Genomic DNA, 57,671 nt, shown 5'->3' with positions numbered 1-57,671 from the left:
GCGAACGTGAGGTGCGCCAACCGGGGCTGGCCTTCGTCACCCCGCAGCAACCGTTGCGCTACCGCGATCAACCGCTCAATGGCCTGTTCTGCCTGGCCAGCCTCGGAGCGGCGCATCAAGCCCTGCTCGAGCGCCTGTGCGAGGTATTGATCGAGGGCCGTGGGCAGATGCTCTACCAGGCCACCAGCAGCCGCGCCGTGCTCGAAGTGCTCGGCGGCGAGGCGCCCGCCGACTGGCCCAGCGCCCGGATAGTATTGGCCAACGCCCATGGCCTGCATGCTCGCCCTGCAAAGGTACTGGCGCAGCTGGCCAAGGGTTTCGAGGGCGAGATCCGCATACGGCTGCACGACAGCGCCCAGCCGGCCGTTTCGGTGAAGAGCCTGAGCAAGCTGCTCAGTCTGGGCGCCCGCCGTGGCCAGGTCCTGGAGCTGATCGCCGAGCCCGGTATTGCCGCCGATGCCTTGCCGGCGTTGCTGGCGGCTATCGAGCAGGGCCTCGGCGAGGAGGTCGAGCCCTTGCCGCAAGCGGCAGCAGTGGAGCAGCCGCAGGTCGAAACCCTCCAGGCGCCGCCGCCCGGCAGCACCCTGCAGGGTGTCGCGGCCGCGCCGGGTATCGCCAGTGGCCCGGCCCATGTCTGCGTCGAGCGCGATATCGACTACCCGCTGCGCGGCGAGTCGCCCGCCCAGGAGCGGGCCAGGCTGCGCCAGGCCATCGACACAGTGCACGCCGATCTTCAGGCCCTGGTGCAACGCAGCGACAAGGCCATCGGCGAAATTTTCGTCACCCATCAGGAAATGCTTGCCGACCCGGCCCTGACCGACGACGTCGAGCTGCGCCTGGCCCAGGGCGAAAGCGCCGCAGCTGCATGGATGGCGGTGATCGAAGCCGCTGCCCGTCAGCAGGAGGCCCTGCACGATGCGCTGCTGGCCGAGCGGGCCGCCGATCTGCGCGATATCGGTCGTCGGGTGCTGGCGCAACTGTGCGGCGTCAAGGACAGCGCCGAGCCAGAGCAGCCCTATGTGCTGGTGATGGCCGAGGTCGGCCCTTCGGACGTGGCGCGCCTGGACCCGGCACGGGTCGCCGGTATCGTCACCGCCCAGGGCGGCGCCACCGCACACAGCGCCATCGTCGCTCGCGCCCTGGGCATCCCGGCGGTGGTCGGGGCCGGGGCGGCCGTGTTGTTGCTGGATAGCGGCACGCCGCTGCTGCTCGATGGTCAGCGCGGGCGGGTCGTGGTTGCGCCAGCCGAGGCCGAGTTGCAACGAGCCCTGGCAGAGCGTGATGCCCGCGAGCGTCGGCTGCAGATCGCCTGGGCCAACCGCCATGAGCCCGCGCGGACGCGCGACGGCCATGCCGTCGAAGTGTTCGCCAACATCGGCCAGAGCAACGGCATCGACAAGGTGGTGGAGCAAGGTGCCGAAGGCATCGGCCTGTTGCGCACCGAGCTGATCTTCATGGCCCACCCGCAACTGCCCGATGTGGCGGCCCAGGAAGCCGAGTACCGTCGGGTGCTCGATGGCCTGGACGGACGGCCACTGGTGGTGCGCACGCTCGACGTCGGGGGCGACAAGCCCTTGCCGTACTGGCCGATCGCGGCTGAGGAAAACCCCTTCCTCGGCGTGCGCGGCGTGCGCCTGACCCTGCAACGCCCGCAGGTGATGGAGGACCAGCTGCGCGCATTGCTGCGTGCCGCGGACAACCGCCCGCTGCGCATCATGTTCCCCATGGTCGGCCAGCTCCATGAATGGCGCGCCGCCAAGGCCATGGTCGAGCGCCTGCGCCAGGAGGTTCCGGTGGGCGACTTGCAGGTAGGTATCATGGTCGAAGTGCCGTCGGCCGCCTTGCTGGCGCCACAGCTGGCCCGTGAAGTGGACTTTTTCAGTATCGGTACCAACGACCTCACCCAGTACACCCTGGCCATCGACCGCGGTCACCCGAGCCTGTCGGCACAGGCCGACGGCCTGCACCCGGCAGTGCTCAACCTGATCGACATGACCGTGCGCGCCGCCCATGCCCAGGGCAAGTGGGTGGGCGTGTGCGGCGAGCTGGCGGCCGACCCGCAGGCGGTCGCCGTGCTGCTGGGCCTGGAGGTGGACGAACTGAGTGTCGCCGCCCGCAGCATTCCTGAAGTCAAGGCACTGGTGCGCCAGACCGACCTTTCGACGGCCCGCGCCCTGGCGCGCGAGGCCCTGCAACAAGACAGCGCCGAGGCAGTTCGGGCGCTGGTGGAGCGTTTTTGATGGCCAAGATCCTCACCCTCACCCTCAACCCGGCGCTGGATATCACCATCATCCTCGACCGCCTGCGACCCGGCGCGGTCAACCGCAGCCAGGCCCAGCACAGCCATGCCGCCGGCAAGGGGCTGAACGTCGCCCAGGTGCTGGCCGACCTGGGTCACAGCGTCACTGTCGGCGGTTTCCTGGGGCAGGATAACCTGGCGCCGTTCGAGGCGCTGATTGCCTGGCGCGGGTTCGCCGATTGCTTCGTGCGCGTCCCGGGCGAGACCCGCAGCAACATCAAGCTGGTCGAGGCCGATGGCCAGGTCACCGATATCAACGGGCCAGGGCCGCAGGTCGACGAGGCCGCCCGCGACGCCTTGCTGCAACGTCTGGCACTCGTGGCCCCGGGGCATGACGCCGTGGTGGTGGCCGGGAGCCTGCCACGGGGGATCAGCCCCGAGTGGTTGCGCGAGCTGCTGCTGATGCTCAAGTCCCAGGGCCTGAAGGTGGCCCTGGACAGCAGCGGCGAAGCCTTGCGCGCAGGCCTGCAGGCCGCGCCCTGGCTGGTCAAGCCCAACACCGAGGAGCTGGGTGAAGTCCTCGGGCTGCCGGTGCAGGCTGCGGACGAGCAACGCGCGGCCGCACGGCGGCTGCTCGCCACTGGCGTCGAGCATGTGGTGGTGTCCCAGGGCGAGCAGGGCGTGAACTGGTTCGCCGCTGGCCTGGCGCTGCATGCGCAACCGTCGAAAGTGCGCATCGCCAGTACCGTCGGCGCCGGTGATTCGCTGGTTGCCGGCATGGTCCATGGCCTGCTCCTGGCCGAAGCGCCCGCCGCTACCTTGCGCCGCGCCACCGCCATCGCCGCCCAGGCAGTCACCCAGGTCGGCTTCGGCGTTCACGACCGTGAGCAACTGGAGCGTCTGGAAGCCGCCGTGCGCCTTACAGAACAACAAGAAGAGGGCTGCTGATGAACATTGCCATTGTCACCGCCTGCCCCAACGGTCAGGTGTCCAGCGTGCTCAGCGCCCGCCTGTTGGCCGCCGCGGCCCAGCGTCGGGGCTGGAAAACCTGCGTCGAGGTGCATGACGCCGAACATCCGGAGCTGCGCCTGACGCCAACGCAGATCGCCGAGGCCGACTGGGTGCTGGTGGTCAGCACCGGGCCGCTGGACCTGGCGCGCTTTGCGGGCAAGCGCCTGTACCAGAGCACGCCGGCCCAGGCCCTGGCCGACCGTGAAGGCTTCCTCGACGAGGCCGCTGCGGGCGCCCAGGTGCAGGTAGCGCAAACCCCGGTGCATGGTACGCCGAAGATTGTCGCTGTGACCGCCTGCCCGACCGGCGTGGCCCACACCTTCATGGCCGCCGAAGCCCTGCAACAAGCGGCGCAGGCCATGGGCTACCAGCTCACCGTGGAAACCCAGGGTTCGGTCGGCGCGCGCAATCCGCTGCCGGCCGAGGCCATTGCCGCAGCCGATGTGGTGTTGCTGGCCGCCGATATCGAAGTACCGGCTGCGCGCTTCGCCGGCAAGCGCATCTACCGCTGCGGCACCGGCATCGCCCTCAAGCAGGCCCGCGCCACGCTGGACAAGGCCCTGGCCGAGGGCAAGGTGGAGGCGGCGGGAACGACCGGCGCAGTGCCGCCGGCCGAGAAGACCGGTGTCTACAAGCACCTGTTGACCGGGGTTTCGTTCATGCTGCCGATGGTGGTGGCCGGCGGTTTGCTGATCGCCTTGTCGTTTGTGTTTGGCATCGAGGCCTACAAGGAACCCGGCACGCTGCCCGCCGCCTTGATGCAGATCGGCGGCGAGGCGGCGTTCAAGCTGATGGTGCCGCTGCTTGCCGGCTATATCGCCTGGTCCATTGCCGACCGCCCGGGCCTGGCGCCCGGGATGATCGGCGGCCTGTTGGCCAGCACGCTCGGGGCGGGGTTCATCGGCGGCATCGTCGCTGGCTTCCTGGCGGGCTACAGCGCCAAGGCCATCGCCCGCTGGGTGCGCCTGCCCAGCAGCCTCGACGCGCTCAAGCCGATCCTCATCATCCCGCTGCTGGCCAGCCTGTTCACCGGCCTGGTGATGATCTACGTGGTCGGCCAGCCCGTGGCGGCCATGCTCGAGGGACTGACCCATTTCCTCGACAGCATGGGCACCACCAACGCCATCCTGCTCGGGCTGCTGCTCGGCGGCATGATGTGCGTCGACCTTGGCGGGCCGATCAACAAGGCCGCCTATGCCTTCTCGGTGGGGCTGCTGGCCTCGTCGAGCTACGCGCCGATGGCCGCGACCATGGCCGCCGGCATGGTGCCGCCGATCGGCCTGGGCATCGCCACCTTCCTGGCCCGGCGCAAGTTCGCCCAGAGTGAGCGCGAGGCCGGCAAGGCGGCGCTGGCGCTGGGCCTGTGCTTCATCTCCGAGGGCGCGATCCCGTTCGCCGCCAAGGACCCGCTGCGGGTGATTCCGGCGAGCATCGCCGGGGGCGCGCTGACCGGGGCCTTGTCGATGTATTTTGGCTGCAAGCTGATGGCGCCCCATGGCGGGTTGTTCGTGCTGCTGATCCCCAACGCGATCAACCATGCGCTGTTGTACCTGCTGGCCATCGTCGCCGGCAGCCTGCTGACGGCGGTGGTGTACGCGCTGATCAAGAAGAGCGAGCAGGTGGAGATGGTCGTGGCGCCAGCCAAGGGCTAGGCCCGCGATTGCTCCATCAAATGCTTCAACCCCTGGTCTTGCCCCGCAACGGTTTCAGCAGATCGCCCAACCCGTTGTGGTCGATCTCGTGCATCAGCGCCAGCAACCCGCCAAGCTCCCCGGGCGGGAAGCCTTTACGGGCAAACCATGCCAGGTAGTCCCCGGGCAGGTCGGCGATGATCCGCCCCTGGTACTTGCCAAAAGGCATGGTGCGGGTGACCAGCAGTTGCAGGGTTTCGGGTTTCATCGGGCGGTGGCCTGTGGCGGTTGAAGCGCGACCTTACTGCAAACTGCACGACGACCCAAGCGGCGATCATGCAGAACGCCCTTGAGCGGCATGTTTGTGAAATCTTCAAGTTACTGATTTTAATGAATTATTTTTATTTCCTGGGTTTGGCACGAAGCCTGCTCCGATCAAGGTGACTATGACCTGCCAAGGAGTTGTTGCCATGAGTAATCCCAACAAAGACACGATCGACGTACTCAACGACCTGATCGAGTACAGCAAGGATGGTGAGAAAGGCTTCAAGACTTCTGCCGAGGATGTGAAGAACCCTGAACTTAAAGCATTCTTCGTGCAGCGTGCCAGCGAGTGCGCCAGTGCCGCCGCAGAGTTGCAGGGCGAAGTGCGGCGCCTGGGCGGCGACCCGGAAACCAGCACCAGCATCAGCGGTGACCTGCACCGTGGCTGGGTCAACCTCAAGTCGATGGTCACCGGCAAGGATGAAGAAGCGGTGCTCAATGAAGTGGAGCGTGGGGAAGACCATGCGCTGAAGGCCTACAAGGAAGCCCGCGAGAAGCTGGTCAAACTGGGGCGTTCGGCCAATGACACTTCGTATGCCTTGGTAGAGAAACAGCTGCAGGGCGTGCAGCGCAATCATGATCAGGTGAAGGCTCTGCGTAACGCAGCCCGCGCTCGGTCCTGATCAGCATGGGGCCGTTTAACGGCCCCATGACTCACTCCTCGGGTCCTTCCACCCGATTCCGCCCATTGGCCTTGGCCCGATACAACGCCTCGTCAGCATCACCCAGCAGCGCCGCCAGGTCCTGATGGGTGCCGGGGATATGCAGGCCAATCCCCACACTGACTGTCACCGACCGCTCGTCATCGCCGAACGGCGGCATCGCTTCGACACTGGCGCGAATCCGCTCGGCCAGCAACCGCGCACCGGCCAGCTCGGTTTCCGGCAGCACCACCTGGAACTCCTCCCCGCCGTAACGCGCCGCCAGGTCCGCAGGGCGGCGGATGCACAGCTCGATGGTGGTGGCCACCTCGCGCAGTACATGGTCGCCACCGGCATGGCCATGGCGCTGGTTGAAGGCCTTGAAGTGGTCCACATCCACCATCAACACCGCCAGCGGCTTGCGGTTGCGCTGGGCACGCGCCCATTCCTGGCGCAGCACCTGGTCGAGGCGGCGACGGTTGGCAAGGCCGGTGAGGCTGTCGGTGGCGGCGAGGGTGGCCAGGCCCAGTTCGGCATCGTGGCGCCGACGTAGCTCGCGGCCCAGCAGCAAGGTCAGCCAGAGGATGCCAATGCACAACACGCCGGTGGCCACGCTGACCACGATCGCGGTACGCCGCCACGACTGGAACACTTCATCGGCCGAGTGGGCCACCAGCACGATCAACGGCAGGTCGGCGACCCGGGCGAAGGTGTAGAGGCGCTGGCCCTCATAGGCCGTCGAGCGGGCGGTGAAGCTGCCACTGCGCTCGCTGAGGATGCGCTTGAAGTTGGGGCGCTCGCTGAAGCTGGTGCCGATCAGTGGATCCTGCGGCCGGGTCGGCTGGCGCGCCAGTAGCTGGCCGTCGGTGTTGAGCAGGTTGATGCTGCTGTCCACGCCGATGTCCAGGCGCTGGAACAGTTCGTTGAAATAGGACAGGCGCAAGGCCCCGGCGGCCAGGCCCTGGAACTCGCCGTTGGCGCCGGAGATGCGCCGGCTGAAGCTGATGCACCAGTCCAGGTTGCCCAGCCGCGCCTTGAACGGCGGACTGATCAGCAGGCCCAGGCCCGGGCGGTCTCGGTGCGCCTGGAAGGCCACGGTGTCGGCGAAGTTGGCCTGGCGCGGCACCGCGCTGGTGGAGTCGCCGAGCACGTCGCCCTTGGCGTCGAGCCAGAGAATGTCGCCGCGCACCGGCGCGGAGAAGGCCTGGTTGAACAGGATCTGCTGGCGCAGCTTGGTCGGTACGTTGAGCAGATCGGGGTGCTGCACGGCCCAGATCAGGCCCTTGAGCGACTGGTCGTAGAGTTCGACGTTGCGCAGGATGTCGCTTTCGATCAACTGCACGATGTTGCTCGACGAGCGCATTTCCGATTGCTCGACGCTGTCGCGCTCGCGTGCCAGCAGGTAGCCGACGATAGCCACTATGGCGAGCACGGCAAGGCAGCTGCCCAGGTTGAGGACCAGCTCGGGGTGTGACTTGTACAGGGCGGATCGTGGTGATCGGGTGGGCAACGTCATGCTCGCAACTGCATAAGCCCCGGGATCCATGGGGAGTGGGCCGGAAAGCGGCGGCGGTATTTTAGGCAAGGCGCGATTGTCGGACAAGATCAAAGGTGTTTTGCCCGACGGAATTGATTCAGTAGGCCTGCGATGGGATGTACGACATTTCCGAATCTGAAACCAAATGCTTCAGTTGGGCTGTGCTTGGGACCTATCCTACGCGCTTGCCGGAAGGGTCTGGATAGGCCGGGAAATGCATCAGGGCTAACGTCGTCGGGTCGCCAAATTTGGTGACCGGGCGTGAGAACCTGATGATATGTCTTTCGGCCACTTCAATGGCAGCCGTGTTCGGGCAGACCTCTGGTCTGGCCGGGTTTCATGTCCTCGGTTTCTCACCCCGTACACGGTTGCCACCTAATCCTGTGAGAAAGGTTCAAGTGGCGATTTTCTTCAATCGACATGAGCGATTTGAAATGAAAAAGCTAGTACCTGACCCACCCATCCCCTACATCTCCATCATCGACCATCTGCCCCTCGCCGAAGTCTGGGAGCATGCCGCTGTCCTGATGACCATGATGACCCGCACCTGCGACGTCTACATGGCCTTTCCCGTGGATGAGCGTCCCGAGATCCTGGTGGAGAACATTTCCATCCTCAGCCGGCTGCTGAGCTGCCTGATGGCCCACGCCAGGTCGCTGGAGGTGCAGCCATGAGCGAGCAGCCCGAACGTTTTGCCACTGCCGGCGTTTCGACATTCCTGGAGTGTTTTCGTGTTGAGCCCGATGTGCCTTTCAGCCTGGCGTTCAACGAGCTGTCGGTGCTGCAGGGTTGCATCCTGCACCTGACCACGGAGGCGGAAATGGAAGGGGATTTGAAAGCAGGGAGTGCAGCGCGGATCCTCAGTGCCATGGCCAAGGCGCTGATCAATGACCTGGAGATTGGGTTGAACCGTACCCGTTGAAGTCCATCGCAGGGCAAGCCCGCTCCCACGCCTGATAATCCGCCTGGCGTGGGAGCGGGCTTGCCCTGCGATCGGTTTCAGATCAGAACACGTTCAACGGATAATCCACGATCATGCGGAATTCGTTGTTGTCCTGAATCGTCGAGTAGGCCGCGTTGGCCCGGTGCGTGGCATAGCGCAGCAGCACCGACAGGTCCTTCATCTGACCTTCCTGGAACACATACTTCACGTCGAAGTCGCGCTCCCAGTGCCGGGCATTTTCGCCTTCGGCGTTGTAGAAATCGTAGTACTGGGTGTCTTGGCTGGCCTTGGTCAGGTCGGCCTTGCCGCGCGAGTACGACAGCGAGGTGCTCAGGCCTGGGATGCCGAGGCCGGCGAAGTCGTAGTCGTACTGCAGCTTCCATGAGCGCTCGTTCGGCGCGTTGAAGTCCGAGTACATGCGCGAGTTGTCGAGGAAGATGCTGTCGCCCAGGTTGATGTAGTCGAACGGCGTGTCGCCATTGACCCGCTGGTAGGCGGCGGTGACGCTGTGGTACCCGGCGGCGACGGTGAAGTGCACGCTCCAGGTGTTGTTGTCGATGCTGCCCAGCTTCGACTGGCCGGTGTCCTGGGTGTGATAGAAGTGCACGCCTGGGTTCAGGCTGACCAGGTCGTTGACCGCGTAGGTGTAGTCGAAGTCGGCGTAGTACTGGTTCCAGATGTCCTTCAGCTCGGCGGCGTAGAGGTTGGCGGTGACGCCCTCGGTGCCGCTCCACGACGCGCCGGCCCAGCTCAGGTTCTGGCTGTCCTGCTCGCGTGTCTGGTTGCTGTAGTAGGTGTTGATGCGGCGGTGGCCGCTCTGGTTGTACGGCTTGGTGAAGCTGACCTTGCCGCCTTCGAGCATCAGCCCGTCGATGCTGTTGTTGGTCAGCGCGACGCCGCGGAAGGTCTGCGGCAGCATGCGGCTTTCGCCACCGGCGATCACCGGGTTGGTGAGGAACAGGTCACCGGCCTTGAACTCGGTGTCGAAGCCCTTGAGCTTGATCGCGCCGCCGGCAGTGGAGAAGGCGTGGCGCGCCTTGTCTTCCGGTGCGCTCGGCAGGATCGAGGTGCCGGCACGGCCATCACCGCCGTCGAGCTTCAGGCCGACCATGGCGTGGGCGTCGAGGCCGAAGCCGATTACGCCAGGCGTGTAGCCGGACTCGAAGCGTGCGACGGCGCCCTGGCCCCACTCGCGTTTGTCCTTGATCGAGGCATTCTTCTCGTTGCGGTTGAAGTAGGCATTACGCAAATGCAGGTTCAGCGTGGAGCCCTCGATGAAGCCATCAGCCTTGGCTTCATCGGCCTGTGCGGCCACGGGCATCGTTGCGGCCAATGCAACGAACAACGGGGTGAAACGAAACGCGAAAGACACCGGTACAAACTCCTTTGGTCAAGCGATGGGGCAGTTTTTTATTGTCGTGTCTGCAAGTTCTTATTAGAGACGTAACAGCCAGGCTGAGATTTTCGACGCATAAAAAAAGCCGCTGAAAGGCAGCGGCTTTGAAAGGCTAACATATCGTCACAGGCAGTGCCCATGGTGTAGCCCAGGGAAAACTGGAAACAGCTGGCGTGGCCGGTCAGCTATCGGCATCGGTATCGACAGATACCTTGGAAGCTGTCTGCTGTGCGTCTTTAGCCGCAGCGGACTGCTGCGCGGCGTAGGCGTCACGCGCCTCCTGGTGAACCGCGGCGAGTTCGGCGTTGCGGGCGACGAAGGCCGGGGATTCTTCCGCCATGGCCAGGGGCGACAACAACAGGGAAGACAGGACGAAAACGCTGGCAATACCCATACTGTTGGACATTTGGAACAACCTTCTTGCGGGGCAAGTGCTAATGGAGACAGGGCTAAAGTTAGTCCTGTAAACAGCGGGGAAACAGAGGCTGTTCAGATAAGCACTGTTGCGCAAAAAGTAATGATCGCGGCAAAAATACTCAGACTTTTACCGCAAACCCGCGTAGTTGAGCGCTCGGCAAGTTGATACCGAAGGTATTGGCCCCGGCCTCGCTGTGCACGAAAACACTGCCGCCGTGCATCAGGGCGATTGCCTTGACGATGGCCAGGCCCAGTCCGTGGTTGCCGCCGCCGCTGTTGGCGCGGGCCGCATCCACCCGATAGAAGCGCTCGAACAGCATCGGCAGGTGTTCGTCGTCGATCGCCGGCCCCGGGTTGCTCACCGCGATGCTGACTTGCTCGTCATTCGCCTCGATGCGCACCTGGATCGCCTGGTGCGGTGCGGTGTGCTGCACGGCGTTGTTCAGCAGGTTGATCAGCGCCCGGCGCAACTGGGCCTTTTCGATGCAGGCCTGGGCATCGCCGCTGACGGTGACGCTGACGTGGGCGTCTTCGAGGATGTAGTCGAGGTAGTCGAGGGTGGTGGCCACTTCCTCGGCCAGCGAGGCCTGGGTAAGGGCGGTGGCCTTGCTGCCCTGGTCGGCGCTGGCCAGGAACAGCATGTCGTTGATGATGCTGCGCAGGCGCTCGAGTTCTTCGAGGTTCGATTGCAGCACCTCGAAGTAGTGCTCGGCGCTGCGCCCGCGGGTGAGGGCGACCTGGGTCTGGCCGATCAGGTTGGTCAGCGGCGAGCGCAGTTCGTGGGCGACGTCGGCGTTGAAGGCTTCCAGTTGCGAATAGGCCTGGCTGACTCGGTCGAGGGCGGCATTGAAGGTGCCGGCGAAGCGCGCCAGTTCCGGCGGCAGGTCGCGGGTCTGCAGGCGATCGTCCAGGCGTGGCGGCGCCAGGGCCTGGGCTTCTTCGGAGAGGGCGAGCAGGGGCCGCAGACCAATACGCGCGACCCAGTAACCAAGCAGCGAGGCCAGCAGCACGCCGAAAACCGCCAGGCCAACGATGGCCACCAGCAGGCTGTGCTGGGCCTGCCAGAAGGTTTCAGTGTCGATGCCGATCAGAAAACGCAGGGGCGGGCGCTCACCCTGCGCGGGCAGCTCGCTGACCAGCACCTTGTAGGGATAGGGGCTGTCGGACAGGCGCAGCTCGCGCATGCCCACAGGGCCCTTGGCGAAGTCGCGCACCTGTTCGCTGGGATGGCCGTACTCGAAGGACGGGGCGCCGCTCACCACCCAGAAGCGGATGCGTCGGTCTTCTTCGCTCAGCAGGTTGAGTTTGTTGTTGATCTTGGCCCAGTGCTCGGAGGTGCCGAAGCGGTTGAGGGTGGATTCGAGCACGCTGAAGCGTGCGTCCAGTTCGGCCGCCGGCAGCAGGTCGAGGCTGTGGTCGACCTGGCGGTACAGCGCGCTGCCGATCAGCACGAACACCGCCAGCGCCACCAGGGCGAAGAGCGCCGACAGGCGCAGGGCGATGGAGTTGCGCCAAGGATTCATCGGGCGTTACCTGCGGCCAATTCATGGGGGCGGGTAGTGCAGGTTTCAGCCACGATGTTCCAGGACATAGCCCATGCCTCGAATGGTATGCAGCAGCTTGTTGTCGAACGGCCCGTCGAGCTTGGCGCGCAGGCGCTTGATCGCCACCTCGACGACATTGGCGTCACTGTCGAAATTGATGTCCCAGACCAGCTCGGCGATGGCGGTCTTGGACAGGATCTCGCCCTGGCGCCGGGCCAGCACGCTGAGCAGCGAGAACTCCTTGGCGGTCAGGTCCAGGCGCTGGCCGGCCCGGCTGGCCTTGCGCGCCATCAGGTCGATCCACAGGTCCGCCACCTGGATCTGCAGCGGCTCATGAATGGCGCTGCGCCGGGTCAGGGCCTGCAGCCTGGCCACCAGTTCGAGGAACGAGAACGGTTTGCCCAGGTAGTCGTCGGCGCCTTCGCGCAGGCCGTGGATGCGGTCCTCGACCCGCTCGCGGGCGGTGAGCATGATCACCGGCGTCTGCTTGCGCGCCCGCAGTGCGCGCAGCACGCCGTAGCCATCCAGGCCAGGCAGCATCACGTCGAGCACGATCACCGCGTAGTCGCCTTCGAGGGCCAGGTGCAGGCCGTCGATGCCGTCGCGGGCCAGGTCGACGGTGAAGCCCTGCTCGGTGAGGCCACGATGCAGGTAGTCGGCGGTTTTTTCTTCGTCTTCGATGATCAGCACACGCATGGTCTTGTCTCAACTGGCGGTCGGCGCGGGGGCGACGGTGGCCTGGCGGCGGTGGAACAGACGCTCCAGGGCCAAGTATATGACCGGGGTGGTGAACAGCGTCAGGGCCTGGCTCACCAGCAGGCCGCCGACCACGGCGATGCCCAGTGGCTGACGCAGTTCGGCGCCGGCGCCGAAGCCGAACATCAGTGGCAGCGCGCCAAGCAATGCGGCCAGGGTGGTCATGATGATCGGGCGAAAGCGCACCAGGCACGCCTGGTGGATCGCCTGCTCGGGCGTCATGCCGTGGTTGCGCTGGGCTTCGAGGGCGAAGTCGATGAGCAGGATGCCGTTCTTCTTGACGATGCCGATCAGCAGCACCACGCCGATCAGGCCCATGATGGTGAAGTCCTGGCCCATGGCCCAGAGCAGGATCAGCGCACCCAGGCCCGCCGAGGGCAGGGTGGAGATGATGGTCAGCGGGTGCCCGAAGCTCTCGTAGAGCACGCCGAGGATGATGTACACCGCCACCAGCGCGGCGAGGATCAGGTAGGGCTGGCTCGACAGTGAACTCTGGAAGGCCTGGGCGGCCCCCTGGAAGTTGCCGGCGATGGAGTCGGGCATGCCCAGTTCGCGCTGGGTGCGTTCGAGGATCTGCACCGCATCGCCCAGGGCCACGCCGGGGGCCAGGTTGAACGACAGGTTGGCCGCCGGGAACAGGCCGTCGTGGCTGATCGACAGCGGCCCGGTGCTGGGCGGTGCGACATGGGCCAGGGCCGACAGCGGCACCATCTCGCCCGACAGCGGCGAGCGCAGGTAGAAATAGTTGAGGCTCTCGGCCTTGCCGCGCTGGCGGGCGTCCAGTTCGAGGATCACCTTGTACTGGTTGGTCTCGGTCTGGAACTCGCTGATCTGCCGCTGGCCGAAGGCATCGTACAGCGCCTGGTCGACGTCGGTGGTGGTCAGGCCGAAGCGCGCGGCGGCCTGGCGGTCGATGTCGATGCGGGTGACGCTGGCGCCCAGTTGCAGGTCGTTGGACAGGTCGCGGAACGCCGGATTCTCGCGCAGGCGTTCGGTCAGGCGCTGGGTCCACAGGTTCAGCGCAACGCCGTCGTTGCTCTTGAGCACGTACTGGTACTGGGTGCGCGACGGCCCGGAACTGAGGTTGATGTCTTGCCCTGCGCGCAGGTACAGGACGATGCCGGGAACCTGCGCCAGTTTTGCGCGCATGCGGTCGATCCATTCGCTGGCCGACACGTCGCGCTCGCCACGGGGCTTGAGGGAGATCCAGAAGCGCCCGTTGGCGATGGTCTGGTTGCTGCCGGTGACACCTACCGAATGGGAGAAGGCGCGCACCGCCGGGTCGGCTTCGATGATCTTCGCCAGGGCCTTGTGCTTCTCGATCATCGCGGGGTAGGACACATCGGCCGCCGCCTCGCTGGTGCCGAGGATGAACCCGGTGTCCTGCAGCGGGAAGAAGCCCTTGGGGATGGCCACGTAGCCGACCACCGCCAATGCCAGGGTCAGGCCGAACACGCCGAGGGTGACACGCTGGTGCGCCAGGGCCCGGTCCAGGCCCTTCTCGTACCAGCGCACCAGGCGCTGGCCGAAGCCGCCATGCTGCGTCTCGGGCGGGCGGCGCATGCACAGCGCGGCGAGGGTCGGTGCCAGGGTCAGCGAGACCACCACCGAAATCAGGATGGTCGCGGTGGCGGTCAGGGCGAATTCCTTGAACAGCCGGCCGACCACGCCGCCCATGAACAGCAGCGGAATGAACGCGGCGATCAGCGAGAAGCTGATCGACACCACGGTGAAGCCGATCTCGCCGGCGCCCTTGAGCGCCGCCGTGCGGCTGTCGTCGCCGGCCTCCAGGTGACGGTGGATGTTCTCCACCACGACGATGGCATCGTCGACCACGAAGCCCACGGCGATGACGATGGCCACCAGGGTGAGGTTGTTGAGGCTGAAGCCGAACACGTACATCAATGCGCAACTGGCGATCAGCGACACGCCGAGCACGCTGGAAACGATGAAGGTCGCCGACCACTGGCGCAGGAACAGCGCCATCACCCCGATCACCAGGGCCACGGCGATCAGCAGGGTCAGCTCGACCTCGTGCAGCGAGGCGCGGATGGTCTGCGTGCGGTCCTGCAGCACCGACACCTCGACCGCTGCCGGCAGCATTTCCTGCAGGCGGGGCAGGGCAGCCATCACCCGGTCCACGGTGTCGACGATGTTTGCCCCGGGTTGGCGGAAGATAACCAGGTTCAACCCCGGCTGTTCGCCGGACCAGGCCCTGACGTAGGCGTTCTCGGCGCCGTCGATCACCTTGGCGACGTCGGCCAGGTGCACCGGGGCGCCGTTGCGGTAGCTGACGATCAGCTTCGCGTAGTCGTCGGGGTGGAACAGCTGGTCGTTGGCGGCGAGGGTCGACACGCTGTGCTCGCCGTACAGCGCGCCCTTGGCCAGGTTGAGACTGGTCTGCTGGATGGCCTGGCGGATATCGGCCAGGGTCAGGCCGATGGCGGCGAGCTTTTCGGGCTGGGCCTGCACGCGGATGGCCGGGCGTAGTTGCCCGGTGATGTTGATCAGGCCGACCCCGTCGATCTGGCTGAGCTGGCGGGCCAGCAGGGTCTCGGCATAGTCGCTCAGTTGGTTGCCAGGCATCTGCGCCGAGCTGACGGTGAGGATCAGCACCGGGCTGTCGGCCGGGTTGACCTTGCGCCAGGTGGGCGGGCTGGGCAGGTCCTGGGGCAGGCGCGCGGTGGCGGTGTTGATCGCCGCCTGGACCTCCTGGGCGGCGGTGTCGATGTTCTTGTCGAGGGTGAACTGCAGGATCAGGTTGGTCGAGCCCAGCGCGCTGCTGCTGGTCATCTGGGTCATGCCGGGGATGGCGCTGAACTGCACCTCCAGGGGCGTGGCGACCGACGAGGCCATGGTTTCCGGGCTGGCACCGGGCAACTGGGCGGTAACCTGGATGGTCGGGAAGTCGGCCTCGGGCAGCGGCGCCACCGGCAGGCGCGGGAAGGCGATGGCACCGAGCAGCACCAGGGCGAAGGTCAGCAGCAGGGTGGCGATGGGGTGGTCGATGCACCAGGCCGAGACGCCGTTGCGGGTGTTCATGGATGGCTCCTGCTTTCGGCCATTTGCGCCGGGGCAGGGGTGTCGGGGGTGACTTCCACGGTGCTGCCGGGCTTGAGCCGCGACTGACCGTCCAGCACCAGGCGATCGCCGGCCTTGACCCCGGCAATGACGTTCAGCGTGCTGTCCTGGTACACCACCTTGACCGGTACGGCGCTGACCTTGTCGCCGTCCAGGCGGTAGACGAAGTGGCCGTCGATGCTGCGCTGCACCACCGGCGGCGGCACCACCAGGGCGTCCTCGTCCACCGCCGTGCGCAGGCGCACGGTAACCAGCTGGCCCGGCCACAGGCGTGCGTCCCGGTTGTCGAACTCGGCCTTGACCCGCACCGTGCCGGTGGTGGCCGAAACCTGGTTGTCGATCAGCATCAAGTGCCCCTTGGCGAGCAGGCTGCGTTCGCCGTCGGCGTCCAGGTAGGTCTCCACTTCGGCGGGTGTGGCCGAGTTGAGCAGGCCCTGCAGGACTGGCAGCTGCTGTTGGGGCAGGGCGAACTCCACGGCGATCGGGTCGATCTGGGTGACGCTGAACAGGCTCTGAGTGTCGCTGGTGCGTACCAGGTTGCCAGGGTCGACGTTGCGAATGCCGACGCGCCCGCTCACCGGCGAGCGGATCTGGGTGTAGCTGAGCTGCACCGCGGCATTGTCGATGGCCGCCTGGTTGCCCTTGATCGTCGCCTGCAACTGGTTCACCAGCGCCTGCTGCTGGTCGAGGGTCTGCTTGGACACTCCGTCGTCGCTGCTGAGCAACTGGTAGCGCTTGAGGTTGACGTTACCCACCTGCAACTGCGCCTGGGTCTGGCCGAGCTGGGCGCGGGCCTGATCGAGGTTGGCGCGGATCGCCCGGTCATCGAGGGTGGCCAGCAGGTCGCCCTGCATGACCCACTGGCCTTCCTTGACCAGCACCTGGGTGAGCACGCCCTCGACCTGCGGGCGCACCTCGACGCTATGCAGCGACAGCACCGAGCCGATGGCGCTCAGGTAGCGTGGGACGTCCTGCTGGGCCACGGCGACCACGCGCACCGGTATCGCGCTGGCGGCGCGGTTGGCCGGGGCTTCGCGGCGCAATCCCTGCCAGGCGCCGATGGCGACCAGCAGGGCGAGGGCCAGGGCGGCGAGTACGAGGTAGCGGGACGGACGTCGCATCGGGGCAGGCACCTTGACCAAGGGGCTGGGAAGTGGATTGGACTATTGCAAGGTTATAGCGCGCCGTCCGGGTCGGCAGCGTGACGCCTGGCTGTCATGGCTGTCAGTTTCGGTGGGTTGATGGCCAAGTGCCAATACCCTGCCATGGATCAATGTTACGTTGGCGTTTGCCCCTAGAGTCGTACGCCCTGCCGATTTCACGTACAACAACGAGAGCCTCCGATGAAGTGCAATATGCCTGTTACCGGTCGCGAAGTGGATTACCCCGGCGACGCCAATATCCTGTCCACCACCGATCTGGACAGCCGCATCACCTATGCCAACGACGATTTCCTGCGAGTCAGCGGGTTCGCGCGCGAGGAGCTGCTGGGCAATCCCCACCACATCGTCCGCCACCCCGACATGCCGCCCCAGGCCTTCGCCCAGATGTGGCAGGCGCTCAAGGCCGGACGCTCGTGGATGGGACTGGTGAAGAACCGTTGCAAGAACGGTGACCACTACTGGGTGAGCGCTTTCGTCTCGCCGATCAGCAGTGGCGGGCAGGTGCTGGAGTACCAGTCGGTGAGGACCAAGCCTGGGGTCGAGCAGGTCGCGGCGGCCGAGCGGTGCTATGCAAGGTTGCGCGAAGGCCGGCGTGACTGGCGCGAGCGCTTACCGGTACTGCAGTTGGGCACACGCTTGTCGCTGGCGGTCGGTGTGGTACTGGCGCTGGTGATAGGCGCGGGTCAATGGTGGCTGGGGGCACCGCTGCTGGAATCGCTGGTGGAGATGGTGGCGGCTGGGGGCTTGAGCAGCTTGGCGATCCTGGTGCTGCTGCGCCCATACGAGCGGCTACGTCGGCAGGCCCAGACGATCGCCGACAATCCACTCAGCCAGCACCTGTACACCGGCCGGCGTGACGGCCTGGGGCAGATCGAGTTCGCCATGCGCATGCTCAAGGCGCAGCTGGGGGCGGTGGTCGGGCGTATCGGCGACACCTCCTCGCGCCTGGCCGGGCACTCGGGCTCGCTGGTCGAGGCCTTGCACAGCAGTCACGCCAACAGCCTCGAGCAGCAGAGCGAAGCCGACCAGGTGGCCACGGCGATCCACCAGATGAGCGCCAGTGTCGCCCAGGTCGCCAGCAGCGCGCAGATGGCGGCGATGGCGGCCGACCAGGCCGAGGACGAGACCCAGTCAGGCCACCAGCTGGTCGATCGCAACCGCTGCGCGATCCAGGACCTGGCCGGCTCGCTGGTGGAAGCCAGCGAGGTGATCCAGCAACTGGAGAACCACAGCAGCGAGATTTCCGGGGTGCTCGACGTGATCCGTGGCATCGCCGAGCAGACCAACCTGCTGGCGCTCAACGCCGCCATCGAGGCGGCGCGTGCGGGCGACCAGGGACGCGGGTTCGCGGTGGTCGCCGACGAGGTGCGTGGCCTGGCCCAGCGCACCGCGCAGTCGACCCACGATATCCAGCGCATGATCGGTGCCCTGCAGGACGGTGCCCGCGCGGCGGTGCAGGTGATGCAGCAGAGCAGTGCCCATGCCGGGCACAGCGTCGAGCAGGCGCAACTGGCCAGCGACGCGCTGGACAGCATCAGCGTGCGGGTCAACCAGATCAACGAGATGAGCCTGCAGATCGCCGCGGCGGTGGAGCAGCAGAGCCAGGTCAGCGAGAACATCAACCGCAACATCACCAGCATCCGCCAGGCCAGCGAGGCGACGGTCAGCGTCGGGCAGCGCAGCCACAGCAGCGCCAGTGACGTGGCGGACCTGGCCAAGGACCTGCGGCGGCTGGCGGATGAGTTCTGGCGGCGCTGTCAGTGATTGACTGAGTTGTCTGTGCCGGATCTATCTAGAAACCGATGAACGCATAGTAGACCGGCGCTTCGCCCGTCACCTGTAGGCGATGACCCTGCAGATCGGCCGCAAGTGTCTCGTCCTGCACATGCACCACCCACGGTCCATCGACCGCCTGTGGCGCCTGCTCCAGCACCGAGGCAAACGCCGCCATGTCCGGCAGCCACGCGGTAAACCCATTGCCCTTCAGCGCACTGGTGGTCATCCCCAACGCCTGACAGATCGCCACCTTGGCCGCGATATCATTGCGGTCGGCCTGGCGTGAGGCTTCGATCAGGGCACGCAGCGCCTCATCCACCGGCAGGTTGCCGTGAATCAGTTCCGGCCCTTGCGTCCAGGCCTCGGGCGGGCAGTCCTTGTTTTCCGGGCGCAGCGGCAGGTGCGGGTTGATCTCCGCCGGGTAGATGCGACAGACCAGCGGGCGGCTTTCATAGATACCGCACAGGTCGTTGTCATCGAGGTTGCGGCAGCGCCCTGGATTGAACGCGGCGAAGGTCACCGATACCTGCAACTGCGCGTCACCGCATGGCACCGGGTGCGAACGGCGCAGCACATGCTCGCGCTGGTCTGCCGGCATGCCGGGGCCATCGGCGAGAAAACCTTCGATCAGCACCACCACCTGACCACCAGAGATCGCCCACTGGTGGGCCTCGGCAAGCGTCAGCGGCACATGATGGCCCGTGCAGCATTTGCCGCAGCCGGTGCAGGCGAAGCGAATACTGTCGCTCATCGTTTGCCGGCTTCCCATTCCGTGGTAAAGGTTTGCTGGCGTTGGCGGTCGTAGAGGCACAGCTCGGTACCGGTGCGGTTCTGCATGTGCTTCTGGGGGTAGATGCCCTCGATCAGCAGCGCGCTGTAACCGATCTGGTCGTCGAACTCGGCGGGTTTGCCCAGGGCGTGGGCGTCCTTGAACTGGCTGGCGGCCAGACAGGCTTTGAGCATGTGCTGGCGTTGGTCGCTCCAGGCTTGGTTGCTCGAAGCGTGTACTGCGCCGCTGGCGAAGGCGCAGAGAATCAGGAACGAATTGAGTAATTTCATACGCGACACCGGCAATGAACCTGCGAAGGGCGCGAATTATGCCCGAACGTTTTCCTTCATCAAGTCAGGAAAGTCCTGACTTGATGTTTCAGTGCTCCTCGAACACCACCGCGCGCGCCGCCGTCACCAGGCAGTTGGTCAGCTCCGGCGAGGAGAACTTGGTGAGAATGGCATTGGCCCCGGCCAGCTTGGCCTTGTCACCGCTCATCGCGCTGTCCAGCGAGGTGTGCAGCAGGATGTACAAGTGCTGGAAGTCCGGGGTTTCGCGCAGGGTGCGGGTGAAGGCGAAACCATCCATCTCGGACATCTCGATGTCCGAGACGATGATGTTGATCTCCCTTTCGGTGCCTTGCAGCTCCAGCAGCACATTGATCGCATCCTTGGCGCTGCGCGCGGTATGGCACTCGATGCCAAGGTTGCGCAGGGTGTGCACCGACTGCTGCAACGCAACCTGGCTGTCGTCTACCACCAGGATGTTGGCGGCGGCCAGCAGGCTTGCATCTTCTTCGCTGACTTCCCCCGGGTGCGGTTCGTGGGGGGGCGGGGCGATGCCGTGGATGACCTTTTCGATATCCAGCACCTGCACCAGGGTATTGTCGACCCGGGTGACGCCGGTAATGAACGAGCGGTTGCCCGAGCCGTAGGGCGGCGGTTTGATGTCGGTGCTCAGGCAATGGACGATACGGCTCACCGCTTGCACGTGCAGGCCCTGGCGCGAGCGGCTGATCTCGGTGACGATCAGGCAGCCGCCGTCGGGGTCGGCCAGGGGCATTTCGCCGATGGCGCGGGACAGGTCGATCACCGACAACGAGTTGCCGCGCAGGGTGGCGACGCCTTTGACGTGCGGGTGGGACTCCGGCAGCTTGGTCAGCGGCGGGCAGGGGATGATCTCGCTGACCTTGAGCAGGTTGATAGCCATCAGCTTGCCGCTGCGCAGGGTGAACAGCAGCAGGGACAGCGAGTCCGCGCGGGCTTTTTGCGTGGCCATGGACAACCTTCGCTATGAATGAGGGGGAGGATGCCGGGTTATCGGCTTTCTGGCGCCAGGCTTTAGCTTAGTTTGCTATTCGCTCTGTATGGGGCTGCTTCGCAGCCCCGTCAGCGCAGTCCCAATCGCTTGGCCAGCCTGCTCAGGTTGGCCCGATCCAGCCCCAACTCCCGGGCTGCGGCTGCCCAGTTGTCCTGGTGACGATCCAGGCACGCTTCGACGATCTGCCGTTGATAATCATCCACCGCCTCGCGCAGCCCCCCCTCGGGCAGCGGCGCGTCAGCTGACGGTGCCTCGGTTTCTGCCAGTATGCTCGGCGCCACGTTGCGCAGATCGAGGTCAGCCGCTTCCAGGGTGAGGATCTTCGGCCGCCGTCCTTGCTGCCCCAATGCCTTGAGCGCCGAGCGACCGATCAGGTGTTCCAGTTCGCGGACGTTGCCCGGCCAGCCGTACGCCAGCAGGGCGGCCTGGGCGTCGGTGGACAGCCGCAGGCTCCCCAGCCCCAGGCGCGCGCGGTTCTGTTCGAGGAAAAAGCCAGCCAGCAACAGCACGTCGCGGCCTCGCTCGCGCAGGGGCGGAACTTGCAGCGGGTAGACGCTCAGCCGGTGGTAGAAGTCGGCGCGGAAGTTGCCATTGCGCACCTCTTCGGCCAGGTCGCGGTTGGTCGCGGCGATCAGGCGTACATCGACCTGATGGTCGCGGTCCGAACCCAGGCGTTGCAACTGCCCGCTCTGCAACACCCGCAGCAACTTGGCCTGCACTGCCAACGGCAGCTCGCCGACCTCGTCGAGGAACAATGTGCCGCCGTTGGCCAGCTCGAACTTGCCGCGGCGTTCACCATGGGCGCCGGTAAAGGCGCCGCGCACATGGCCGAACAGTTCGCTCTCCACCAAGGTGTCGGGCAGGGCGGCGCAGTTGAGGCTGATCATCGGCTTGCCGGCACGCTGGCTGGCATGGTGCAGGGCCTGGGCCACCAGTTCCTTGCCGACGCCGGTCTCGCCAGTGATCAGCACGGTCAGGTCGCTGCCACCGACCAGGCGGATCTCCTCGACCAGGCGCTTGTGCGCCTTGCTCTGGCCGATCAGTTCGCGGTCCTGGCCGCTGGCCTGGCGATATACCTCGGCGCGCTGGTGTTCATCCTCGGCGCGCAGGGCCAGGTGCTCGATGCGCTCGGCCACGGTTACCGTGGCGGCGGCCAGGCTGGCGAAGGCCTGCAGGGCGTCGAGCTCGAGGCTCTGGAACTGGCCGGCGGTGAGCGCGTCGAGGGTCAGCAGGCCCCACGGGCGTTCGTCGACCATCAGCGGGCAACCCATGCAGTCGTGCACCTCGAGATCCACATGGGCGGCGTCGACCAGGCCGTCGTAAGGGTCGGGCAGCGGGCTGTCGCTAGGGAAGCGGGTGGGCTCGGGGCGGCTGAGCAGGGCCTGGAAGCGCGGGTGCTCGCTGACCCGGAAGCGTCGACCCAGGGTGTCCGCTGACAAGCCATCCACCGCCAGCGGCACCAGCCACTCGCCATCCAGGCGCAGCAGCGCCGCGGCATCGCACGGCAGCAGACCGCGCATGGCCTGCAGCAGCCGGCGGTAGCGTTCCTGGTCGGGGAGGTCGCGGGACAAGTCGCTCACCAGAGGGAGGAGGGCAGTGAGCAGGGGCTTTGCAGTCATATGGACTCCTGTTGGTCGGAATGACTATACGCCTGAGTGTGTCCTTTTGACATTGATCAATGAAAAGCCCCGGTTTTATTGACGATCAAAGTTGGCACGATTGCTGAAATGGTCTACGCAACCATTCGAAGCCACAGGCTCAGGAGTTGTCGTAATGCTCAATGCCGAACAACGTGCAATCATCAAAGCCACCGTGCCCCTGCTGGAAAGCGGTGGCGAGGCCCTGACCACCCACTTCTACAAGATGATGCTCAGCGAGTACCCCGAGGTACGCCCGCTGTTCAACCAGGCCCACCAGGCCAGCGGCGACCAGCCGCGTGCCCTGGCCAACGGCGTGCTGATGTACGCCCGGCATATCGACCAGCTCGAGCAGCTGGGCGGTCTGGTAGGCCAGATCATCAACAAGCACGTCGCCTTGCAGATTCTCCCTGAACACTACCCGATCGTCGGCAGCTGCCTGCTGCGCGCCATCGAGGAAGTGCTGGGCAAGGAGATCGCTACCGCCGAGGTGATCGCTGCCTGGGCGGCGGCCTACGGCCAGCTTGCCGACATCCTCATCGGCGCCGAGGAGAACCTGTACAAACAGAAGGAAGAGGCCGCCGGCGGCTGGCGCGGCACCCGCGAATTCCGCCTGGTGCGCCGCGAGCAGGAAAGCCGCGAGATCGTCTCGTTCTACTTCGCTCCGGTCGATGGCAAACCGGTGCTCAAGGCCGAGCCGGGCCAGTACATCGGCCTGAAGCTGGAAATCGATGGTCAGGAGCAACGTCGCAACTATTCGCTGTCGGCCCTGTGCGACGGTGAGCAGTACCGCATCAGCGTCAAGCGCGAGGCGGGCGGCAAGGTCTCCAACTACCTGCATGATGGCTTGATGGTCGGCGATACCCTGCAACTGTTCCCGCCTTCCGGTGATTTCACCCTGGTCGCCAGCGCCAAGCCGCTGGTGCTGATCAGCGGCGGCGTGGGCATCACCCCGACCCTGGCCATGCTTGAGGCGGCCCTCGAGACCGAACGCCCGGTGCACTTCATCCATTGCGCGCGCAACGGCGCGGTGCATGCCTTCCGCGACTGGATCGATGGCCTGGCGGCACGCCATCCGCAACTCAAGCGCTTCTACTGCTACGCAGAAGAAGATGGCAGCCAGGCTGCCGACGCAGTGGGCCTGCTGGACCAGGACCTGCTGGCCGAATGGCTGCCGCGTGAGCGTGATATCGACGCCTACTTCCTCGGGCCCAAGGGCTTCATGGCGGCGATCAAGCGTCAGCTCAAGGGCCTGGGTGTGCCGGAAGGGCAGAGCCGCTATGAGTTCTTCGGGCCGGCTGCGGCGCTGGAGTAAGCGATAGGCCTGGCTGGCCCCATCGCCGGCAAGCCGGCTCCCACAGGGTTCAGCGATACCTGTGGAAGCCGGCTTGCCGGCGATGGGGCCGGGACAGGCTACGAGTGATTCATCCCAATCGCTGCGGTTCGGCGTTCTGTCGGGCCGCCAGCACACGGATGCTCCCGGCCGTGGGTAATCGAGAACGAAGCGGACGATGACATTCGACGCTGTCGGCCTGGCCGAGCGCCGAACCGCAGCGATTGGGCCTAACCGGTCTTCTATATAAGGAAGAGGTGAACGCGGTTACACCCGCTTTCATCTTTAATCCTCCTTTAATCACTGTATCCTTCACTCCCAGGTGTCGAGGGGCTTGCTCCTGCCCGGCACCTGGCTGGCGCATTTTTCACGTGCGTCAGTGAACCGAAACCGACCCGCTCGGTCCTAGGTCATCAGTGGATAGCCGCGCACGCCCCCGCTCGATGCATTCAAAGGTCATCTCCAGCGTGTAGACTGGGCGCCCCTCGGGCAGCCCGCGCTGTCACTCTCCATCGAAGGAATCGGCAATGAACGAACTCTCATCGCGCCTGAATCGGGAACGGCGCTTTCTGGTGCTCCTCGGCGTGATCTGCCTGGCGCTGATCGGCGGCGCCCTGTACATGCAGGTGGTGCTGGGCGAGGCACCTTGCCCGCTGTGCATCCTGCAGCGCTATGCCCTGCTGTTCATCGCGATCTTCGCCTTCATCGCCGCCGCCATGCCCGGGCGCCGCAGCCTGACCTTCTTCGAGGCGCTGGTGGTGCTCAGCGCCATCGGTGGCATCGTTGCCGCCGGCAACCATGTGTATATACTCGCCAACCCCATGGTCAGCTGCGGAATCGACACCTTGCAGCCCATCGTCGACGACCTGCCGCTGGCCAAGCTCTGGCCGCTGGCGTTCCAGGTCGATGGGTTCTGCTCCACGCCCTACCCACCGATCCTCGGTCTGTCCCTCGCGCAATGGGCGTTGGTGGCGTTCGTGCTGACGGCGGTCCTGGTGCCCATGGGCATCTACCGAAACCGTCGCCGCGCTTAGACCAAAGTCCCGAATTGACCTGGGTCTATTGCGCGGCGAGATAAGCTGCAAATGGCCCCCGATGATTGATCCAGGTCAGCCACCAGCCCTTGCGCGGCAAGGGTTTCAGGGCTACTGCGCGGGGTGCGACAAACTGTCGCGAAGTTGATTTTTTGACCAGTATTGTTGCGTATTCTGTAAAAGACTGTTGCTCAATAAGTCATAGTCATCGTGGGGCGACCTATCTACAATCGCCCCCAATTTCCGTTCGGCACTGCTTGCGAGTCGCAGGATTGATGGGAGCCGCAGCGCTTTCCATTTGCTGACTTCGACAAGTTTCGCCCAACGGCGATACCGGGCGGACACCCCTCCGCGTTTTCCCGCACCAAATGGACTTGGTCTGAAGTACAGGCCTGTTGCCTACGAAACCATAAGCACCGCCAACCCGCTTGACGCCAAGATCCAGCAGTCGGATCCCTGGCAGGGGCGGGTACGGGCGCCAATTGCCGCACTTGGCAGGACGAAGTGTTGGCTACCAAACACAAATTGCATTGAAGCAAGCTGATCTAGAGGTCGTGAGATGAGTAAAAAGCGTTACCCCAGACTGTTTGGCATATTGCCCTTTTTAGGCATGCTTTTACTCAGTGGGTGCAACTGGACCCTGCTCGATCCGAAGGGCCAGGTCGGCATTGAGCAGAAGAACCTGATCCTGATCGCCACCGGCTTGATGCTGCTGGTGGTCGTGCCCGTGATCATCATGACCCTGGCGTTCGCCTGGAAGTATCGTGCGTCCAACAAGGCCGCCACCTACACCCCTGACTGGTCGCACTCGACCAAGATCGAGGCCGCGGTGTGGATCATCCCGATCCTGATCATCATCGCCCTGGGTTACTTCACCTACCACTCCACCCACAAGCTGGACCCGTACCGTCCACTGGATTCCGATGTGAAGCCGGTGCAGATCGACGTGGTCGCGCTGGACTGGAAATGGCTGTTCATCTACCCGGAACAGGGCATTGCCACGGTCAACAAGATCGTCTTCCCGGCTAACACCCCGGTCAACTTCCGCGTGACCTCCGACGCCGTGATGAACTCCTTCTTCATCCCGGGCCTGGGTGGCCAGATCTACGCCATGGCTGGCATGACCACCAAACTGCACCTGATCGCCAACGAGAACGGTGAGTTCGACGGTATCTCCGCCAACTACAGCGGCGCCGGCTTCACCGGTATGAAATTCAAGGCTGTTGCCACTTCGCAAGCTGACTTCGATGCATGGGTCGCTGAAGTGAAGGCATCGCCGAAGAAACTGGACCAGGCAGAATATGACGCCTTGGCCAAAGCTAGCGAAAACAACCCAGTCGCGCTGTACAGCGAGGCCCCGGCTGACCAGTTCCAGCGCATCGTCGACAAGTACGAAGGCATGAACCGCGGTCGTCCGAGCCACGAAGAAGCAGGCAGCAAAGACCTGGCCACTACCAAGGGTGTGGAATCGAGTATGCAACCAGCTGCCGGTGCAGAGGAGTAAGAGATGTTCGGTAAATTAACTCTGGAGGCGATACCGTATCACGAGCCGATAGTCATGGTGACGCTTGCCATGATCGCGCTCGGTGGTATCGCTGTCGTTGGTGCCATCACCTATTTCCGCAAGTGGACCTACTTGTGGACCGAGTGGCTGACCACGGTCGACCACAAGAAAATCGGCGTGATGTACATCATCGTCGCGATGGTCATGCTGCTGCGCGGCTTCGCCGACGCCATCATGATGCGTACCCAGCTGGCCGCCGCCACCGGTGGCTCCGAAGGCTACCTGCCGCCTGAACACTATGACCAGATCTTCACCGCCCACGGTGTGATCATGATCATCTTCATGGCGATGCCGTTCTTCACCGGCCTGATGAACCTTGCGGTTCCTCTGCAGATCGGTGCACGTGACGTTGCCTTCCCGTTCCTGAACTCCCTGAGCTTCTACCTGCTGCTGGCAGGCGTGCTGCTGGTCAACATCTCGCTGGGCGTTGGTGAATTCGCCAAGACCGGCTGGGTTGCCTATCCGCCGCTCGCGGGTATCCAGTACAGCCCTGGGGTGGGTGTCGACTACTACATCTGGGCACTACAGCTATCAGGTCTGGGTACGACGCTTACCGGCGTGAACTTCCTCGTCACCGTGATGAAGATGCGCGCCCCTGGCATGAAGCTGATGGACATGCCGATCTTCACCTGGACCTGCACCTGGGCCAACGTACTGATCGTCGCTTCCTTCCCGATCCTGACCGCCGCACTCGCGCTGCTGACTGTTGACCGTTATCTGGACTTCCACATCTTCACCAACGAGCTTGGTGGGAACCCGATGATGTACGTCAACCTGTTCTGGGCGTGGGGTCACCCTGAGGTCTACATCCTGATCCTGCCGGCCTTCGGCGTGTTCTCGGAAGTCACCTCGACCTTCGCAGGCAAGCGCCTGTTCGGTCACCACTCGATGATCTACGCATCGGGCGCAATCGCCATCCTCGGCTTTGCGGTCTGGCTGCACCACTTCTTCACCATGGGTGCCGGCGCCAGCGTCAACACCTTCTTCGGCCTGGCGACGATGCTGATCTCCATTCCGACCGGTGTGAAGCTGTTCAACTGGCTGTTCACCATCTACCAGGGCCGTCTGCGCTTCACCGCGCCGATCATGTGGACCCTGGGCTTCATGGTCACCTTCTCCATCGGTGGCATGACCGGCGTCCTGCTGGCTGTTCCAGGTGCCGACTTCGTTCTGCACAACAGCCTGTTCGTGATCGCCCACTTCCACAACGTGATCATCGGTGGCGCGGTATTCGGCTACATCGCCGGCTTCGCCTTCTGGTTCCCGAAAGCCTTCGGTTTCACCCTGAACGAGAAGTGGGGCAAGGCTGCCTTCTGGTTCTGGATCTCCGGCTTCTACGTAGCGTTCATGCCGCTGTACGCCCTGGGCTTCATGGGCATGACCCGTCGTCTGAACCACTCCGACAACCCGCTGTGGGAACCCTACCTGTACGTAGCCGTAGTCGGCGCCGTGCTGATCCTGTTCGGTATCGCCTGCCAGCTGATCCAGATCTACGTCTCGGTTCGCGATCGCAAGGACAACATGGACGTCACCGGCGACCCATGGGGCGGCCGTACCCTGGAATGGTCGACTTCGTCGCCACCTCCGTTCTACAACTTCGCCCACATGCCTGAGCACGTTGGCCTGGACGCCTGGCACGAAGCCAAGCAAGCCGGCGCCGCCTACAAGGCTCCGGCCAAGTACGAAGCGATCCACATGCCGAGCAACACTTCCACCGGTCTGTTCATGGGTCTGTTGCTGACCGTGTTCGGCTTCGCCTTCATCTGGCACATCTGGTGGCTGGTGGGTGCGAGCCTGGTTGCGACCATCGCTGTCTTTGTTCGCCACGCCGCGCGTGACGACCAGGGCTACATGGTGCCGGCCGAAGAAGTGGCGCGCATCGAAGGCGAGCGCATGAAAGCGCTGGCCAACGCTGGTGCACTGCCTGCTGGCGGCGCACGTGTCGAATCGTTTGAACGGGTGTAATCAATGTCCAGTCAAGTAATCCACGGTGGCGCGCATGGTCATGACCATGCGCACGATGACCACCACCACGACTCGGGCCAGATGACCGTACTCGGTTTCTGGCTGTACCTGATGACCGACTGCATCCTGTTTGCGTCGCTCTTCGCCACCTACGCGGTGCTGTCCGGCGGTTTCGCCGGCGGCCCGTCGGGTCACGACATCTTCCAGCTCGACTTCGTGCTGGTCGAAACCGCGTTTCTGCTGCTGTCCTCGATCACCTTCGGCTTCGCCATGCTGAAGATGTTCGCCGGCAACAAGGCAGGTGTACTGGGCTGGTTGGCTGTGACCTTCCTGTTCGGTGCAGGCTTCATCGCGATGGAAATCTATGAGTTCCATCACCTGATCGCCGAAGGCTACGGCCCGCAGCGCAGTGGCTTCCTGTCGGCGTTCTTCGCGCTGGTCGGTACCCACGGCCTGCACGTGACTGCCGGTCTGATCTGGATGGCAATCATGATGTACCAGATCAACAAGCACGGCATCACGCCGACCGCCAAGACCCGCATGAGCTGCCTGAGCCTGTTCTGGCACTTCCTCGACGTGGTCTGGATCTGCGTGTTCACCGTCGTCTACCTGCTGGGGGTTCTGTAATGGCTAGCGCACACGACACTCATCACGAAGGCAATCACGGTAGCGTGAAGTCCTACATGATCGGCTTTGTACTGTCGATCATCCTGACCGCGATCCCGTTCGGCCTGGTGATGTACCCAAGCCTGCCGAAGAACCTGACCGTCCTGATCGTGGTGGCCATGGCCGTCATCCAGGTGGTGGTGCACCTCGTGTACTTCCTGCACATGGACCGCTCGAAAGAGCAGCGCTCCAACGTGTCGACGTTCCTGTTCACCGTTCTGGTAATTGCACTGCTGGTCGGCCTGTCGCTGTGGATCATGTTCAGCATCCACTTCGAAATGCTGGCCAAGTGAGGTAAGACTGCATGTCCGTGAAGCACTTTATCCAAATCACCAAACCGGGGATCATTTTCGGTAACGTGCTTTCCGTGGCAGGCGGTTTCTTCCTTGCCGCCAAGGGGCATGTGGATTTCGCCCTGTTCCTGGCGGTGGTGATCGGTACGTCCCTGGTGGTCGCGTCCGGATGCGTGTTCAACAACTGCATCGACCGTGACATCGACCACAAGATGGAGCGCACCAAGAACCGCGTCATGGTCCAGGGCGGCATGTCGCTGCCCCTGGCGCTGATCTACGCCACCCTGCTCGGGGTGGCGGGTTTCAGCTTGCTGTATGTCCAGGCCAACCCGCTGTCGGCGTTCTGCGCCCTGGTTGGCTTCGTGGTCTACGTCGGCTTCTACAGCCTGTGGCTCAAGCGCAAATCGGTGCACGGCACCCTGGTCGGCAGCCTGTCCGGTGCCATGCCTCCGGTGATCGGCTACTGCGCGGTGAGCAACAGCTTCGACCTGGCCGCGTTCACCCTGCTGGTGATGTTCAGCCTGTGGCAGATGCCGCACAGCTTCGCCATCGCCATCTTCCGCTTCAAGGACTACAGCGCCGCCAACATCCCGGTCCTGCCGGTGGCGCGCGGTATCCTCGCGGCGAAGAAGCAGATCGTGCTGTACGTGCTGGCCTTCGTCCTCGCCACCCTGATGCTGACCCTCGGCGGCTACGCCGGCCTGGGTTACCTCGCCGTGGCGGCCGCCATGGGCCTGTACTGGCTGTACATGGCCTGGGGCGGCTACAAGGCCGAGGACGACAGCAAGTGGGCGCGCAAGGTATTCGGCTTCTCCATCCTCACCGTCACTGCCCTGAGCGTGATGATGGGCGTGGACAGCCAGACCGCGGCCGACGTGCTGATGACCTACGCACGCTGAAACACCCCAGCTGCACAAGACGCCCCGGCTTGCCGGGGCGTTTTTTTTGCCTCGGAAAATTCATTCGAAGGGCAGTTGACAGCGCCATGCCCTTTGCCGGATGTTATGCGCCGCAGGTCAGGACGACCTGCAGGCCAGGGTAGGCCGCGATCCATTCGGATCGATCCACATGACAAGGACTGTTCCATGACCGAATCGAGCTCCGCTCCTTCGGCGTGCGCGGCTTCGCTGCGCCAACGCCGTGCCTCTGCCAGCACCGCTACCGCGCTGGCCATCCTCGAATGCCTGTTCCGTCGACGCAGCCTGGCCCCCGGGCAGGATGACGCGCTGGATGATGCCGTGCTCGCCCCGCACCTGCCCAAGGTGCTGCAGGCCGTCGAGCACGGGCTGCCGGTGGAGATGGTACTCCCGGCCTTCCCCGGCAAGTCGCCCAACCGCCAGAAGACCCTCGGCCCGCTCCCGGACCTGGCAGAGCACCATGCCATCGACGAGCTGCATCGCCTGGCTGAGGAAATCCGCGCATTGCATGCCCCCGGCGCGGTCATTCACATCTGCTCGGACGGCTATGTCTTCGCCGACCTGGTGCGGGTGCCCGATGCCCATGTCCAGGCCTACACCGACGATATCCAGCGCTATGCCGGCCAGCACTATCCCGGCCGTTTCACCTTGTTCGACCTCAAGGATGCCTATCCGCAACTGGGCTGCCTGGACTCCATGCGCGAAGAGCTGATGATCGAGCATGGCCAGTCGCTGCGCGTCCTGCAGCAGCGCTTCGAGGACGAGGAGCACATGCGGTTGATGTACTGCGGCATCCATCGTTTCCTCGCCGAGGACTACGCCGGACTGGTGGAGTTCGAAGGCATGAGCATGAACGCGGTTAAGAAGGCCGCCAAGCCCGCATCCCAACGGGTGATCCAGCGTAGCGAGGCCTGGAGTGCGTTGCTGCAAGCGCGCTATCCGCATTGCCTGCGCCTGTCGATCCACCCGCAGTTGGCGGTGTCGAGCAAGATCGGTATCCGCCTGGTGCCGACCAGCGACCTGTGGCGCACCCCCTGGCATTCGGTGGCGATCAAGCGTCGTGGCGTGGTGACCCTCGACCGGCGCAGCAATGTCGATGAGCGTTACAGCCGGCTGGTATTCCGCCGTGGCCGGCCTTGCCACTACGCCAGCGCGCAGTGAGGGTGGCGCCAATGGACATACGCGCGGTTCTGTTCGACCTGGACGGCACCCTGGTCGATACCCTGCCGGATATCGCCTGGTGCCTGAATCATGTGCTGAGCCTGCACGGGCTGCGCACGCTGCAGCCGGATGAGGTGCGCGGGATGATCGGCGGCGGTGTGGCGGCGATGCTCGAAAGGGCCGCCGTCGGCCTCGACGCCGAGCAACGTCAACGCCTGCATGACGACTACAGCAGCTGCTATCACGACAACCTGGTCCGGCGTTCCCGAGTCTTCCCAGGTTGTATCGGCCTGATCGAGAGGATTGCCGACAAAGGGCTGCCCATGGCTGTCGTCACCAACAAGGCCCACACCCTCGCCGAGCGTGTCGTACAAGGGCTGCTGCCCGCGCAGCGATTTGCCGCGGTGCTCGGTCATCGCCCCGGCGAGCGGCTCAAGCCGGCACCGGACATCGCGCTGCAGGCTGCCGAACGGCTGGGCATCGACCCAGGCCACTGCCTGTTTGTCGGCGATACCCCGGTCGACCTGTTGACCGCCAAGGCCGCGGGCATGCCCGCCGCCGCCGTCGGTTGGGGCTACGGCGAGTGGCAAGCGTTGCTCGAGCAGCGGCCACAGTTCCATTGCCAGCAACCCTTGCAGCTGCTCCGGGCCCTGCGCCCGGAGCAAGTGCGCCACTGTGCAAGCCAATCCGCAACGCCAATCGGTTCGCTGTAGCCGTTCTCAAGGAAGACACGACATGCAAGACAAAGACAGCTGGATGGAAGCCGTCGGCCAGGTGCTGGACGCTTACCTGCTCAAGGCCCAGGACGACCGCTTCGACCAAGCGGGCAGGGCGCACCTGGCCCACGACCTGGCGCGCTGCTTCGACAGTGGCGAGCCGCTGCGCATGGTGCTGCCGGGTTTCCCGTGCAAGTCGCCGAATGATCACGACAAGACCTTCGGCGTACTGCCCGACCATGGCGAGGTGATCGCCATCGAGCGCCTCGACCGCCTCGCCCAGGAGCTCGCCGAGCTCCACGCCCCTGGCTGCGAGATCGCGATCCTCAGCGACGGCACCACCTTCAACGATATCGTCGGCGTGCCGGACGACGTGCGCCGCGCCTACAACCAGGCGCTGCGCACCCTGTGCACCACCCATTGCATCCGCTGGGTGAGCATGGAGGACCTGTTCCCCCAGGCCAGCAGTGCCGAAGCCCTGCGTGCCACCCTGGTCAAGCAGGCCCGTCTGCCGTGGAAGAACGTCGAGGCACTGATCGAGCAGTGCCAGCACGACGAGGCCCTGGGCCGGACCCACGACAAGTTGTGCAGCCACCTCTACAACGACCTGCGCCTGTGCCGCCAGGCCGGGCAGGACGAAGACGAGCACCTGCGCCAGATCAGCTACAAGGCCTACCAGATGATGCTGCGCGGCCAGGCCTTGAATGCGGCGGTCGAGCGGTTTTTCCCCGGGCACGTGCGCCTGTCGGTGCACCAGTACGACAACGCCGGCCCCAAGTTCACCGTGGCCCTGGCCGAGGGGCTCGATCATGTAGTCAGCCCCTGGCATGCAGTGCCGGTGCGCCAGCTTGACGGTCACCAGACCCTGCGCGGCCGCGCGCAGATCGACGCCGCGCGGCATGTGCTGGTGACCTGGCGGGGGCAGCCATGGCTGTTCCATGAAACAGCGGGCGAGGCGCTCGAGGGCTTCAACTTCACATTGCAGAAGCTCCCCCTGTTCGGGTTGCTGGTCAGCGACCCGCTGGGGCTGGGTTTCCAGCGACTGTCTACCGAGACCTTGCAAGCCCTGGTGCGCAGTTTCGGTTTTGTCTGCCTCAGAGGCTGTGAATTCACCGACCAGCAGGCATTCGCCACAGACTGTGAGCGTTTCGGCACCATCTACCGTTGGTCCTTTGGCGAGGTGCATGTGGTCAAGCCGGCCGACCAGCCCCAAGGCGTGGTGCATTCGCTGGAGAAGACCCCCTTGCACTGGGACCTCAACATGCTGCCCGACAGCGATCCGCTGGTGCAGCGCGATGCCAAGTTCTGCGCCCACACCTTCATGCTGTATTGCAAGACGCCGCCGCAGCCGGGGGAAGGGCAGACCACGGTCGTCGACAGCCGCAACGCCTTGCGCAAGGTGGGCCTGCGCACCGCCCGCCAGTGGCAGGGCATCGATTTGACCTACTACACGCGCATGACCTATTTCGGCGGTTCGCCGCGCAGCTACTCGCTGGTCGACCTCGATCCGCGCAGCGGCGAGCGGGTACTGCGCTACCAGGAGGGCTGCCAGTCGTCGTTGCAGACCCTCGAACAGAAGGTGCAGGGGCATGACGAAGCCTTCCAGCAGGCATTGATCAGCCAGCTCGATGAACTGGTCTATGACCCCGAATGCCTGATTGCCCATGAGTGGCAGGCGGGTGACCTGGTGCTGATCGACAACTACCAGACCTTGCACGGGCGCCTGCCGATGAGCGCGGCCTCGGCCGCGCGCGAACTGTGGCGGGTGCAGGTCTACTGAGCCCTTTGACGGCGGTGCTTGCCGGTGTTTCGGCAAGCTCCGCCTGCTGAGGAGGGTTCTGTAATTACGATTTTTTTCAAATGAAGTGGCTGAAAAAATATAATAAAACAGGAAATTATCCTTTACTAAGTGATCATGGCGGGATTATGTTGTTTGTCGGCCGCCGCAGCGGCCAGCGTCGCTCGGACGGTTCCGGGCGCTTACGTCTCTCGAGGAACACATGGCCAACCCAGGTTCGCCGCGCCGCTTTGCGCGCATCGATCGTCTCCCCCCTTACGTCTTCAACATTACTGCCGAGCTCAAGATGGCCGCCCGCCGCCGTGGCGAGGACATCATTGACCTGAGCATGGGCAACCCTGATGGCGCCACGCCGCCACACATCGTCGAGAAACTGGTGCAGGTTGCCCAGCGCGAAGACACCCATGGCTATTCCACCTCCCGTGGCATCCCGCGCCTGCGCCGCGCCATCTCCAACTGGTACAAGGAACGCTACGAGGTCGACATCGACCCGGAAAGCGAAGCCATTGTCACCATTGGCTCGAAGGAAGGCCTGGCGCACCTGATGCTCGGCACCCTCGACCACGGCGACACGGTCCTGGTGCCCAACCCCAGCTACCCTATCCACATCTACGGCGCGGTGATCGCCGGCGCCCAGGTACGTTCGGTGCCGCTGGTACCGGGCGTGGACTTCTTCAACGAGCTGGAACGGGCGATCCGCGAATCGATCCCCAAGCCGAAGATGATGATCCTCGGCTTCCCGTCCAACCCCACCGCGCAGTGCGTGGAGCTGGATTTCTTCGAGCGTGTGGTGGCCCTGGCCAAGCAGTACGATGTGCTGGTGGTGCACGACCTGGCCTACGCCGACATCGTCTACGACGGCTGGAAAGCGCCGTCGATCATGCAGGTGCCGGGGGCCAAGGACATTGCGGTGGAGTTTTTCACCCTGTCCAAGAGCTACAACATGGCTGGCTGGCGGATCGGCTTCATGGTCGGCAACCCTGAGCTGGTCAGTGCCCTGGCGCGGATCAAGAGTTACCACGACTACGGCACCTTCACTCCGCTGCAGGTGGCCGCCATCGCCGCCCTGGAAGGCGACCAGCAGTGCGTGCGCGATATCGCCGAGCAGTACCGCCAGCGCCGCAACCTGCTGGTGAAGGGCCTGCACGAGTTAGGCTGGATGGTCGAGAACCCCAAGGCCTCGATGTACGTGTGGGCTAAGATCCCTGAGCAGTACGCTCACCTGGGGTCGCTGGAGTTTTCCAAGAAGCTGCTGGCCGAGGCCAAGGTTTGCGTGTCGCCGGGGATCGGCTTTGGCGACTACGGCGATGATCATGTGCGTTTTGCCCTGATCGAGAACCAGGACCGTATCCGCCAGGCCATTCGCGGGATCCGCCAGATGTTCCGCGCCGATGGTTTGACCAGCAAGTAAACAGGTCCGACCTCATCGCCGGCAAGCCGGCTCCCACAGGATGGCACTGGACCTTGTGGGAGCCGGCTAGCCGGCGATGGGCCGGTACAGGCGATATCGATCACGACTTTCAGATCGCCGATCAGCGGCGATCTTTTTTTGCATTCCCCCTCTTCTCAGCCGCCCGCGCCTGGATTACAAATAGCGCCGCGGGCGCCCGCCCCGATAACAACAACCTCCCTCCCTGGCCATCATGTCCGAACAGAACCCTTGCCTGACCTGCGGCGCCTGCTGCGGCTACTTTCGTGTGTCTTTCTTCTGGGGTGAGTGCCAGTCCGCCGGTGGCCTGGTGCCCGACGACCTGGTCGTGCAGATCAACCCGACCCGCGTCGCCATGATTGGCACCGACGCCAAGCCCTGCCGTTGCGTCAGCCTCGGCGGCGAGATCGGCACGCAGGTGGCGTGCTCCATCTACGAGAACCGCTCCAGCCCCTGCCGCGAGTTCGAAGCGTCGTGGGAAAACGGCGTGCACAATCCGAGCTGTGACGACGCTCGGGCAGCCTATGGCCTGCCACCGCTGACGCCGCCGGGCGCCAACGAGCCGCATTGGCCGGACGACGGGGCGGAGGTCGCCTGAACCTGCTCGGGTCAAGCCTGCTCCTCGCGGAGCAGGCACTACCGTTCGTCGGTTGGATCCAATGAGCGCATCGCTGAAACCCGCGAAACACGTGCCGCCTCGACAAAGTATTAACACCATTTGACCGGCATCGACGGCAAGCCGCCCGCCCCTGAGCGGCTACACATTCCTTCAAAGGATGTTCGTAGCCATAGATCAGGTATTTCGGCCGTCGCGTGTGTCACTGCTCCTGCCCACCCTGCTGTACACGCTTTCAAGGACTGAATCGCCTGATCCACGAAGGAGCTTTCCGTGGACAGTCGCGCCGCCCCCCGTTCGCCCGCCCGTTTCTCCCAACTGTCGCTGGCCGTCAGCCTGGCCGTGACTGCCATGGCCTTTGGTCTGCACGGCGAACAGGCGCTGGCCGCCTGCAGCCTGGCCGGTTCCACGGTGACCTGCAGCGGCGCGGCCAACCCGCTCGCGCCGAGCTATTCCAACAGTGGCAACGGCCTGACCGTCAATGTCAACACCGGTGCCTCGCTGGGCGTGCTGCTGGGCGTGGGCGGCACCGCGCTGTCGCTCACCGGCAACAACATCACGTTGAACAACTCCGGTACCGTCAACCCGTCGTTGCTGGGGATCCTTAGCATCCAGTCCACTGGCGCCGTGATCGGCAACACCAGCACTGCCAGTACCATCAACATCACCAACAATGCCACGGGTGTGATTCGAGGAACCGGGGCGGTGCTGGGCGCGAGCCTGTTGAACCTTACCGGCATGGCAATGGACGTGCGTAACGCTGCCGGAGGTGTCACTACCATCAACAACGCAGGCAGCATCGGCTCCACGGCATTGGCCAGCCTGACGATCATCAGCGAGGACACCCCGGTCATCGCCGTGAGCGGTGGCGGGTCGGTGGACTTCACCAACACCGGCACCGTGCTGGGTCGTACAGCATTTCAGGCGTCGGCAGGCGGCAACACCTTCACCAACGCCGGGAGCCTGACCGGCAGCCTGTCCATGGGCGCGGGCAGTACCAACCGCTTCAACGCCATCACCGGCTCCAGCCTCAGCGCGGGAGCCGGTGTCGGTGTTTCGCTGCTGGTCACCAGTAACCCCAACCTGGCCTTCGCGCCTGCAGGGGTGGTCGACGGCGGTGCCGGCGGCACCAATACCCTGGCGCTGCAGAACGCCATCGGTGGCGGCAGCGGCACCAGCGGCAGCGGCACCATCAACGCCTCGAACTACATCAACTTCAACCGCCTGATCGTCGACAGCGGTACCTGGTCGCTGATCGGGCAATTGCTCAACGGCACCACCCAGACCACCCTCAACGGTGGCTTGCTCAACTTCGACAACGCCAGCGCCTTCGGTACCGGTGGCATCACGGTGAACGGCGGTGGTCTCGCGGGCACGGTGGCAGGCCTGGGCCTTAATAACGCGCTGACCTTGAATGCCGGCCTGAACGTGGGTGGCGCCACCGACATGGCCCTCAATGGCGTGGTTTCGGGTGTTGGCGGCTTGACCAAGACCGGTGCCGGGCTGCTCACCCTTGGCGCCAGCAACACCTACAGTGGCGGTACCACCCTGGCCGCCGGGGGCCTCAACCTGACCAGCGCCACGGCGCTCGGCACAGGCGGGCTGACCGTCAGTGGCGCCGGCAGCCTGCAAGGCAGCGTGCCGCTGGTGTTGAACAACGCGGTGGCGCTGAACGCAGCCTTGACGCTGCCCGGCAGCAACGCACTGACCCTTGGCGGCGTACTCAGCGGCACCGGCTCACTGGTCAAGAGCGGCACCGGCAGCCTGACGCTCAATGGCCTCAATACCTTCAGTGGCGGCACCTCCCTGGCCGGCGGAACGCTTACCTTGGGTAGCGACACGGCGTTGGGCAGCGGCGCCCTGACGGTGACCGCCAGCAGCACCCTGGACAGTGCCTCGGCGCTCAACCTTGGCAACGCAATCGCCCTGAGCGCAGGCACGCTCACCCTCGCTGGCAACAATGCCACCACCTTGGGTGGCATCATCAGCGGTACCGGTGCGCTGGCTAAGGCGGGCGCAGCCGACCTCACCCTCAACGGCATAAATACCTACAGCGGCGGTACCAGCCTGGCGGGTGGCAAGCTTACCGTCGGCAACGGCAGTGCGCTGGGCACTGGCGCGCTGACCTTGGGGGGTAACGCCAGCCTCGATGCCAGCAGCGCGGTAAGCCTGGGCAACGCCATCAGCCTTGGCGCCAACACTCTGAACCTGCTCGGCACCAGTGCCACCACCCTGGGTGGCGTGATCAGCGGTACCGGTTCGCTGGTCAAGAGCGGGGCAGGGGACCTGGCGCTGAACGGCAACAACACCTTCAGTGGCGGCCTCACCCTCAACGCCAGCAAGCTCACCGTCGGCAACAGCAACGCCCTGGGCACCGGCGCCCTTACCCTTGGCGGCAACGCCAGCCTGGACGCCAGCACGGCGGTGAGCCTGGGCAACGCCGTCAACCTCGGCGCCAATACCCTGAACCTGTTGGGCACCAGCAGCACCACGCTGGGCGGCGTGATCAGCGGTACCGGCGCGCTGGTCAAGAACGGCAGCGCCGGGTTGACCCTGAACGGCAGCAACACCTTCAGCGGCGGCACGACCCTCAACAGCGGTGTTCTCACCGTGGGCAACAACAACGCCCTGGGCACCGGCGGCCTCACCTTGGGCGGCAACGCCAGCCTCGACGCGGGCGTGGCGGTGAACCTGGGCAACGCCATCGACCTGGCCGGCAACACCCTGACGTTGCCTGGCACCAGCGCAACCACCCTGGGTGGTGTGATCAGCGGCACCGGCGCGCTGGTCAAGAACGGCAGCACCAACCTGACCCTGGGCGGCGCCAACACCTTCAGCGGTGGCCTCACCCTCAACGCTGGCACCCTGACCCTGGCCAGTGCCACGGCGCTGGGTACCGGCGCCCTGACCGTGGGCGGCGCATCGACATTGGCCAACACGGCGGCGCTGACCCTGGGCAACGCGGTCAACCTGGGCGGCAACCTGACCCTGACAGGCGCCAACAACCTCAACCTGGCCGGGACCCTCAGCGGCACCGGCGGCCTGGTCAAGAACGGTAGCGCCAGCCTGACCCTCAGTGGCAACAACACCCACAGTGGCGCCACCACGCTCAACGCCGGCACCCTGGTGCTGGGCAGCAACACCGCGCTGGGCACCGGCGTGCTCAACGCCGCGGCCAACACCAGCCTGGACACCAGCGTCGCCGGGCTGAACATCGGCAACGGCCTGAACCTGGCCGGTAACCTCAACCTGCCCGGCAGCAACGACCTGACCCTGAGCGGCGTCATCGCCGGCAGCGGCGGCCTGACCAAGGCCGGCAACACCACGCTGACCCTGAGCGGCGCCAATACCAACAGCGGCTCCACCTTCCTCAACGGCGGCACCCTGGTGGTCGGCAACAACACGGCGCTCGGTACCGGCATCCTCAACACCGCCGTGGGAACGCACCTGGACGCCACCACCGCGGTCAGCCTGGCCAACGACGTCATTGCCGCCGGCCCCCTGACCATCGACGGCACTGCCAACCTCGGGCTGAGCGGGGTGATCAGCGGCATCGGCTCGCTGGTCAAGAACGGCAACGCCAGCCTGGCCCTGAGTGGCAGCAACACCTTCACCAACGGCACCCAGCTCAATGCCGGTACCTTGATTCTCGGCAGCAACACCGCACTGGGCATCGGCGGACTGACCCTGGGCGGCAACGCCAACCTGGACACCAGTACCGCCGTCTCGGCGACCAACAGCATCAGCCTGGGCGGCAACACCTTGACCGTGCTGGGCAGCAACGCCACCACCCTGACCGGGCAGATCAGCGGCACCGGCGCCCTGGTCAAGAGCGGCAGTGCCGGCCTGACGCTCAATGGCAACAATACCTTCAGTGGCGGCACCACCCTGAACGCGGGGCTGCTGACCCTGGGCAACAGCAATGCCCTCGGCACTGGCGGCCTGACCCTGGGCGGCAATGCCAGCCTCGACGGCAGCGGCACCCTGAACCTGGGCAACGCCATCAACCTGGCCGGCAATACCCTGACCCTGCCAGGCAGCAACACCACCACCCTGGGCGGGGTGATCAGCGGCACCGGCGCATTGGTCAAGAACGGCGCCACCAACCTGACCCTGAGCGGTGCCAATACCTTCAGCGGCGGCCTCACGCTCAATGCCGGTACCTTGACCCTGGCCAGCGCCGCCGCGTTAGGAACCGGCGCGTTGACGGTCGGTGGCGCGGCGACCCTGGCCAACTCGACGGCGATGACCCTGAACAACGCCGTCAACCTCGGCGCCAACCTGACCTTGCCGACCACCAGCAACCTCACCCTGGCCGGCACCCTCAGCGGCGCTGGCGGCCTGGTCAAGAACGGCAGCGCCACCTTGACCCTGAGCGGCAACAACACCCACAGCGGCGCCACCACCTTCAACGCCGGCACACTGGTGGTCGGCAGCAACACGGCACTGGGCACCGGCGCGCTCAACGCCGCCAACAACACCACGCTGGACACCAGTGCGGCCGGGCTGAACCTTGGCAACGCGCTCAACCTGGCGGGCAACTTCATCCTGCCCGGCAGCAACGATTTGACCCTGAGCGGCGTCATCGCCGGTGCCGGCGGCATCACCAAGAATGGTGGCACTACCCTGACCCTGACCGGCAACAACAGCAACAGCGGCATCACCCGCCTGAACGCCGGTACCCTGGTGGTCGGCAGCAACACCGCGCTGGGTACCGGTACCCTCAATACCCTGGCAGGTACCCACCTGGATGCCAATACGGCGGTGAGCCTGGCCAACGATGTGAACATCGCCGGCCCGTTGACCATCGATGGCAGCGCCGACCTGGGCCTGAGCGGCGTGGTCAGCGGCATCGGTTCGCTGGTCAAAAATGGCAACGCCAACCTGACCCTGAGCGGCAACAACCTCTACACCAACGGCACCCAGCTCAATGCCGGCACCCTGACCCTGGGCAGCAACACCGCGCTGGGCATCGGCGCCCTGACCGTGGGCGGCAACGCCAATCTCGACGCCAGCACCGCCGTTGCCGTGACCAACGGCATCAACCTCGGCGCCAATACCCTGACCGTACTGGGCAGCAATGCCACCACCCTCGGCGGTCTCATCAGCGGCAGCGGTGCGCTGGTCAAGAACGGCAGCGCCGTGCTGACCCTCAACGGCAACAACACCTACAGCGGCGGCACCACCCTCAATGCCGGCACCCTGGTCCTGGGCAACAACAACGCCATCGGCGGCGGCGCCCTGAGCGTGGGCGGCAATGCCAGCCTCGACTCCAGCGCCACCCTCAACCTCGGCAACGCCATCGCCCTTGGCAACGGCGCTACCCTGACCCTGCCAGGCACCAACACCACGACCTTGGGCGGCGTGATCAGCGGTGCCGGGGCCTTGACCAAGGACGGCAGCAGCAATCTGACCCTGAGCGGCGCCAACACCTTCAGCGGTGGCCTGAACCTCAATGCCGGCACCCTGACCTTGGCCAACGCCGCGGCGCTGGGCACCGGGGCATTGAACGTCGGCGGTGCCTCGACGCTGGCCAACAGTGTGGCGATGACCCTGGGCAACGACGTCAACCTCGGTGCCAACCTGACCCTCGGCGGCAGCAACAACCTGACCCTTGGCGGCGTGCTCGGCGGTACCGGCGGGTTGATCAAGAATGGCGTGTCCGACCTGGCGCTTACCGGCAACAACACCTTCAGCGGCGCCATCGACCTGCTTGGCGGCAGCATCACCACGGTCGGCAACACGGCCCTGGGCAATACCTCGGCGGTCAGCGTCGGCGCCGGCACCAGCCTCAATCTCGGCGCCAGCGCCACCATCGGTGGCCTGAGCGGGGCCGGCACGGTGAACATCGCCGGCGGCGGCGACCTGACCCTGGGCGGCAACAACCTCAACAGCGTGTTCAGCGGTGCCCTGGCCGGCAGTGGCGGGCTGATCAAGACCGGTACCGGCAGCTTCGAGCTGTCCGGCGTCAACGTGCTCGGCGGCAATACCACGGTCAATGCCGGCCTGCTCAACGTCACCGGCTCGCTGGCCAGCCCCAGCGTCCAGGTCAACAGCGGCGCCAGCCTCGGGGGCACCGGCAGCCTGCTCGGCGCAGTCGACATTGCCAATGGTGCGCACCTGCTGGCCAACAGCGGCGCGACCCTCAGCACCGGTGCGCTGACCCTGCACAGCGGCTCGATCCTCGATTTCGGCCTGGCATCGCCGGCCACCGGCGGCACCGCAGTGGTCAGCGTCAATGGCAACCTGACCCTGGACGGTACCCTCAACGTCACCGACCTCGGCGGCTTCGGTACCGGTATCTATCGGCTGTTCGACTACACCGGCGCGCTGGTCGACAACGGCCTGCTGATCGGCAACGTGCCGGGCGTCATGTTGCCCGGCGACCTTCAGGTGCAGACGTCCATTGGCAGTCAGATCAACCTGCTGGTCGGCGGCGCCAGCGGCACCGTGCAGTTCTGGGATGGCGCGCAAAGCGTGCCCAATGGCGTGATCGACGGCGGTACCGGTACCTGGAACGGTGGCAACACCAACTGGACCGATGTCAACGGCGTGCTCAATGGCAGCTGGGCCAGCGACTTCGCGGTATTCCAGGGCACCGCAGGCGATGTCACCGTGGTCGGCACCCAGGCCGCCACCGGCCTGCAGTTCGTCACCAACGGCTATCGCCTGATCGGCGCCGGTGGCCTGGACCTGGTCAACGGCAGCAACGGCGCCTTTGCCTTGCGCGTCGATCCGGGTGTCACCGCGACCCTCAACGTTGGCCTCTCTGGCAGCGGCCAACTGGCCAAGCTCGACAGCGGCACGCTGGTGCTCAATGGCGCCAACAGCTATACCGGTGGCACCCTGTTCAATGGCGGCACAGTGGTGGTCGGCAACAACACCGCCTTCGGTACCGGCACGGTCAGCACCGCCAACGGCACTACCCTGGACAGCAATACGGCCGTCACCCTCGGCAACGCCTTCAGCCTCAGCGGTGCCCTGACCGTCGCCGGTTCCGCCGATCTGGGCCTGTCCGGCGTGGTCTCGGGGGGTGGCAGCCTGATCAAGAATGGCGGCGCCAACCTGACCCTGGGCAATGCCAACACCTACAGCGGCGGCACCAGCCTGGGGGCCGGTACCCTGACCCTGAGCAACGCCCAGGCCCTGGGCACTGGCGGCCTGACCGTGACCGGCGCCGCCAGCCTGGCCACCACCGGCAACCTGGCGCTGGGCAATACCATCGCCCTGAACGCCAACCTGACCCTGCCGGGGAGCAACGACCTCACCCTCAACGGTGCGCTCAGCGGCACCGGTGGCCTGATCAAGGGTGGCGCCGGCACGCTCACCCTCAACGGCAGCAACAGCCAGCAAGGCATTACCAGCCTGAATGGCGGCACCCTTGTGATAGGCAGCAACACGGCGCTGGGCACGGGTGCCCTGAACGCAGCCGGCGGCACCACCCTGAGCAGCAATGCCAACGTCACCCTGGCCAACCTGATCAACCTGGCCGGTAACCTGACCGTCGCCGGGGCGCAGAACCTGACCTTGGGCGGCAACGTCACCGGCGTCGGCGGTTTGACCAAGACCGGCAGCGGCACCCTGACCCTGAACGGCACCAATGGCAATCTGGGCAACACCAATCTCAATGCCGGCACCCTGGTGCTCGGCAGCGCCAGCGCCCTCGGCCTCGGCCAGCTCAACGCGGCTGCCGGGACCACGCTGGACAGCGCCTCGGTGATCACTATCGGCAACACCGTCAACCTGGCGGGCAACCTCACCATCGCCGGCAGCAACGACCTGGGCCTGGGCGGGCTGGTCACGGGGGCCGGCAGCCTGACCAAGAACGGTGCCGGCAACCTCACACTCAGTGGCGCCAACACCTTGATTGGCGGCGTGACCCTCAATGCCGGCACGCTCACCCTGGGCAACAACCAGGCCCTGGGTACCGGCAACCTTGTCGTCGGCGGCGCCAGCAACCTGGCCACCACGGGTGCCTTGACCCTGGCCAACCAGGTGGCGCTGAACGACACCCTGAGCCTGACCGGCACCAACGACCTGACATTGAACGGCGTGATCAGCGGTACCGGCGGCCTGACCAAGACCGGTACCGGCAACCTGACCCTCGGCGCCGCCAACACCTATCAAGGCAGTACCACGCTTGGCGCTGGCACCCTGACCCTGGGCAACAACAGCGCGCTGGGCACGGGCAACCTGTCGGTGACCGGCAACAGCACCCTGGCCACCACCGGGGCGCTGCAACTGGCCAATGCCATCGGCATCGGCGCTACCACTACCCTGAGTATCAACAATGCCCAGGCCCTGACCCTAGATGGTGTGATCAGCGGTGCCGGGACGCTGAACAAGCTGGGCGCCGGGCAACTGGTACTCAATGGCAGCAACACCTACGCCGGCGGCACCTCGCTGCAGGCCGGCAGCCTGCTGCTGGGCAATGCTGGCGCCTTGGGCAGCGGCGCCCTGACCGTCAACGGCGCGGCTGGCCTCGACGCCAGCCAGGCGCTGGTACTGGCCAATGCCGTCAACCTAGCCGGTGGCAACCTGACCCTCGGCGGCAGCCAGGCGCTGACCCTCGGCGGTGTGGTCTCCGGCAACAATGGCCTGGTCAAGAACGGCGCCGCCAGCCTGACCCTCAACGGCAACAACACCTACAGCGGCGGCACCACCCTCAACGCCGGCACCTTGGTGGTCGGCAGCAACACCGCGCTGGGTAGCGGCGATCTCAGCACCGGCGCCAACACCAGCCTCGATGCCGGCAGTGCGGGCGCTACCCTGGCCAACAACGTGCACCTGGGCGGCACCCTCAACCTGCCCGGCAGCGCCGACCTGACCCTCACCGGCGTGGTGGATGGCGTCGGCGGCCTGAGCAAGGCCGGTGCCAGCACCCTGACCCTCAATGGTGCCAACAGCTACCTGGGCGGCACCACCCTCGGTGCCGGCCGGCTGGTGGTCGGCAACGACAACGCGCTGGGGCAGGGCGCCCTGACCGTCGTCGGGGCCTCGTCCCTCAGCAGCGGCGCCAGCACCACGCTGGCCAACAACGTCACCCTCAACGCTGGCCTGACAGTCGATGGCAGCAACGACCTGACCCTAAACGGCGTGATCAACGGCACGGCAGGCCTGACCAAGAACGGCAGCGGCAACCTGACCCTCAATGGCAACAACGGCTACCAGGGCGGCACCCAGCTCAACGCCGGGCGCCTGACCCTGGGCAGCAGCGGCGCACTGGGCACCGGCACCCTGGCGGTCACCGCAGACGCCACCCTGGCCAACAGCTCACCCATGGCCCTGGGCAACACCATCGCCCTGAGCAACGGCGCCAACCTGACTGTCGAAACCGCTAATGCACTGATCCTCAGCGGCGACCTTGGCGGCAGTGGCAACCTGGTCAAGACCGGCGTCGACGACCTCACCCTAGTCGGGGTCAAGACCTTCACCGGCAACGTCGACATCCAGGCAGGCTCCCTTACCACCCTCGGCAGCGGTGTGCTGGCCAACGTCGACACCCTCAACGTCGGCGCCAGCGGCCAGCTCAACCTCAACGGCAACGCCAGCCTCGGCAGCCTGACCGGCAGCGGCCTGGTCGATGTCGGCATCGGCAGCGTCCTGAGCCTGGGCAGCAATAACCTCAGCAGCACCTTCGCCGGTGGTCTCAACGGCCTGGGCGGCCTGACCAAGGTCGGCAGCGGCACCCTGACCCTGACCGGCACCAGCAACCTGGCCGACAACACGCAGGTCAACGCCGGTACCTTGAAAGTCGACGGCACCTTGGGCAGCAACCTGCTGACCGTGGCCAGCGGTGCGACCCTCACCGGCAGCGGCACCGCCAATGCCTCGGTGGTGATCGACAACGGCGGCCACCTGGCCGGGCAGAGCGGCGCGACCCTGGGCCTCGGCAGCCTGGTGCTCAACAGCGGTTCGATCGTCGATATCGGCCTTGGCTCGCCGTCCACCGGTGGCACCGCGCTGTTCAACGTCGGTGGCAACCTGACCCTCGACGGCACGCTCAACGTGAGCAGCATCGGCGGCTTCGGCAACGGTGTGTACCGCGTCTTCGACTACACCGGCGCCCTCACCGACAACGGTCTGGACTTCGGTAGCTTGCCGCTGGGCGTGGGCCTGGGTGACGTGACCTTGCAGACCGCCCTGGCCAACCAGGTCAACCTGCTGGTCAGCGCCGCGGGGCTCAATATCCAGTTCTGGGATGGCAGCCAGAACGTGGCCAACGGTCAGGTCGACGGCGGTGCCGGCGTATGGAACGCCGGCAATACCAACTGGACCGACCTCAACGGCCTGACCAACACCACCTGGGGCAGCACCTTCGCGGTGTTCCAGGGCACCGCCGGCGATGTCACCGTTGACGGCAGCCAGACGGTCAATGGCCTGCAGTTCGTCAGCGATGGCTACCGCCTGCTGGCCGGCACCGCCGGTGCGCTCGACCTGATCAACGGCACCAGTGGCGACACCAGCGTGCGGGTCGATCCGGGCGCCACGGCGACCCTCGATGTCGGCCTGACCGGCGTCGGCAAGCTCAACAAGCTCGACAGCGGTACCCTGGTGCTCAACGGCAGCAACAGCTACAGCGGCGGTACCGTGCTCAGTGGCGGCACTTTGATTGTCGGCAGCAACACGGCCCTGGGCAGCGGTGCGTTTGAAACCGCTGCGGGTACCACCCTCGACAGCAATGCCTCGGTCACGCTGGCCAATGCCATCACCCTGGCGGGGCCGCTGAACATCGCAGGCAGCAACGACCTGGCGCTGGGCGGCAACATCGGCGGCGCCGGTGGCCTGGTCAAGGCTGGCAGCGCCCGGCTGGCGCTGGCTGGCAACAACACCTATGCCGGCAACACCGCGCTCAACGGCGGCACCCTGGTGCTGGGCTCCAATACCGCGCTGGGCAGCGGCAGCCTGAACACCGTGGCCGGCACCAGCCTGGACAGCAGCCAGGCCGTGACCTTGGCCAACAACGTCAACGCCACCGGCGACCTGACGATCCTGGGCAGCAACGACCTGACCCTCGGCGGCACCGTCGGCGGCAGCGGCCGCCTGCTCAAGGCCGGCCTCGCCCGCTTCGCGCTGATGGGCGCCAACACCTACAGCGGTGGTACCGAGCTGCAGGCCGGCACCTTGGTGGTGGGCAACGATGCGGCCCTTGGCAGCGGCGGGCTGGATGTCACCGGTAATGCCAGTCTCGACAGCGCCAGTGCCGTAACCCTGGCCAATCCGGTCAACGTGGGGGGCGTGCTCAACGTGTTGGGCAGCAACGATCTGCACCTGGCCGGCGTGCTCAGCGGTGCCGGTACCTTGAACAAGAGCGGCGTGGCTGACCTGACGCTGTCGGGCAACAACACCTTCAGCGGCATCCTCAATATCCTGTCCGGCAGCCTGAGTACCATCGGCACCACCGCCCTGGGCACCCAGAGCGAGCTGAATGTCAGCAGTGGCGCCAGCCTCAACCTCGACGGCAACACCACATTGGGTGATATCGGAGGCACCGGTGCGATCGCCATCGCCGCCGGCAACAGCCTGAGCGTCGAGGGCGGCACCTTCGATGGCAATATCGGTGGGACCGGCACCCTGAACAAACTCGGCGCCGGCACCCTGGCGCTGCGCAGCGCCAACAGCCACACCGGCAATACCAATGTGCAAGGCGGCGGGCTGAAGGTGGATGGCTCCCTGGCCAGCGGCACGGTCAACGTCGCCAGTGGCGCCACCCTCAGCGGCGCCGGCAGCCTCGGTGGTTCGGTGACCGTGGCCAATGGCGGCAACCTGGCGGCCATCGGCGGCAGCACCCTGAATGCCGGCAATCTGGTGCTCGACAGCGGCGCCAACTTCAACGCTTTGCTGGGCGCGCCGTCGGCTGGCGGCACACCGCTGGTCAACGTGGCCAACGACCTGACCCTGGGCGGTACCCTCAATGTCACCGACATCGGTGGCTTCGGCGCCGGCGTGTACCGCCTGTTCGCCTACGGTGGCAGCCTCACCAACAACGGCATGAGCTTCGGCACCACGCCGGTGCCGGTCACCGACCTGACGGTGCAGACCGCCGTGGCCAACCAGGTCAACCTGGTGGTCGGTGGCGCCAGCAACGTGTTGTTCTGGGACGGCAGCCAGACCGTGGCCAACGGTGTGATCGAGGGCGGCAGCGGCGTCTGGGATGCCACCAACACCAACTGGACCGACGCCAACGGCGTGCTCAACGGCACCTGGAACGATACCTTCGCCGTGTTCCAGGGCGCCCCCGGCACCGTCACCGTGAACGGCAGCCACAGCATCACCGGCCTGCAGTTCGTCACCGACGGCTATGTGCTCAATGCGGGGACGGCCGGTGAACTGCTGGGCAACGGCACCACCAACCTGCGGGTCGACAGCGGCGTCACCGCCACCCTCAACGTCGCCCTCAACGGGACCGGCAGCGTTGCCAAGCAAGACGGCGGCACCCTGGTGCTCAACGCTGCCAATGGCTACAGCGGCGGTACCGCCCTCAACGGCGGCACCTTGGTGCTAGGCAACGATAGCGCGCTGGGCAGTGGCGCCCTGACGGCCGCGGGCGGCACCACGCTGGACAGCAACACCGCCGTGACCCTGGCCAACAATGCCGTGCTCAACGGCGCCCTGGCCATCGCCGGCAGCAACGCCCTGACCCTCAACGGGGTGGTCAGCGGCACCGGTGGGCTGATCAAGAATGGCGCTGGCCTGCTGACCCTGAATGGTGCCAACACCTACAGCGGCGGCACCCAGATCAACGCAGGCGGCGTGGTGGGCAATACCACCAGCCTGCAAGGCGCGATCCTCAACAACGCGGCCCTGACCTTCGAGCAGAACGCCAATGGCAGCTACACCGGCAACCTCACCGGTACTGGCACGCTGACCAAGAACGGCACCGGCGAACTGCTGCTGACCGGCATCAATGGCCTGACCGGCGCGACCCAGGTCAACGCCGGCAGCCTGCTGGTCAATGGCCGCCTCGACAGTACCACCGTGCAGGTCGCCACCGGCGCCCGCCTGGGCGGCAGCGGTACTTACGGCGGCGCGGTGCAGATCGCCAATGGCGCCACCCTGGCTGCCGGCCAGAGCGCCACGCCGCTCACCGTCGGCAGCCTCGACCTGGCGTCGGGCAGTGCCCTGGACTTCAGCCTCGGCGCCCCGGCGGCCTCAACCACCGTGGTCAAGGTCAACGGCAACCTGGTGCTGGACGGCACGCTGAACATCACCGATGCCGGCGGCTTTGGCACTGGTGTCTACCAACTGTTCAGCTACGGCGGCACGCTCACCGACAACGGCCTGGTGTTCGGTGCGATTCCGGGCAGCGTAGTGCTGGGTGACCTGACCCTGCAGACCGCCATCGCCAACCAGATCAACCTGGTGGTGCAGAACTACGGCGAAGAGCTGCAGTTCTGGAATGGCGGCAAGACCAACCCCGATGGCAGCATCGGCGGCGGCAGCGGTACCTGGGGGCCGAACACCGGTTGGACCAACGCCAGCGGCACCAGCAACGAAGGTTGGAGTGGTGGCTACGCGGTCTTCGGCGGTACCCCGGGCACCGTCACCGTGGTGGGCAACCAGTCGTTCGAGGGCTTGCAGTTCCTCAGCAACGGCTACCAGGTCGTTCCGGGCGCTGGGGGTAGCCTGACGCCGGTCAATGGTGCCGATGGCAGCTTGGCGCCGGTGCGTGTCAACGCAGGTGCCACCGCCACCGTCAGCGTGCCGCTGGTCGGTAGCGGCGGCATCGAGAAACTCGACGCCGGCACTCTGATCCTCTCGGGTGCCAACACCTACAGCGGTGGCACCACTGTCAGCGGCGGTACCCTGGTCGGCAACACCACCAGCCTGCAGGGCAGTATCCTCAACAATGCCAACCTGGTCTTCGCCCAAGGCAGCAATGGCACCTTCAACGGCACCCTCAGCGGCACCGGCACCACCACCAAGCAGGGCGGCGGTACCTTGCTGCTGACCGGCAACCAGCCGTTCAGTGGCGCCTTCAACGTCAACCAGGGCGTGTTGCAGGTGGGCGATGCGGCCAATCCGGGCAGCAACCTCGCAGCCCAGGTCACAGTGGCCAATGGCGCCGCACTGACCGGCAATGGCACCGTCGCCGGCCTCACCAACAATGGCACCGTGCTGCCAGGGCCTGCCGGTAACCTGAACGTGTCGGGCAACTTCACCAACGGCGCCACCGGCACCCTGGTGATCGACCTCGGCACCTCGCCGGTGAACTACCTGAATGTGGGCGGCACCGCCAACCTCGGCGGCAGCCTGATGGTCGCCAACCTGGCCAGCGGCAACGGCCAGTACACCGTGGTCAGCGCCGCGGGCGGGGTGAACGGCACCTTCGCCACCACCAACCTGGCCAACTCGGCGTTCCTCAACAGCTCGCTGGACTACGGCGCCAACCAGGTGACCCTGTCGGTCAGCCGCAACGGCAACTCCTTCGCCGATGTCGCCGCCACTGGCAACCAGCGTGGCGTGGCCACCGCGCTGGCCAGTGCCGGGGCGCCGGCCGAACTGGTCAACAACCTGCTGCCGCTGGACCGCCAGGGCGCCCAGGCCGCGTTTGACAGCCTGTCCGGCGAGATCCACGCCAGCACCGCGACCGTGCTGATCGAGGACTCGCGCTACGTCCGCGACGCGGTCAATGACCGCCTGCGCCAGGCCGACTGCACCAACCAGGACGACCCGCGTCGCACCCTGGCGCCGACCGCCAACCAGCAACTGACCAGCGAAGGCTGCCAGGGCCAGGCCGTGGGCTGGATCCGCGCCATCGGCGGCTGGGGCACCTATGACGGCAGCAGCAGCCATGCCAGCGTCGACCGCGACCTGTCGGGCTTCATGCTCGGTGTCGACCGCGCGCTGGACGATGAGTGGAAAGTGGGCGCCGCCGCCGGCTACACCCGTTCGAGCATTGATGCGCACCGTCGCCGCTCCGACGCCACGGTGGACAGCTACCACCTGACCACCTACCTCGGCTACCAGCTCGATGCCTTCGCCGCTCGCCTGGGTGTGGCCTACAGCTGGCACGACATCGACACCAAGCGCGATGTCAGCGTGGGCAGCTATGACGACCGTCTCAAGGCCAAGTACAAGGCGCGCAGCGCCCAGGTGTTCGGTGAGGTGGGTTACGCCATAGATGCCGGCGGCATTGCCCTGGAGCCGTTCGCCGGGCTGGCGTATGTCAACTACGACAGCGATACCGCCCATGAGAAGGGCGGGGCAGGGCGGCTGGAGGGCAAGGTCGACCAGGATGTGACCTTCTCCACCCTGGGCGTGCGGGCTGGCAAGCGCATCCTGCTCGACAGCGGCAGCACCATCACGCCGCGGTTGTCGGTAGGCTGGCGCCATGCCTTCGGCGACGACAAGCCCGATGCCGATCTGCGCTTCATCGGTGGTGGCGACGGTTTCAGCACCGAGGGTGTGCCGATTGCCAAGGATGCGGCGGTGGTCGAGGCCGGGGTGGACCTGTCGGTGGGCGCGAGCGGCAAGCTCGGGGTCGGGTACTCCGGGCAGCTGTCCAGCGAGAACCGCGACCATGGCGTGGTGGTGAGCTTCAGCATGGGGTTCTGAGGTAGCTTCCAGGGGCCGTCGTGTGGCCCATCGCGGGGCAAGCCCGCTGTCACGAGATTTGGCGTGTCTCTCGTGGCAGCGGGCTTGCCCCGCGATACGTTTCTGCATGCGTAAGATTTTTCCGAAATTGAAACCAAATCCTTCAGCCAGCCAGCGCTTCGGATCTATCCTACGCGCCTGCCGGAAGGCTCTGAATTGGCCGGGAAATACATCAGGGGTACCGTCTCTGGGTCGTCACATTTGGCGACCGGGTGTGAGAAGCCCGTTGTGTGAACCATGTCGATTTCGTCAATGGCGGTCGTGCGCGTGCAGGCTTTGGCCTGACCGTGGATTCATGGTTACACACGGGCTTCTCACCATGCGTACGACTGCCACCCTAATCTGTGAGAAGGATCGAGGTGGTTGTTCCTGAAGTTCAATTTCGAGGAGTAACCATGAAAAAACTTGTACCCGACCCACCCTATCCAATCCCCTTCGTCACCATCATCAGCGACCTCGACCCCGAGGAAGCCATGGCCCATGCCAACAAGCTGATGCACATCCTCAGCGACACCGTCCACGCCTACACCGTCTGCCAGCGCGATGCGCGCCTCGACGTGATGATGGACAGCGTCGAGATCCTCGGCCAACTGGTCATCTCGCTGGTCCGCCACGCCCGGGCCAAGGGGGCGCCGGTATGAGCGACGACTTCAAGCCCGGCCCGACCCAGGGCAAGACCACCTGCCTCGAGATCTTCTGTATCCAGCCCGGCATCCCGTTCGACCACGCTTTCAGCGACCTGTCGGTGCTGCTCGGCTGCGTGGCGCATTTCACCACCGAGGCCGAGATGGAGGGTGACCTCATGGCAGCCAGTGCGGCGCGGATTCTCAGCGGGCTGGCCAAGGGGCTGATCGATGACATGGAGCTGGGGTTGAACCGGTAGCGGTGAAAGGGGGCCGCAAAGCGGCCCCAGGGATGCCAGACCGAGCCACTGTCGTTAGACTGTCATCTCCTCACCACCGGACAGGAGTCCCGGCGTGCCCGACCCCCGCAGTTTCCCCAGCGACCTGTGCCTCGACAGCCCACGCCTGCAGTTGCGTCCCATGCGTCATGGCGACGCGCAGCAGTGGCTGACCATCATGGCCGACCCCGAGGTCATGCGTTACTGGTACCACGCCCCCTGGCAGACCCTGGCCGAGGCCGAGAGCGCCCTGGCTGCCGACCGCGAGGCGTATGCCGCCGGCCAGTTGCTCAAGCTGGGCATGTACCGCCGTGACAACGGCGAGCTGATCGGCATGGTCCAGCTGTTCAACCTCGAAGAGGCCTCGCGCCGGGGCGAAATCGGCTACTGCCTGGCCAAGTCCGCCCAGGGCCGGGGCTACATGGACGAAGCGCTGACCTGCTTCATCGACTACCTGGCCCACACCCTGCACCTGCGCCGCCTGGAGGCGGAAATCGACCCGCGCAACCAGGGCTCGGCACGTACCCTTGAGCGCCAGGGCTTCGTCCTGGAGGGCACCCTGCGCGCCCGCTGGTGCGTGGCCGGCGAGTTGTCTGACTCGGGGCTTTACGGTCTGCTGCTAGAACCGCCTGTCGCCTGACGCCCGCTTGAGCTATGGTCGCGCCTTTCGCTGCTGGATGGAGCCTGCGCGTGCCTGCTTTTTATGTGATGTTCACCCTTGTGCTGTTCCTTCTTTGCCTGTGTTTCGATGGCCTGCTGATGGGCGTCGACGGGCATATGCCGGCGCTGCAGATACTGCTCATGGGCCCATGGGGCATTGCCTTCGGGTTGTACCAGTGGTTTGCCAATCCATTGCTGGGGCTGGCGATCCTCGCCCGCCGGCGTTTTCGCCGGGTGGCGCTTGGCGCTGGCCTGATCGCCCTGGGCCTGGCGCTCAGTTGCCTGGGCATCGAGCGGCTGCCGGACAACCGCAGCTATGAATTCCTGCCGCTTACCGGTTTCGGACCCGGCTACTACCTGTGGACACTGGCAATCCTGCTGTTCTGCCTGGGGCAGGGGTGGTGGTGCCGCAAGGCGCAGACGGCGCAGGATATGCCGCGCTGGCGCTGGTTCGATGTGCTGCTGATCGCGGTGCTGACGAGCACGATCTACCTGGCGACTCAGAGGCCCAGCCTGGGCGTGCAGATTCGCAGTTCCGACGAGCCAATGGAGCAGGTACAGGCAGGCTGAACTCTCCAGACGCGCCTTGGGTTTGGAAAGACGGCAGGGGCTGGGTTAAGGTCGCAGCTCGTTCGCTTTTACCAGGTGCCTGACTTGCCCGCTTTCTACCTGACCACAAGCCTCGCCCTGTACCTGCTGAGCCTGGCCTTCGATGGTGCCCTGACAGGCGCAGGGCGACATGTACCGGCATTGCAGATGCTGCTCTACGGCCCATGGGGTATCGCCTTCGGCCTGTACCAGTGGTTCGCCAACCCACTATTGGCGCTGGCGGTCCTAGCCCACCGCCGGTTCCGCCGCCTGGCGCTGGGGTGCGGCCTGCTGGCGCTGTATCTGGCGGCCAGCAGCTTCGCGATCACCCGATTGCCGGACAACCAGAGCTACGCCTTCCAGGATGTGACCGGCTTTGGCGCGGGCTTCTACCTGTGGTTGCTGGCGATCCTGGTGTTTTGCATGGGACAGCTATGGTGGTGCTGGAAGGCGCGTTCAGCAGCGGATGTACCGGGTTGGGGCTGGCTCGATGTGGCGCTGATCGCGGCCCTGAGCGTGGCGCTGTATGCCGGTACGCAAATGCCATCGCTGCGCTTCGAGCCGCACAAGGTGATCGTGCCGCCGGAGCAGCCGCGCACCTTGTGATGGCCTTAACGCGCCGTGCCCCACTGCACCGCGATCATCCCGAGCACGATCATTCCCACTCCCGCCAGCCGCAGCAGGTTCACCGGTCGCTCCGGCAGGCCCATGAGGCCGAACTGGTCGATCAGCAGCGACGACAGCACCTGCCCGGCCACCACGCAGACGATGAACCCCGCCGCGCCTAGCCGTGGCGTCAGCACCAGCGCGGCGGTGATGTAGAGCACCCCGGCAATCCCACCGAACCAAGCCCACCAGGGCGCATGGGCCAGTTGCTGCACCTGTGGCAGCGGCGCGCGCATCAGCAGCAGGGCCGGCACCAGCATCAGCAGGCTGACCAGCAACGACACCCCGGCCGCCCACAGCGGATGACCGAGCAGGCGCCCGAGCGCGGCGTTGCTGCCCGCCTGAAACGGCACGGCAGCCCCGGCGAGCAGGGCGATGAGCAAGGGAAGGGCGGCGAAGAGGCTGGCGGGCATGGTGTCTACTCCTGGTCAAAACACTGGCCTCAGTCTTCGCTATGCACTTCAATGATGGAAATTCGAACTTCGCACAGGCTGTATTCGTACCATGGATGATTTGCGCCGTATCGACCTCAATCTATTGCTGACTCTGCACGCCCTGCTCAGCGAGCAGCATGTCTCGCGTGCGGCATTGCGCCTGCACCGCAGCCAGCCGGCGGTCAGCCATGCGTTGGCGCAGTTGCGCGAGATCTTCGCCGATCCGCTGCTGGTACGACGCGGTGGCCGCCTGCAACTCACGGCCCGCGCCGAAGCCCTGCACGCGCCGCTGCAGGAGGCTTTGCAGCAACTCGACGGATTGCTCGGCACGCCGGGCTTCGAGCCGGCGCGGGCTCGGCGTACTTTTCGCCTGGCCATGTCCGACTACGGCGCCCGCGTGGTGTTGCCTTCGCTGATGCGCCTGTTGCGGCGCGAAGCACCGGGCATCGACCTGGTGGTGTCCCAGGGTAGCCGCGAGGCGATGCTCGGCCAGTTGATCGACGGCGAGGCGGACCTGGCGCTGGGAGTGTTTCCGGAGCTGCCGACGGAAATGGCTCAGCAGGTGCTGTTCGAGGAGTCCTTCGTCTGCCTGGCCGATCGCGCCAGCCTGCCGCCTCGCGGTGGCCTGGCGCTGGACCCGTGGCTGGCGCGGCCCCATGTGCTGGTGGCGGTGCGCCCCGGCATCGACAACGAAATCGACCAGGCCCTGGCCACCTTGGGCGCACGTCGGCGCATCGCCTTGACCCTGCCGCATTGGGGCGTGGCCCAAAGTGTCATTGCCGGAACCGACCTGGTGCTCACCGTGGCCCGGCGCAGCCTCGTTGGTGCTCGCCTGGATCCGGCCCTGCGCCAGTTCGCGCCGCCCCTGGCGATCTCGCCGTTCGCCTTCGCCCAGGCCTGGCACTCGCGGCGCGACGGCGATGCCGGGCACCGCTGGCTGCGGGCGCAAATCCAGGCGTTGTGCGTGAACGAAGGCGGAGCAGGATGCTAGGCTGTGCCGCATTCATCTGCGAAAAGGAAAGCCCATGTTCAAGCATTGCCTGGTCGGCGCCGCCGCCCTGCTGATCGTTGCCGGCGCCCAGGCCGAGGACTATTCGCCCACCTATACCCAGTGCATGGACAAAGCCTCCAGCACCCTGGCCATGGGCGCCTGCATCCAGGCCGAGACCCAGTTGCAGGATGACCGGCTGAACCGGGTCTACAAGCAGCTCATGGCCAAGCTCGACAGCCAGCAGCAGAAGGACCTGCGCGAAGTCCAGCGCACCTGGATGAAGTACCGCGACGGCAACTGCGCGTTCCACGGCAAGTTGAGCAACGGCAGCATCTACCGCATCGAAGGCGCGATGTGCGAGATGGACATGAGCAAGGATCGGGCGGCGGAGCTGGAGCGGGTGCTCAGCCCGGGGCAGTGATACGGCATCCGCGAATCAGGCGCCGCGTTGTTCACGCAGTGCCCGGGCCTTCAGGTACTCACGCACTTCCACCCCGTCTCCGGCGAACTCGATCCGTTGCGCCTTGGCCGCACGCTGGTAGGCGTACATCGGGTCGTAGTATTCCTTGAGCAGCCCTTCTATCCACCCTCGGTGCAGGCTCACGTCGCCGCTGCGCAACTGCTCCTCCAGCGCCTGGTCGAGCAACGTCGACAGCCGCTGGAAGCGCTCGCCGCCCAGGCGTTTGTGGATGTTGATCAGGCTCTGGCGCATGCGTTCGGCGAACAGCGGGCCGCCGGCCTCTGCACCGTGCACGGCGATGAACTCGGCGCACAGGTTGATTACGTAGTCGCGCAGGATGCGTTCCACGCGATGCTCGAAGCTGTCTTCAAGCCACACCAGCGGATAGCGCTGCATGCCCTGGTACAACTCCAGCGGCACCGCGCAGCTGCCGACCACGCGACCTTCGTCCTCGAGCACGAACTGGCCGATGCCCTGGTCACGTTTTTTCAGAATGTCGATGGCCAGCGCATTCTCGAAATCGATCTGCGCCGGCTGTGCGGTGGCGCGCTTGCCGAAGCTGGAGCCGCGGTGGTTGGCATGGCCTTCCAGGTCCAGCACGTTGTCCAGCTGGAGCAGCACGTCGGTCTTGCCGGTGCCGGTCAGGCCGCCCACCAGCACGAAGTCGCAGTGCTGCACCGCTTGTTGGGTAGTCTCCAGCAGCAGGGTGCGCATGGCCTTGTAGCCTCCCACCACCTTGGGGTACTGGATGCCGGCTTCTTTGAGCCAGCCTTGGACGATCTGTGAGCGCAACCCGCCGCGGAAGCAGTACAGGTAGCCGTCGGGATGAGCCTGGGTGAAGGCCGTCCAGGCGTCGAGGCGTTGCTGCTTCACCGCACCGTTGACCAGCTGGTGGCCCAGGGCGATGGCGGCGGCCTGGCCCTGCTGCTTGTAGCAGGTGCCGACTTTCTGCCGCTCCTGGTCGGTCATCAGGGGGAGGTTGACCGCACCGGGGAAGGCGCCCTTGGTGAATTCGATCGGCGCGCGCATGTCCATCAGCGGCACGTTGTTGAGGAACAGCTGTTTCAGCTCGGTGCAGTCGGGGCGCATCAGATCACCTCGACTGCGTGGCTCTGTCGTTCGACCAACTCGCCGATCGGCGCCAGTTCGAGCCCGAGTTCCCGGGCCACGGCAAGGAATTCGGCCTCGCCCTGCGGGCTGACCGCCACCAGCAGGCCACCGCTGGTCTGCGGGTCGCACAGCAGGTGCTTCTGCTCGTCGCTCAGTGCGCCGATCTTGTGGCCGTAGCTGTCGAAGTTGCGCAAGGTGCCGCCGGGGATGCAGCCCTCGGCCAGGTAATGCTCGACGCTGGGCAGGCGCGGTACGGCAGCGAACTGCAGGCGGGCGGTAAGGCCGCTGCCCTCGGCGACTTCGACCAGGTGGCCGAGCAGGCCGAAGCCGGTGACGTCGGTCATCGCCTGCACGCCGTCGAGCTTGCCGAAGCGGCTGCCGGGGGTGTTGAGGGTGCACATCCAGTCGCGGGCCAGACCCTGGTCCTGTTCGCGCAGCTTGGCCTTCTTCTCGGCGGTGGTGAGGATGCCGATGCCCAGCGGCTTGGTCAGGTACAGGCGGCAGCCGACGCTGGCGGTATCGTTGCGCTTGAGGTGGCGCTTGCTTACCACGCCGGTGACGGCCAGGCCGAAGATCGGTTCCGGGGC

General features: G+C 65.5%; 42 protein-coding genes and 1 pseudogene (2 of these 43 running past the window's edge). 28 read left to right on the top strand and 15 right to left on the bottom strand.

Annotated features, from left to right (window positions below; genetic code table 11):
• The 3 genes in view from ptsP to BMY03_RS03620 are tightly spaced (each overlapping or abutting the next) and all read left to right on the top strand, a layout consistent with a single transcriptional unit that may run on beyond the window.
• Nucleotides 1–2,240, top strand: partial view of a phosphoenolpyruvate--protein phosphotransferase gene (gene ptsP / locus BMY03_RS03630; protein ID WP_094010259.1) — the 3' portion only. 610 nt of this gene lie to the left of the window's left edge; the window shows 2,240 of its 2,850 coding nt (coding positions 611–2,850); its start codon lies off the left edge, out of view; its stop codon occupies nucleotides 2,238–2,240.
• On the top strand, nucleotides 2,240–3,187 hold the full coding sequence (pfkB, locus tag BMY03_RS03625) for a 1-phosphofructokinase (protein ID WP_094010258.1): 948 nt from the start codon (nucleotides 2,240–2,242) through the stop codon (nucleotides 3,185–3,187). The genes ptsP and pfkB overlap by 1 nt, the downstream gene beginning before the upstream one ends.
• Nucleotides 3,187–4,902: a PTS fructose-like transporter subunit IIB gene (locus tag BMY03_RS03620; protein WP_094010257.1), complete on the top strand. Its 1,716-nt coding sequence runs from the start codon at nucleotides 3,187–3,189 to the stop codon at nucleotides 4,900–4,902. Before pfkB ends, BMY03_RS03620 begins: the two co-directional genes overlap by 1 nt.
• A 25-nt stretch (nucleotides 4,903–4,927) precedes the next feature.
• On the opposite strand, the gene BMY03_RS03615 is transcribed toward BMY03_RS03620, so the two are convergent.
• Entirely contained in the window at nucleotides 4,928–5,149 is a 222-nt protein-coding gene (locus tag BMY03_RS03615; protein WP_031315465.1) for a DUF3820 family protein, read from the bottom strand.
• A gap of 202 nt (nucleotides 5,150–5,351) precedes the next feature.
• On the opposite strand from BMY03_RS03615, the gene BMY03_RS03610 reads away from it, so the two are divergent.
• Complete coding sequence (locus tag BMY03_RS03610) at nucleotides 5,352–5,828, top strand: ferritin-like domain-containing protein (RefSeq protein ID WP_094010256.1); 477 nt, start codon at nucleotides 5,352–5,354, stop codon at nucleotides 5,826–5,828.
• A gap of 31 nt (nucleotides 5,829–5,859) precedes the next feature.
• Here the strand turns inward: BMY03_RS03610 and BMY03_RS03605 are convergent, their stop codons facing one another.
• On the bottom strand, nucleotides 5,860–7,356 hold the full coding sequence (locus BMY03_RS03605; RefSeq protein WP_094010366.1) for a GGDEF domain-containing protein: 1,497 nt from the start codon (nucleotides 7,354–7,356) through the stop codon (nucleotides 5,860–5,862).
• Nucleotides 7,357–7,817: 461 nt separating this feature from the next.
• Here BMY03_RS03605 and BMY03_RS03600 point away from each other — a divergent pair, with 461 nt between their 5' ends.
• Both BMY03_RS03600 and BMY03_RS03595 read left to right on the top strand, forming a co-directional pair.
• Nucleotides 7,818–8,057, top strand: coding sequence for a hypothetical protein (locus tag BMY03_RS03600; RefSeq protein ID WP_023631630.1), 240 nt, complete (start codon nucleotides 7,818–7,820; stop codon nucleotides 8,055–8,057).
• A complete protein-coding gene (locus tag BMY03_RS03595) occupies nucleotides 8,054–8,305 on the top strand; it encodes a DUF3077 domain-containing protein (protein ID WP_094010255.1) in 252 nt (83 codons plus the stop codon). The genes BMY03_RS03600 and BMY03_RS03595 overlap by 4 nt, the downstream gene beginning before the upstream one ends.
• An 82-nt stretch (nucleotides 8,306–8,387) precedes the next feature.
• Here BMY03_RS03595 and BMY03_RS03590 read toward each other — a convergent pair whose 3' ends face one another.
• The 6 genes from BMY03_RS03590 to BMY03_RS03565 all read right to left on the bottom strand — a co-directional run bounded on the left by BMY03_RS03590 (nucleotide 8,388) and on the right by BMY03_RS03565 (nucleotide 16,641).
• Nucleotides 8,388–9,698: an OprD family porin gene (locus tag BMY03_RS03590; protein WP_023631632.1), complete on the bottom strand. Its 1,311-nt coding sequence runs from the start codon at nucleotides 9,696–9,698 to the stop codon at nucleotides 8,388–8,390.
• Nucleotides 9,699–9,903: 205 nt separating this feature from the next.
• Nucleotides 9,904–10,128 (bottom strand): hypothetical protein, encoded by a 225-nt coding sequence (locus tag BMY03_RS03585; RefSeq protein ID WP_023631633.1) that lies wholly within the window; start codon nucleotides 10,126–10,128, stop codon nucleotides 9,904–9,906.
• 130 nt (nucleotides 10,129–10,258) lie between these two features.
• Nucleotides 10,259–11,662 (bottom strand): heavy metal sensor histidine kinase, encoded by a 1,404-nt coding sequence (locus tag BMY03_RS03580; protein WP_094010254.1) that lies wholly within the window; start codon nucleotides 11,660–11,662, stop codon nucleotides 10,259–10,261.
• 45 nt (nucleotides 11,663–11,707) lie between these two features.
• The gene (locus BMY03_RS03575) at nucleotides 11,708–12,379 is read right to left on the bottom strand and encodes a heavy metal response regulator transcription factor (protein WP_046857063.1); all 672 of its coding nucleotides are present in this window, start codon (nucleotides 12,377–12,379) and stop codon (nucleotides 11,708–11,710) included.
• Nucleotides 12,380–12,388: 9 nt separating this feature from the next.
• Nucleotides 12,389–15,481, bottom strand: a complete 3,093-nt coding sequence (locus BMY03_RS03570) for a multidrug efflux RND transporter permease subunit (protein ID WP_094010253.1) — start codon at nucleotides 15,479–15,481, stop codon at nucleotides 12,389–12,391.
• Nucleotides 15,478–16,641: an efflux RND transporter periplasmic adaptor subunit gene (locus tag BMY03_RS03565; protein ID WP_094010252.1), complete on the bottom strand. Its 1,164-nt coding sequence runs from the start codon at nucleotides 16,639–16,641 to the stop codon at nucleotides 15,478–15,480. The genes BMY03_RS03570 and BMY03_RS03565 overlap by 4 nt, the downstream gene beginning before the upstream one ends.
• Nucleotides 16,642–16,863: 222 nt before the next feature.
• Here BMY03_RS03565 and BMY03_RS26865 point away from each other — a divergent pair.
• Nucleotides 16,864–17,145 (top strand): annotated as a pseudogene (locus BMY03_RS26865) (PAS domain-containing protein); the annotation flags it as partial.
• Between the two features lie 264 nt (nucleotides 17,146–17,409).
• Complete coding sequence (locus tag BMY03_RS03560; RefSeq protein WP_371920591.1) at nucleotides 17,410–18,447, top strand: methyl-accepting chemotaxis protein; 1,038 nt, start codon at nucleotides 17,410–17,412, stop codon at nucleotides 18,445–18,447.
• 28 nt (nucleotides 18,448–18,475) lie between these two features.
• Here the strand turns inward: BMY03_RS03560 and BMY03_RS03555 are convergent, their stop codons facing one another.
• The 4 genes from BMY03_RS03555 to norR form a co-directional block, all read right to left on the bottom strand.
• Nucleotides 18,476–19,210, bottom strand: coding sequence for a YkgJ family cysteine cluster protein (locus tag BMY03_RS03555; RefSeq protein ID WP_094010250.1), 735 nt, complete (start codon nucleotides 19,208–19,210; stop codon nucleotides 18,476–18,478).
• Nucleotides 19,207–19,518 carry a hypothetical protein gene (locus BMY03_RS03550; protein ID WP_094010249.1) on the bottom strand — a complete coding sequence of 104 codons (312 nt, stop codon included), beginning with the start codon at nucleotides 19,516–19,518 and terminating at the stop codon, nucleotides 19,207–19,209. The genes BMY03_RS03555 and BMY03_RS03550 overlap by 4 nt, the downstream gene beginning before the upstream one ends.
• Nucleotides 19,519–19,606: 88 nt before the next feature.
• Entirely contained in the window at nucleotides 19,607–20,506 is a 900-nt protein-coding gene (locus BMY03_RS03545; RefSeq protein ID WP_023632441.1) for a chemotaxis protein, read from the bottom strand.
• A gap of 110 nt (nucleotides 20,507–20,616) precedes the next feature.
• Nucleotides 20,617–22,167: a nitric oxide reductase transcriptional regulator NorR gene (gene norR / locus BMY03_RS03540; protein WP_038707393.1), complete on the bottom strand. Its 1,551-nt coding sequence runs from the start codon at nucleotides 22,165–22,167 to the stop codon at nucleotides 20,617–20,619.
• A gap of 154 nt (nucleotides 22,168–22,321) precedes the next feature.
• Between norR and hmpA the strand changes: the two genes are divergently transcribed.
• From hmpA to BMY03_RS03445, 18 genes are all read left to right on the top strand, one after another.
• Nucleotides 22,322–23,500: an NO-inducible flavohemoprotein gene (gene hmpA, locus BMY03_RS03535; protein WP_023629872.1), complete on the top strand. Its 1,179-nt coding sequence runs from the start codon at nucleotides 22,322–22,324 to the stop codon at nucleotides 23,498–23,500.
• Between the two features lie 545 nt (nucleotides 23,501–24,045).
• Nucleotides 24,046–24,552 (top strand): disulfide bond formation protein B, encoded by a 507-nt coding sequence (locus tag BMY03_RS03530; RefSeq protein ID WP_094010248.1) that lies wholly within the window; start codon nucleotides 24,046–24,048, stop codon nucleotides 24,550–24,552.
• A gap of 559 nt (nucleotides 24,553–25,111) precedes the next feature.
• Complete coding sequence (gene cyoA / locus BMY03_RS03520; protein WP_094010247.1) at nucleotides 25,112–26,056, top strand: ubiquinol oxidase subunit II; 945 nt, start codon at nucleotides 25,112–25,114, stop codon at nucleotides 26,054–26,056.
• Between the two features lie 3 nt (nucleotides 26,057–26,059).
• Nucleotides 26,060–28,081 (top strand): cytochrome o ubiquinol oxidase subunit I, encoded by a 2,022-nt coding sequence (cyoB, locus tag BMY03_RS03515; protein ID WP_023629874.1) that lies wholly within the window; start codon nucleotides 26,060–26,062, stop codon nucleotides 28,079–28,081.
• A 3-nt stretch (nucleotides 28,082–28,084) separates the two neighbouring features.
• A complete protein-coding gene (locus BMY03_RS03510) occupies nucleotides 28,085–28,708 on the top strand; it encodes a cytochrome o ubiquinol oxidase subunit III (RefSeq protein WP_023629875.1) in 624 nt (207 codons plus the stop codon).
• Nucleotides 28,708–29,040 (top strand): cytochrome o ubiquinol oxidase subunit IV, encoded by a 333-nt coding sequence (gene cyoD, locus BMY03_RS03505; protein WP_023629876.1) that lies wholly within the window; start codon nucleotides 28,708–28,710, stop codon nucleotides 29,038–29,040. The genes BMY03_RS03510 and cyoD overlap by 1 nt, the downstream gene beginning before the upstream one ends.
• An 11-nt stretch (nucleotides 29,041–29,051) precedes the next feature.
• Nucleotides 29,052–29,939 (top strand): heme o synthase, encoded by an 888-nt coding sequence (gene cyoE, locus BMY03_RS03500; RefSeq protein WP_023629877.1) that lies wholly within the window; start codon nucleotides 29,052–29,054, stop codon nucleotides 29,937–29,939.
• 186 nt (nucleotides 29,940–30,125) lie between these two features.
• Complete coding sequence (locus BMY03_RS03495) at nucleotides 30,126–31,118, top strand: isocyanide synthase family protein (RefSeq protein WP_094010246.1); 993 nt, start codon at nucleotides 30,126–30,128, stop codon at nucleotides 31,116–31,118.
• A gap of 11 nt (nucleotides 31,119–31,129) precedes the next feature.
• The gene (locus BMY03_RS03490) at nucleotides 31,130–31,831 is read left to right on the top strand and encodes an HAD family hydrolase (RefSeq protein WP_094010245.1); all 702 of its coding nucleotides are present in this window, start codon (nucleotides 31,130–31,132) and stop codon (nucleotides 31,829–31,831) included.
• 22 nt (nucleotides 31,832–31,853) lie between these two features.
• Nucleotides 31,854–33,614: an isocyanide synthase family protein gene (locus BMY03_RS03485; RefSeq protein WP_094010244.1), complete on the top strand. Its 1,761-nt coding sequence runs from the start codon at nucleotides 31,854–31,856 to the stop codon at nucleotides 33,612–33,614.
• A 220-nt stretch (nucleotides 33,615–33,834) separates the two neighbouring features.
• Nucleotides 33,835–35,043: an alanine transaminase gene (gene alaC, locus BMY03_RS03480; RefSeq protein ID WP_046857052.1), complete on the top strand. Its 1,209-nt coding sequence runs from the start codon at nucleotides 33,835–33,837 to the stop codon at nucleotides 35,041–35,043.
• Nucleotides 35,044–35,275: 232 nt separating this feature from the next.
• A complete protein-coding gene (locus BMY03_RS03475; RefSeq protein ID WP_038707396.1) occupies nucleotides 35,276–35,659 on the top strand; it encodes a YkgJ family cysteine cluster protein in 384 nt (127 codons plus the stop codon).
• Between the two features lie 369 nt (nucleotides 35,660–36,028).
• A complete protein-coding gene (locus tag BMY03_RS03470) occupies nucleotides 36,029–51,235 on the top strand; it encodes an autotransporter-associated beta strand repeat-containing protein (protein WP_094010365.1) in 15,207 nt (5,068 codons plus the stop codon).
• Nucleotides 51,236–51,669: 434 nt separating this feature from the next.
• Nucleotides 51,670–51,915: a hypothetical protein gene (locus BMY03_RS03465; RefSeq protein WP_023631578.1), complete on the top strand. Its 246-nt coding sequence runs from the start codon at nucleotides 51,670–51,672 to the stop codon at nucleotides 51,913–51,915.
• Nucleotides 51,912–52,157, top strand: coding sequence for a DUF3077 domain-containing protein (locus BMY03_RS03460; protein WP_028689794.1), 246 nt, complete (start codon nucleotides 51,912–51,914; stop codon nucleotides 52,155–52,157). Before BMY03_RS03465 ends, BMY03_RS03460 begins: the two co-directional genes overlap by 4 nt.
• Nucleotides 52,158–52,251: 94 nt before the next feature.
• The gene (locus BMY03_RS03455; RefSeq protein WP_052062241.1) at nucleotides 52,252–52,815 is read left to right on the top strand and encodes a GNAT family N-acetyltransferase; all 564 of its coding nucleotides are present in this window, start codon (nucleotides 52,252–52,254) and stop codon (nucleotides 52,813–52,815) included.
• A gap of 50 nt (nucleotides 52,816–52,865) precedes the next feature.
• Nucleotides 52,866–53,405, top strand: a complete 540-nt coding sequence (locus tag BMY03_RS03450) for a hypothetical protein (RefSeq protein WP_094010243.1) — start codon at nucleotides 52,866–52,868, stop codon at nucleotides 53,403–53,405.
• Nucleotides 53,406–53,489: 84 nt separating this feature from the next.
• Nucleotides 53,490–54,029: a hypothetical protein gene (locus BMY03_RS03445; RefSeq protein WP_094010242.1), complete on the top strand. Its 540-nt coding sequence runs from the start codon at nucleotides 53,490–53,492 to the stop codon at nucleotides 54,027–54,029.
• Nucleotides 54,030–54,034: 5 nt separating this feature from the next.
• Here BMY03_RS03445 and BMY03_RS03440 read toward each other — a convergent pair whose 3' ends face one another.
• Complete coding sequence (locus BMY03_RS03440; protein WP_094010241.1) at nucleotides 54,035–54,502, bottom strand: DMT family transporter; 468 nt, start codon at nucleotides 54,500–54,502, stop codon at nucleotides 54,035–54,037.
• A 91-nt stretch (nucleotides 54,503–54,593) separates the two neighbouring features.
• Here BMY03_RS03440 and BMY03_RS03435 point away from each other — a divergent pair, with 91 nt between their 5' ends.
• Together BMY03_RS03435 and BMY03_RS03430 are read left to right on the top strand one after the other, a co-directional pair.
• On the top strand, nucleotides 54,594–55,514 hold the full coding sequence (locus BMY03_RS03435; protein WP_094010240.1) for a LysR family transcriptional regulator: 921 nt from the start codon (nucleotides 54,594–54,596) through the stop codon (nucleotides 55,512–55,514).
• A 34-nt stretch (nucleotides 55,515–55,548) separates the two neighbouring features.
• Nucleotides 55,549–55,935, top strand: coding sequence for a lysozyme inhibitor LprI family protein (locus BMY03_RS03430; RefSeq protein WP_094010239.1), 387 nt, complete (start codon nucleotides 55,549–55,551; stop codon nucleotides 55,933–55,935).
• 15 nt (nucleotides 55,936–55,950) lie between these two features.
• Here the strand turns inward: BMY03_RS03430 and mnmH are convergent, their stop codons facing one another.
• A complete protein-coding gene (gene mnmH, locus BMY03_RS03425) occupies nucleotides 55,951–57,063 on the bottom strand; it encodes a tRNA 2-selenouridine(34) synthase MnmH (RefSeq protein ID WP_094010238.1) in 1,113 nt (370 codons plus the stop codon).
• On the bottom strand, nucleotides 57,063–57,671 hold the 3' portion of the coding sequence (gene selD / locus BMY03_RS03420) for a selenide, water dikinase SelD (protein WP_038707400.1). 426 nt of this gene lie beyond the right edge of the window; only the last 609 of its 1,035 coding nucleotides appear in the window; its start codon lies beyond the right edge, outside the window; the stop codon is at nucleotides 57,063–57,065. Before selD ends, mnmH begins: the two co-directional genes overlap by 1 nt.

This window comes from Pseudomonas soli (assembly GCF_900110655.1).
Taxonomy (GTDB): Bacteria; Pseudomonadota; Gammaproteobacteria; order Pseudomonadales; family Pseudomonadaceae; genus Aquipseudomonas; species Aquipseudomonas soli.
The sequence above is the reverse complement of the archived record's forward strand: the minus strand, read 5'-3'. Positions and strand labels throughout refer to the sequence as shown.

Excerpts from the sequence above, each read along its gene's own strand:
- pfkB (WP_094010258.1), top strand. The coding sequence starts at position 2,240 with ATGGCCAAGATCCTCACCCTCACCCTCAACCCGGCGCTGGATATCACC.
- BMY03_RS03620 (WP_094010257.1), top strand. The coding sequence starts at position 3,187 with ATGAACATTGCCATTGTCACCGCCTGCCCCAACGGTCAGGTGTCCAGC.
- BMY03_RS03615 (WP_031315465.1), bottom strand. The coding sequence starts at position 5,149 with ATGAAACCCGAAACCCTGCAACTGCTGGTCACCCGCACCATGCCTTTT.
- BMY03_RS03610 (WP_094010256.1), top strand. The coding sequence starts at position 5,352 with ATGAGTAATCCCAACAAAGACACGATCGACGTACTCAACGACCTGATC.
- BMY03_RS03600 (WP_023631630.1), top strand. The coding sequence starts at position 7,818 with ATGAAAAAGCTAGTACCTGACCCACCCATCCCCTACATCTCCATCATC.
- BMY03_RS03595 (WP_094010255.1), top strand. The coding sequence starts at position 8,054 with ATGAGCGAGCAGCCCGAACGTTTTGCCACTGCCGGCGTTTCGACATTC.
- BMY03_RS03585 (WP_023631633.1), bottom strand. The coding sequence starts at position 10,128 with ATGTCCAACAGTATGGGTATTGCCAGCGTTTTCGTCCTGTCTTCCCTG.
- BMY03_RS03580 (WP_094010254.1), bottom strand. The coding sequence starts at position 11,662 with ATGAATCCTTGGCGCAACTCCATCGCCCTGCGCCTGTCGGCGCTCTTC.
- BMY03_RS03575 (WP_046857063.1), bottom strand. The coding sequence starts at position 12,379 with ATGCGTGTGCTGATCATCGAAGACGAAGAAAAAACCGCCGACTACCTG.
- BMY03_RS03570 (WP_094010253.1), bottom strand. The coding sequence starts at position 15,481 with ATGAACACCCGCAACGGCGTCTCGGCCTGGTGCATCGACCACCCCATC.
- BMY03_RS03565 (WP_094010252.1), bottom strand. The coding sequence starts at position 16,641 with ATGCGACGTCCGTCCCGCTACCTCGTACTCGCCGCCCTGGCCCTCGCC.
- BMY03_RS03560 (WP_371920591.1), top strand. The coding sequence starts at position 17,410 with ATGGTGGCGGCTGGGGGCTTGAGCAGCTTGGCGATCCTGGTGCTGCTG.
- BMY03_RS03555 (WP_094010250.1), bottom strand. The coding sequence starts at position 19,210 with ATGAGCGACAGTATTCGCTTCGCCTGCACCGGCTGCGGCAAATGCTGC.
- BMY03_RS03550 (WP_094010249.1), bottom strand. The coding sequence starts at position 19,518 with ATGAAATTACTCAATTCGTTCCTGATTCTCTGCGCCTTCGCCAGCGGC.
- BMY03_RS03545 (WP_023632441.1), bottom strand. The coding sequence starts at position 20,506 with ATGGCCACGCAAAAAGCCCGCGCGGACTCGCTGTCCCTGCTGCTGTTC.
- norR (WP_038707393.1), bottom strand. The coding sequence starts at position 22,167 with ATGACTGCAAAGCCCCTGCTCACTGCCCTCCTCCCTCTGGTGAGCGAC.
- hmpA (WP_023629872.1), top strand. The coding sequence starts at position 22,322 with ATGCTCAATGCCGAACAACGTGCAATCATCAAAGCCACCGTGCCCCTG.
- BMY03_RS03530 (WP_094010248.1), top strand. The coding sequence starts at position 24,046 with ATGAACGAACTCTCATCGCGCCTGAATCGGGAACGGCGCTTTCTGGTG.
- cyoA (WP_094010247.1), top strand. The coding sequence starts at position 25,112 with ATGAGTAAAAAGCGTTACCCCAGACTGTTTGGCATATTGCCCTTTTTA.
- cyoB (WP_023629874.1), top strand. The coding sequence starts at position 26,060 with ATGTTCGGTAAATTAACTCTGGAGGCGATACCGTATCACGAGCCGATA.
- BMY03_RS03510 (WP_023629875.1), top strand. The coding sequence starts at position 28,085 with ATGTCCAGTCAAGTAATCCACGGTGGCGCGCATGGTCATGACCATGCG.
- cyoD (WP_023629876.1), top strand. The coding sequence starts at position 28,708 with ATGGCTAGCGCACACGACACTCATCACGAAGGCAATCACGGTAGCGTG.
- cyoE (WP_023629877.1), top strand. The coding sequence starts at position 29,052 with ATGTCCGTGAAGCACTTTATCCAAATCACCAAACCGGGGATCATTTTC.
- BMY03_RS03495 (WP_094010246.1), top strand. The coding sequence starts at position 30,126 with ATGACCGAATCGAGCTCCGCTCCTTCGGCGTGCGCGGCTTCGCTGCGC.
- BMY03_RS03490 (WP_094010245.1), top strand. The coding sequence starts at position 31,130 with ATGGACATACGCGCGGTTCTGTTCGACCTGGACGGCACCCTGGTCGAT.
- BMY03_RS03485 (WP_094010244.1), top strand. The coding sequence starts at position 31,854 with ATGCAAGACAAAGACAGCTGGATGGAAGCCGTCGGCCAGGTGCTGGAC.
- alaC (WP_046857052.1), top strand. The coding sequence starts at position 33,835 with ATGGCCAACCCAGGTTCGCCGCGCCGCTTTGCGCGCATCGATCGTCTC.
- BMY03_RS03475 (WP_038707396.1), top strand. The coding sequence starts at position 35,276 with ATGTCCGAACAGAACCCTTGCCTGACCTGCGGCGCCTGCTGCGGCTAC.
- BMY03_RS03470 (WP_094010365.1), top strand. The coding sequence starts at position 36,029 with ATGGCCTTTGGTCTGCACGGCGAACAGGCGCTGGCCGCCTGCAGCCTG.
- BMY03_RS03465 (WP_023631578.1), top strand. The coding sequence starts at position 51,670 with ATGAAAAAACTTGTACCCGACCCACCCTATCCAATCCCCTTCGTCACC.
- BMY03_RS03460 (WP_028689794.1), top strand. The coding sequence starts at position 51,912 with ATGAGCGACGACTTCAAGCCCGGCCCGACCCAGGGCAAGACCACCTGC.
- BMY03_RS03440 (WP_094010241.1), bottom strand. The coding sequence starts at position 54,502 with ATGCCCGCCAGCCTCTTCGCCGCCCTTCCCTTGCTCATCGCCCTGCTC.
- BMY03_RS03435 (WP_094010240.1), top strand. The coding sequence starts at position 54,594 with ATGGATGATTTGCGCCGTATCGACCTCAATCTATTGCTGACTCTGCAC.
- BMY03_RS03430 (WP_094010239.1), top strand. The coding sequence starts at position 55,549 with ATGTTCAAGCATTGCCTGGTCGGCGCCGCCGCCCTGCTGATCGTTGCC.
- mnmH (WP_094010238.1), bottom strand. The coding sequence starts at position 57,063 with ATGCGCCCCGACTGCACCGAGCTGAAACAGCTGTTCCTCAACAACGTG.